Annotated in this window: 48 protein-coding genes and 2 tRNA genes (2 of these 50 cut by a window edge); 24 read left to right on the plus strand and 26 right to left on the minus strand. The window is 36.5% G+C overall.

Annotation, left to right across the window (positions count from 1 at the left end; genetic code table 11):
• From KXJ69_RS11690 to KXJ69_RS11715, 6 genes are all read left to right on the plus strand, one after another.
• Positions 1-751: the 3' portion of a 3-oxoacyl-ACP synthase III family protein gene (locus KXJ69_RS11690; protein WP_219053300.1), read on the plus strand. It extends 311 nt beyond the left edge of the window; 751 of the gene's 1,062 nt are visible here — the last part of the coding sequence; its start codon lies beyond the left edge, outside the window; the stop codon is at positions 749-751.
• Positions 752-797: 46 nt separating this feature from the next.
• Positions 798-1,319: a methyltransferase domain-containing protein gene (locus KXJ69_RS11695; protein ID WP_219053301.1), complete on the plus strand. Its 522-nt coding sequence runs from the start codon at positions 798-800 to the stop codon at positions 1,317-1,319.
• Complete coding sequence (locus tag KXJ69_RS11700) at positions 1,319-2,158, plus strand: glycosyltransferase family 2 protein (protein ID WP_219053302.1); 840 nt, start codon at positions 1,319-1,321, stop codon at positions 2,156-2,158. Before KXJ69_RS11695 ends, KXJ69_RS11700 begins: the two co-directional genes overlap by 1 nt.
• Before the next feature lie 62 nt (positions 2,159-2,220).
• Positions 2,221-3,294, plus strand: coding sequence for an alkaline phosphatase (locus KXJ69_RS11705; RefSeq protein ID WP_219053303.1), 1,074 nt, complete (start codon positions 2,221-2,223; stop codon positions 3,292-3,294).
• 82 nt (positions 3,295-3,376) lie between these two features.
• Positions 3,377-4,114 (plus strand): MlaE family ABC transporter permease, encoded by a 738-nt coding sequence (locus tag KXJ69_RS11710; protein WP_219053304.1) that lies wholly within the window; start codon positions 3,377-3,379, stop codon positions 4,112-4,114.
• Positions 4,114-4,878, plus strand: a complete 765-nt coding sequence (locus KXJ69_RS11715) for an ABC transporter ATP-binding protein (protein WP_219053305.1) — start codon at positions 4,114-4,116, stop codon at positions 4,876-4,878. Before KXJ69_RS11710 ends, KXJ69_RS11715 begins: the two co-directional genes overlap by 1 nt.
• Position 4,879: 1 nt before the next feature.
• Here KXJ69_RS11715 and KXJ69_RS11720 read toward each other — a convergent pair whose 3' ends face one another.
• The 10 genes from KXJ69_RS11720 to porU all read right to left on the minus strand — a co-directional run bounded on the left by KXJ69_RS11720 (position 4,880) and on the right by porU (position 17,437).
• Complete coding sequence (locus KXJ69_RS11720; RefSeq protein ID WP_219053306.1) at positions 4,880-6,331, minus strand: DUF389 domain-containing protein; 1,452 nt, start codon at positions 6,329-6,331, stop codon at positions 4,880-4,882.
• Positions 6,332-7,411, minus strand: a complete 1,080-nt coding sequence (locus KXJ69_RS11725) for a mannose-1-phosphate guanylyltransferase (protein ID WP_219053307.1) — start codon at positions 7,409-7,411, stop codon at positions 6,332-6,334.
• The gene (locus KXJ69_RS11730) at positions 7,412-8,008 is read right to left on the minus strand and encodes a SprT-like domain-containing protein (RefSeq protein WP_219053308.1); all 597 of its coding nucleotides are present in this window, start codon (positions 8,006-8,008) and stop codon (positions 7,412-7,414) included.
• Positions 8,009-8,018: 10 nt separating this feature from the next.
• Positions 8,019-8,405 (minus strand): VOC family protein, encoded by a 387-nt coding sequence (locus KXJ69_RS11735; RefSeq protein ID WP_219053309.1) that lies wholly within the window; start codon positions 8,403-8,405, stop codon positions 8,019-8,021.
• A gap of 1 nt (position 8,406) precedes the next feature.
• Entirely contained in the window at positions 8,407-9,090 is a 684-nt protein-coding gene (locus KXJ69_RS11740; protein ID WP_219053310.1) for an SDR family NAD(P)-dependent oxidoreductase, read from the minus strand.
• Between the two features lie 74 nt (positions 9,091-9,164).
• On the minus strand, positions 9,165-10,760 hold the full coding sequence (locus KXJ69_RS11745; RefSeq protein ID WP_219053311.1) for a pyruvate dehydrogenase complex dihydrolipoamide acetyltransferase: 1,596 nt from the start codon (positions 10,758-10,760) through the stop codon (positions 9,165-9,167).
• 3 nt (positions 10,761-10,763) lie between these two features.
• Positions 10,764-11,762 (minus strand): pyruvate dehydrogenase (acetyl-transferring) E1 component subunit alpha, encoded by a 999-nt coding sequence (gene pdhA / locus KXJ69_RS11750; protein WP_219053312.1) that lies wholly within the window; start codon positions 11,760-11,762, stop codon positions 10,764-10,766.
• A 130-nt stretch (positions 11,763-11,892) separates the two neighbouring features.
• Positions 11,893-12,375 (minus strand): cytidine deaminase, encoded by a 483-nt coding sequence (gene cdd / locus KXJ69_RS11755; RefSeq protein WP_219053313.1) that lies wholly within the window; start codon positions 12,373-12,375, stop codon positions 11,893-11,895.
• Between the two features lie 6 nt (positions 12,376-12,381).
• Complete coding sequence (gene porV / locus KXJ69_RS11760) at positions 12,382-13,551, minus strand: type IX secretion system outer membrane channel protein PorV (protein WP_219053314.1); 1,170 nt, start codon at positions 13,549-13,551, stop codon at positions 12,382-12,384.
• Between the two features lie 34 nt (positions 13,552-13,585).
• A complete protein-coding gene (porU, locus tag KXJ69_RS11765) occupies positions 13,586-17,437 on the minus strand; it encodes a type IX secretion system sortase PorU (RefSeq protein ID WP_255571332.1) in 3,852 nt (1,283 codons plus the stop codon).
• Positions 17,438-17,647: 210 nt separating this feature from the next.
• Between porU and gldJ the strand changes: the two genes are divergently transcribed.
• From gldJ to KXJ69_RS11785, 4 genes are all read left to right on the plus strand, one after another.
• Complete coding sequence (gldJ, locus tag KXJ69_RS11770) at positions 17,648-19,327, plus strand: gliding motility lipoprotein GldJ (protein WP_219053315.1); 1,680 nt, start codon at positions 17,648-17,650, stop codon at positions 19,325-19,327.
• A gap of 89 nt (positions 19,328-19,416) precedes the next feature.
• Positions 19,417-20,691 (plus strand): UDP-N-acetylmuramoyl-tripeptide--D-alanyl-D-alanine ligase, encoded by a 1,275-nt coding sequence (locus KXJ69_RS11775; protein ID WP_219053316.1) that lies wholly within the window; start codon positions 19,417-19,419, stop codon positions 20,689-20,691.
• A gap of 170 nt (positions 20,692-20,861) precedes the next feature.
• The gene (locus tag KXJ69_RS11780; protein WP_219053317.1) at positions 20,862-21,026 is read left to right on the plus strand and encodes a DUF1328 family protein; all 165 of its coding nucleotides are present in this window, start codon (positions 20,862-20,864) and stop codon (positions 21,024-21,026) included.
• A 6-nt stretch (positions 21,027-21,032) separates the two neighbouring features.
• Entirely contained in the window at positions 21,033-21,173 is a 141-nt protein-coding gene (locus tag KXJ69_RS11785) for a hypothetical protein (protein WP_219053318.1), read from the plus strand.
• Positions 21,174-21,383: 210 nt separating this feature from the next.
• On the opposite strand, the gene KXJ69_RS11790 is transcribed toward KXJ69_RS11785, so the two are convergent.
• From KXJ69_RS11790 to KXJ69_RS11835, 10 genes are all read right to left on the minus strand, one after another.
• Positions 21,384-21,458, minus strand: a tRNA-Val gene (locus KXJ69_RS11790).
• An 84-nt stretch (positions 21,459-21,542) separates the two neighbouring features.
• Positions 21,543-21,617 (minus strand) — tRNA-Val (locus KXJ69_RS11795).
• A gap of 64 nt (positions 21,618-21,681) precedes the next feature.
• A complete protein-coding gene (locus KXJ69_RS11800; protein ID WP_219053319.1) occupies positions 21,682-22,899 on the minus strand; it encodes a bifunctional folylpolyglutamate synthase/dihydrofolate synthase in 1,218 nt (405 codons plus the stop codon).
• An 11-nt stretch (positions 22,900-22,910) separates the two neighbouring features.
• Positions 22,911-25,391, minus strand: coding sequence for a T9SS type A sorting domain-containing protein (locus KXJ69_RS11805; RefSeq protein WP_219053320.1), 2,481 nt, complete (start codon positions 25,389-25,391; stop codon positions 22,911-22,913).
• Between the two features lie 42 nt (positions 25,392-25,433).
• Positions 25,434-26,249: an energy transducer TonB gene (locus KXJ69_RS11810; protein WP_219053321.1), complete on the minus strand. Its 816-nt coding sequence runs from the start codon at positions 26,247-26,249 to the stop codon at positions 25,434-25,436.
• A gap of 2 nt (positions 26,250-26,251) precedes the next feature.
• Entirely contained in the window at positions 26,252-26,644 is a 393-nt protein-coding gene (locus KXJ69_RS11815; RefSeq protein WP_219053322.1) for an ExbD/TolR family protein, read from the minus strand.
• Entirely contained in the window at positions 26,644-27,345 is a 702-nt protein-coding gene (locus KXJ69_RS11820; protein ID WP_219053324.1) for a MotA/TolQ/ExbB proton channel family protein, read from the minus strand. Before KXJ69_RS11820 ends, KXJ69_RS11815 begins: the two co-directional genes overlap by 1 nt.
• A gap of 49 nt (positions 27,346-27,394) precedes the next feature.
• Positions 27,395-28,780, minus strand: a complete 1,386-nt coding sequence (nhaD, locus tag KXJ69_RS11825; protein WP_219053325.1) for a sodium:proton antiporter NhaD — start codon at positions 28,778-28,780, stop codon at positions 27,395-27,397.
• Between the two features lie 22 nt (positions 28,781-28,802).
• The gene (locus KXJ69_RS11830; protein ID WP_219053326.1) at positions 28,803-30,029 is read right to left on the minus strand and encodes a Glu/Leu/Phe/Val dehydrogenase dimerization domain-containing protein; all 1,227 of its coding nucleotides are present in this window, start codon (positions 30,027-30,029) and stop codon (positions 28,803-28,805) included.
• Positions 30,030-30,097: 68 nt separating this feature from the next.
• Entirely contained in the window at positions 30,098-31,162 is a 1,065-nt protein-coding gene (locus tag KXJ69_RS11835; RefSeq protein WP_219053327.1) for an anhydro-N-acetylmuramic acid kinase, read from the minus strand.
• Positions 31,163-31,255: 93 nt separating this feature from the next.
• On the opposite strand from KXJ69_RS11835, the gene KXJ69_RS11840 reads away from it, so the two are divergent.
• From KXJ69_RS11840 to KXJ69_RS11870, 7 genes are all read left to right on the plus strand, one after another.
• Positions 31,256-32,398, plus strand: a complete 1,143-nt coding sequence (locus KXJ69_RS11840; protein ID WP_219053328.1) for an acyl-CoA dehydrogenase — start codon at positions 31,256-31,258, stop codon at positions 32,396-32,398.
• A gap of 191 nt (positions 32,399-32,589) precedes the next feature.
• Positions 32,590-33,930: a microtubule-binding protein gene (locus tag KXJ69_RS11845; protein ID WP_219053329.1), complete on the plus strand. Its 1,341-nt coding sequence runs from the start codon at positions 32,590-32,592 to the stop codon at positions 33,928-33,930.
• 182 nt (positions 33,931-34,112) lie between these two features.
• Positions 34,113-35,168: a hypothetical protein gene (locus KXJ69_RS11850; protein ID WP_219053330.1), complete on the plus strand. Its 1,056-nt coding sequence runs from the start codon at positions 34,113-34,115 to the stop codon at positions 35,166-35,168.
• A 1-nt stretch (position 35,169) separates the two neighbouring features.
• Positions 35,170-37,131 (plus strand): AAA family ATPase, encoded by a 1,962-nt coding sequence (locus KXJ69_RS11855; RefSeq protein ID WP_219053331.1) that lies wholly within the window; start codon positions 35,170-35,172, stop codon positions 37,129-37,131.
• Positions 37,128-38,381, plus strand: coding sequence for a DUF6638 family protein (locus tag KXJ69_RS11860; RefSeq protein ID WP_255571333.1), 1,254 nt, complete (start codon positions 37,128-37,130; stop codon positions 38,379-38,381). The genes KXJ69_RS11855 and KXJ69_RS11860 overlap by 4 nt, the downstream gene beginning before the upstream one ends.
• Complete coding sequence (locus KXJ69_RS11865; RefSeq protein WP_255571334.1) at positions 38,378-38,902, plus strand: hypothetical protein; 525 nt, start codon at positions 38,378-38,380, stop codon at positions 38,900-38,902. The genes KXJ69_RS11860 and KXJ69_RS11865 overlap by 4 nt, the downstream gene beginning before the upstream one ends.
• Before the next feature lie 85 nt (positions 38,903-38,987).
• On the plus strand, positions 38,988-40,649 hold the full coding sequence (locus KXJ69_RS11870; protein ID WP_219053332.1) for a hypothetical protein: 1,662 nt from the start codon (positions 38,988-38,990) through the stop codon (positions 40,647-40,649).
• Here the strand turns inward: KXJ69_RS11870 and KXJ69_RS11875 are convergent.
• Complete coding sequence (locus tag KXJ69_RS11875) at positions 40,646-42,550, minus strand: putative porin (RefSeq protein WP_219053333.1); 1,905 nt, start codon at positions 42,548-42,550, stop codon at positions 40,646-40,648. The two genes, KXJ69_RS11870 and KXJ69_RS11875, sit on opposite strands and share 4 nt — an antisense overlap.
• Before the next feature lie 147 nt (positions 42,551-42,697).
• On the opposite strand from KXJ69_RS11875, the gene rnhB reads away from it, so the two are divergent.
• From rnhB to KXJ69_RS11895, 4 genes are all read left to right on the plus strand, one after another.
• Positions 42,698-43,297, plus strand: a complete 600-nt coding sequence (gene rnhB / locus KXJ69_RS11880; protein WP_219053334.1) for a ribonuclease HII — start codon at positions 42,698-42,700, stop codon at positions 43,295-43,297.
• A 72-nt stretch (positions 43,298-43,369) separates the two neighbouring features.
• Positions 43,370-45,793 carry a hypothetical protein gene (locus KXJ69_RS11885; RefSeq protein WP_219053335.1) on the plus strand — a complete coding sequence of 808 codons (2,424 nt, stop codon included), beginning with the start codon at positions 43,370-43,372 and terminating at the stop codon, positions 45,791-45,793.
• A gap of 83 nt (positions 45,794-45,876) precedes the next feature.
• Complete coding sequence (locus tag KXJ69_RS11890; RefSeq protein WP_219053336.1) at positions 45,877-47,511, plus strand: OmpA family protein; 1,635 nt, start codon at positions 45,877-45,879, stop codon at positions 47,509-47,511.
• A 21-nt stretch (positions 47,512-47,532) separates the two neighbouring features.
• The gene (locus tag KXJ69_RS11895) at positions 47,533-48,219 is read left to right on the plus strand and encodes a TapB family protein (protein ID WP_219053337.1); all 687 of its coding nucleotides are present in this window, start codon (positions 47,533-47,535) and stop codon (positions 48,217-48,219) included.
• A gap of 20 nt (positions 48,220-48,239) precedes the next feature.
• Here the strand turns inward: KXJ69_RS11895 and lipB are convergent, their stop codons facing one another.
• The 3 genes from lipB to KXJ69_RS11910 are packed head-to-tail and all read right to left on the minus strand — an operon-like array spanning position 48,240 to position 49,864.
• Positions 48,240-48,959, minus strand: coding sequence for a lipoyl(octanoyl) transferase LipB (gene lipB, locus KXJ69_RS11900; protein ID WP_219053338.1), 720 nt, complete (start codon positions 48,957-48,959; stop codon positions 48,240-48,242).
• A 3-nt stretch (positions 48,960-48,962) separates the two neighbouring features.
• Entirely contained in the window at positions 48,963-49,709 is a 747-nt protein-coding gene (locus tag KXJ69_RS11905) for a hypothetical protein (RefSeq protein WP_219053339.1), read from the minus strand.
• Positions 49,706-49,864, minus strand: a complete 159-nt coding sequence (locus KXJ69_RS11910) for a YqaE/Pmp3 family membrane protein (RefSeq protein ID WP_219053340.1) — start codon at positions 49,862-49,864, stop codon at positions 49,706-49,708. Before KXJ69_RS11910 ends, KXJ69_RS11905 begins: the two co-directional genes overlap by 4 nt.
• Positions 49,865-49,950: 86 nt before the next feature.
• On the opposite strand from KXJ69_RS11910, the gene KXJ69_RS11915 reads away from it, so the two are divergent.
• Both KXJ69_RS11915 and lysS read left to right on the plus strand, forming a co-directional pair.
• Entirely contained in the window at positions 49,951-50,994 is a 1,044-nt protein-coding gene (locus tag KXJ69_RS11915; RefSeq protein ID WP_219053341.1) for a helix-turn-helix domain-containing protein, read from the plus strand.
• A gap of 57 nt (positions 50,995-51,051) precedes the next feature.
• Positions 51,052-52,749, plus strand: a complete 1,698-nt coding sequence (gene lysS / locus KXJ69_RS11920; protein WP_219053342.1) for a lysine--tRNA ligase — start codon at positions 51,052-51,054, stop codon at positions 52,747-52,749.
• Positions 52,750-52,800: 51 nt separating this feature from the next.
• On the opposite strand, the gene KXJ69_RS11925 is transcribed toward lysS, so the two are convergent.
• A complete protein-coding gene (locus KXJ69_RS11925; protein WP_219053343.1) occupies positions 52,801-54,222 on the minus strand; it encodes a phage tail-like protein in 1,422 nt (473 codons plus the stop codon).
• Positions 54,223-54,768: 546 nt separating this feature from the next.
• Between KXJ69_RS11925 and KXJ69_RS11930 the strand changes: the two genes are divergently transcribed.
• On the plus strand, positions 54,769-56,283 hold the full coding sequence (locus KXJ69_RS11930) for a T9SS type A sorting domain-containing protein (protein WP_219053344.1): 1,515 nt from the start codon (positions 54,769-54,771) through the stop codon (positions 56,281-56,283).
• Positions 56,284-56,465: 182 nt separating this feature from the next.
• Here the strand turns inward: KXJ69_RS11930 and KXJ69_RS11935 are convergent, their stop codons facing one another.
• Positions 56,466-57,671: the 3' portion of a prenyltransferase/squalene oxidase repeat-containing protein gene (locus KXJ69_RS11935; RefSeq protein ID WP_219053345.1), read on the minus strand. The gene runs 96 nt beyond the window's last position; 1,206 of the gene's 1,302 nt are visible here — the last part of the coding sequence; its start codon lies beyond the right edge, outside the window; it ends in the stop codon at positions 56,466-56,468.

The following is a 57,671-nucleotide window of genomic DNA, read 5'->3' on the forward strand; positions in this document are numbered from 1 at the left end:
AAGTGATACGGTTCCTAGTTTGGGCTCTCGAGTGAAACATTTGCTTAAAATTAAAAACCCAAATTGTGTTGCTTACGATGTCCTTTTTGGATGTCCTGGCTGGGTAGAAGGCGTTATCCAAGCCTATGCTTTTATGAATGCAGGAATGGCAAAAAAATGCCTTATTATTGGAGCCGAGGCACTTTCTAGAGTAGTGGATCAACACGACAGAGACTCTATGATTTATAGTGATGGTGCTGGCGCAGTCGTTCTAGAGGCTTCAAATGATTCAAACAGTGGGATTATTGCGCATCAATCTGCCACTTTTGCTTATGATGAAGCACATTTTATTTATTTTGGAGAGTCTTATAATCAAGAGCTTAGTGATGCTCGTAAGTACATTAAAATGTATGGCAGAAAAATATACGAGTTTGCTATTACTCATGTTCCAAATGCTATGAAAGAATGTCTTGATAAAGCTAATATCCCAATAGAAGAAGTAAAGAAAATATTCATCCATCAAGCCAACGAAAAAATGGATGAAGCCATTATAAAACGCTTGTACAAACTTTATGGTAAAGAAGCCCCTCACGATGTTATGCCTATGACTATTGATAAATTGGGAAATTCTAGTGTAGCTACTGTTCCCACCGTGTATGATTTGGTGCTTAATGGGCAGCTAGAAGGACATCATGTTAGCCAAGGAGATATTGTTCTATTTGCAAGTGTTGGCGCAGGAATGAACATTAATGCTATTGTGTATCGAGTTTAACTTGGTTTAAGTAAAAAGTTACCTCACCTTAAGCGGGGCAATAAATATGTACGAAGGAAAGTACCCAAAGAAGCGTTACAAACACACCTTAAAATTTTTAAAAAACTGCATCTCAACCGAGGATAAAATTTTGGATTTAGGTGTAGAGAATCCTTTTTCTGAAATTTTAAAAACAGAAGGATTTCAAGTTACCAATACCAAAGGTGAAGATTTAGACATACAAACCGAAGCTGTAAAAACAACAGAATATGATGTAGTAACAGCTTTTGAAATTTTTGAACATCTGGTTTCTCCCTTTAATGTAATTCAGGATATAAAAGCAAAAAAGCTAGTAGCTTCTGTACCGCTAAAGCTTTGGTTTGCTTCTGCCTATCGAAGCAAAACCGACGAGCGAGACAGACACTACCACGAGTTTGAAGATTGGCAATTTGATTGGTTACTTGAAAAAGCGGGTTGGAAAATTAAAAAACGTGAAAAGTTTACCAATCCAGTGAAAAAAGTGGGCATTCGTCCCATTTTAAGAAGGTTTACCCCACGCTATTATTTAGTATATGCAGAGAGAAAATAATGAATTTTTACATTATTATACCCGCACATAATGAGGAGGCCTTTTTGGCCCAAACTCTTCAATCTCTTACTACTCAAACACTATTGCCAAAAAAAATTGTTGTTATTAATGACCATTCCACCGATGGAACACAACTTATAATTGACAGGTTTTCTGAAAAATTTCCTTTCATTACTTCAATTACAAATACTTCCGAAGAAAAACATCAACCAGGTTCAAAAGTCATTAAAGCCTTTTACAAAGGACTTGAATTGATTGATGAAAGCTATGATATTCTCTGTAAGTTTGATGCAGACCTTATTTTTCCAAATACCTACCTCGAAAGAATTTCTGAAATTTTTCAAAACAATTCTACATGTGGCTTGGCTGGTGGATTTTGTTACATCGAAAAAGATGGAGAATGGGTTTTAGAAAATTTAACAAATAAAGACCATATCCGTGGAGCATTAAAAGCCTATAGAAAGCAATGCTTCCAAGACATTGGCGGTCTTAAAGAATCAATGGGCTGGGATACTGTGGATGAACTTTTAGCCCAATATCAAGGTTGGGAAATTAAAACGGATGAATCCCTACACGTAAAGCATTTAAAACCAACTGGTGCCACCTACTCAAAAACTTCAAAATACAAACAAGGAGAGGCTTTTAAAAAAATGCGATATGGCTTCCTTCTTACTCTAATCGCAACTACAAAACTGGCTTTTAAAAAACGAAGTTTAACTTTCTATTTTTATACTATAACAGGCTTTTTAAAAGCAAAAAATGAATTCATTGTTACGAAAAAAGAAGGAAAATTCATTAGAAAGTTACGATGGAGAAATATTAAGAAAAAGTTATTTTAATAACTTCTTTCTTTTTAAAAATTGTGAATGCTTATTTTTGCATTTCAAACCTATTTATGAAAATGAAACCCCACTATTTAGTTATTCTTTGCTTGGTATTTTCCTCCATTTCTATTGATTTAATTGCTCAAACGTCCAGTCAGCCCAAAAAAGTGAAAAACATCATTTTTGTTGAAGGAGATGGGACGGGTTTAAGTCAAGTTTCGGCAGCTCAATATTTTAAAGATGGTCCCTCCAATTATGATCGATTTCCCGTCATTGGACTTATTAAAACATCTGCTTCTAGTGATTTAGTAACCGACTCCGCTGCATCTGCCACTGCTTTTGCTTCAGGTAAGAAAACGTATAATGGCGCTATTGGTGTTACACCAGATTCTATTCCTATTCCCACCCTTATAGAAATTGTTTCAAAAAAAGGATGGCAAACGGGAATTGTGGTAACCTCAACCATTACACACGCCACTCCTGCTTGTTTTTATGCCCATGTGGATGATAGAAATAAACACGAAGAAATTGCCAGTTTTTTACCTGTTTCTGATGTAGACTTTTTTGCGGGAGCTGGGCTCAAATATTTTAATAAGAGAAAAGACGGAAAAAATCTACTTAAAACATTTGAAGAAAATGGATTCATCATCGAAACAGAGTCATTAAGGGATTTTGAAAGTGCAGAAAAACTTGGGTTTTTACTTGCTCCAACAAGCATGCCAACCATGTTGGAAGGGCGTGGAAATTTTCTACAAGAAGCGTCAAAATTGGCACTAAAAAGATTAACCAATACCAATGGTTTTTTCTTAATGGTTGAAGGCTCTCAAGTAGATTGGGGAGGCCATGATAATGATGCAGACTATTTAATAGCCGAGTTGATTGATTTAGATAATACCTTAGGAGACATATTGGATTTTGCTGAGGCTGATGGCGAAACCTTGGTTGTTGTTACTGGGGATCACGAAACGGGAGGATTTACACTCGCGGCGAAAGATGGGGACTACAATACCATTGTGCCTACTTTTTCCACCAAAAATCATTCTGCTACAATGGTTCCGGTTTTTGCTTTTGGTCCAGGTGCCGAAAATTTTGGTGGTATTTATGAAAATACCGAGATTTTTCATAAAATAATGGCGTTACTTTCAGAATAAGGTGGTGTTCTATGGAAACACTGCTCTAATTTTTTTACTTTAGCTATTCATTGTTCAGCTTAAAAACAAACAAGTAAATTACATGAAATACCTTGCTGATATTGGTTCTTATTTTATAATGCTAAAGCAGGTATTTAGCCGCCCTACCAAGGGTTCTGTTCTTAGAGAGCTTATTTTAAAAGAAATAGACGAGTTGGTTATTGACTCTTTAGGCATCGTTATTTTTATCTCTTTCTTTGTGGGAGGGGTTGTTGCCATACAAACGGCATTAAATATTAGCAACCCGCTTATTCCTGATTACTTGGTTGGATTTGCCACTAGACAGTCCATTATTTTAGAATTTGCGCCAACATTTATGTCTATAATTATGGCAGGAAAAATGGGGTCTTTTATAACTTCTAGTATAGGATCTATGCGCGTGACAGAGCAAATTGATGCGCTAGAAGTAATGGGAATAAATCCATTGAACTATTTAGTTTTTCCAAAAATTATTGCCTTATTATTATATCCATTCGTCATCGCCATTTCTATGTTTTTAGGAATTCTAGGAGGTTGGGTTGCAGGTGTCTATGGGGGTTTTAGCACCTCTGATGCATTTATACGTGGATTACAGGAAGATTTTATCTCCTTTCACATTGTCTATGCATTTATAAAAACTTTTGCTTTTGCATTTATTTTAGCTACAGTGCCTTCATGGCAGGGATTTTTCATGAAAGGTGGCGCCCTTGAAGTAGGAAAGGCCAGTACTAATTCGTTTGTGTGGACAAGCGTCCTTATTATCCTAACCAATTATATAATCACTTCTTTACTTCTAAGCTAATGATTCGAGTAGAAAATTTACATAAAAGTTTTGGAGATGAAGAAATTTTAAAAGGAATTACCACCACTTTTGAAAAAGGGAAAACCAATTTAATTATTGGTCAAAGCGGAAGTGGTAAAACGGTCTTTTTAAAATGCCTTTTGGGGCTTTTTGATGCTGAAAAAGGAGAAATTTATTATGGCGAAAAGGCCATAAATGATATGGATGACGATGAAAAAAAGGAATTGAGAGAACATATGGGAATGGTTTTTCAGGGAGGCGCTCTGTTTGATTCCATGACTGTGGAAGAAAATGTCATGTTTCCGCTGCGTATGTTTACAAAAAAGAAAAAGGATGAAATGCTACATCGGGTAAATGAGGTTCTAGATAGAGTGAACTTGGTAAATGCTAATAAAAAATATCCTTCAGAAATTTCTGGAGGAATGCAAAAAAGAGTTGCTATTGCACGTGCTATAGTAAACTATCCTAGATTTCTATTTTGCGATGAGCCCAATTCTGGATTGGATCCAAAAACAGCAATTCTAATTGATAATTTAATTCAGGAAATTACAAGAGAATATGATATTACCACGGTAGTTAACACCCATGATATGAATAGTGTGATGGAGATAGGAGAAAAAATTATTTTCCTTCAAAAAGGAACACTGGCATGGCAAGGAGATAACTCTCAAATATTTAAAACCGATAACAAAGATGTTACCGATTTTGTGTACTCTTCTGACTTATTCAAAAAAATAAGAGATATCCAGAATTTAGAAGACTAGGTTATTTTACTACCAAAGTATCTAAGTTAAGTTTGTATTTTAACCAATTATTCAGTTTCTTTTTTTCACTTTCAATAGTTGTTCTATTGGCAGATTCCTTCCATTCGGCTTGAAAAGTTCTTAGCGTATCTATCTTTTCAAAATTTGAATACAAAGTTGAAGAATAGCTTAAAGCTTTCAAATTATCATAATTAATCTTTGCCTCGTCACAAATGGTTTTAAAGGGTATTTGCTCTTTTTCTAGTTTGCTCAATTTTGCGACTTCCTTCTCTAAAAACTCTATCTTTTGTGCTTTTGAAGTAATATCTATGGAGTCGCGCGAGCGAAGTTCGGCTAAATAACGCATTTCATTTTCAAGATCGTTTTCTCCCGCATCTTGATTGAGCAGCAAATCTGTATTGCTTAAAGCCGAATAATCTTTCATTCTACTTCGTAATACATCCATGGTAGTGGACTCTATCTGTTGATTCCCAAAGGAGGTAATTTCTATAGTAGATTTATCATCTGGGTTATAATGATACGTTGCGTACTTTTTTATGTAGGAAGCATTTGGTAGCGCGCTTAATTCATTTTCAATAAATTTACTTGCATCATTTTTAAAACTAGTTTCTTTTAGAACCTGATAAAATGTCCATGCTGGAAAAATCATTACAATTAATGCAACTACCGAGGCAAATCGAGCAATACGCTTTCTTCTCATCGAGTTGGCATACTTTAGCATTGGGAATCTCAATACCTTCAAGGTAATAAAAGTCGCCAACGCTATAAATATAGTATTGATAATAAATAAATAAAAGGCACCTCCAGCAAATCCTAAACCTCTAGAATTTCCTATAGCAGCTTCTGCCAAACCGTACCCAACAGTACATAAAGGTGGCATAAGTGCTGTTGCTATCGCAACTCCAAAGATTACGCTTGCAATTGTCCCTTTTTTAGTTCTAGCGATAATCAATGCTAAACCACCAAAAAAAGCAATAAGCACATCACGTATATCTGGCTGGGTACGCGCTAATAATTCTGAAGATTCTTCACGAAGTGGAAATGTCCAAAAAAACAGAAACGCTGTAAAAACACTCAGTACAATCATAACCCCAAAGTTGATAAGCGATTTTTTAAGGGTATCTATATCGTTTATTGCAATTGAAAGACCAATACCTAAAATTGGCCCCATTAGAGGAGAAATAAGCATCGCTCCAATTACAACTGCCGTAGAGTTAGCATTTAATCCAACCGAGGCAACAAAGATTGAACAGATAAGAATCCAAGCAGTAGCTCCTTTAAAAGGAATATCTTTTATAATAGCTTCAATAGTATTTTCTCTATCCGTATCCCCTCGGAAATCAAGCAAATCGAGTAAAAATATTTTTAAACGACTCAATAGCCCTTTGGCGTCCTGCTGCAAAGCTCTCCTATTGTCTTCAGTCTTCTGTTCGCTGTTTTGTGTATTTTCCATCTAGGTAAATTTTTCTCCAAATGTATGAGATATTTCCATTAATAAATTCTTAATATTTTGCTCTTTTCCTTTAGGATAAATAAGCAATACATTTTCTTTATCAACTACTATAAAATCTGACAATCCTTCAATGACTACCAATTTCTCTGAAGTTGTAAATATCATATTCTCACCCGCATTTTTTAGATGTGTTACGGCACGAACCGTAGCATTATTCTTTGAATCCTTATCCAATTTATCATGTAAAGCTCCCCAGGTGCCTAAATCATTCCAATCAAAACTAGCTTTTTTCACAAATACGTTATTTGCTTTTTCCATGATTCCGTAATCGATGGAAATATTTTCGGCGTTGGCATATTGTGTATTTATAAAGCCCTTTTCTGAAGAAGTATTCAACGTCTCCATCCCATCGGCAAAAAGTGAATACATTGTTGGCATATGTTCCTGAAATGCCTTTACTATACTCTTTACACTCCATAAAAAAATACCTGCATTCCAAAGAAAATTTCCTTCAGCAATAAAATGCCTAGCAGTTTCATAATCTGGTTTTTCACGGAATTGTTTCACAGGTTTTATTACCTCCTTTGTTTCTTTATCGCTTTCAATATAACCATATCCTGTGTTTGGAAATGTTGGTTGAATTCCCAATGTCATCAATAAGTCTTTTTCTGCACAGGCCTTAAAGCACAATTCCACATCATTTTTAAAAGCCCCTTCATCTTCAATCCAGTGGTCACTTGGTGCCACCAGCATGAGTGCTTCAGGGTTTTCTTTATAAATTTTTAAAGCTGAAAGTAAAATACAAGGAGCTGTGTTACGCATAGCGGGTTCTAATACCACTTGCTCTTTTGTAATTTGTGGCAACTGTTCCAAACATAGGTCCAAATACCGTTCATTTGTTAAAACCTGAATATTTTCTGAAGGAACTATTTTTTGCAATCTACTAAACGTTTTTTGAAGCAAACTTTGCCCTGTCCCGAGCATATCGTGAAATTGCTTAGGGAATTGAGTTGTACTCACAGGCCAAAAACGGGAGCCTATACCCCCTGCCATAATTACTGCGTAATAATTGTTCTTCATTTATATTAAATATTCTACTTCGGCATTAGGGTTAAAAAGATATAATCTTCCTGTTGCAACTTCGAGACATTCATATCGTTTCACTCTTTTATTCCCTCGTTTGAAAATTTTCCCATTATATAACCTAAAAGTCCCGCCGTAGGGTATTTCAAAGATATAGTTTTTATCGTTGTCAGGGTCATACTGCTTTAAAGCCAAAGCTAATTTAGCATCGGTATCACTGCTGGCCTTCGGATTTTTAAAATGAAGCGCAATTAATGGCAATAAGGTATTGGGGAAAATTTCGGGATGAATAAAAGGTAGCATCAATTGCTGAAAGGTAAGTTTCCACTCCTTTCCATGAGGCTTAATAAACCTACCAAATTTTGTAAAAGCCGCAAGATGGGCAATTTCATGAACTAGGGTAATTAAAAACTTGTACTTGTTTAGATTGGCATTTACCGTAATTTGATGGGTACCGTCTGGCATTTTCCGATAATCTCCATGTCTTGTAGCGCGTTCATTTACAATTTTTAAATGCACTCCATGCGCTTTTATCATTTCAAAAACTGAGGGGATTGCTGCTTCAGGAATATATTTTGAAAGTGTTTCTTGCACTAGCTATCTTTTATTGTGAATTGAAATTCCCGAAATGCCACAATACTCCTGAAGGATCGTGCATAAAAAACTCTCTCCCCCAACTTTCATTTCTAATTTCGGTAAAACGAACATTCTTAAATTTTGTAGGAAGCTGTTTTTGAATTACCCAAGAATAAAACGCATCCAACTCTTCAACCTCCAAAAACAACATAGAATTATTAATCCAATTCTTTACATAATACTTTTGAAGATAAAAACACAAGGTGTCATTAGCCTTCACCAGACACATTTTCGAATCAATTTCAATGATTTCGAATCCCAATTCTGAATAGAATTCTTTAGCTATGTTATACTCTTTTGCTCCTATAAAACTACGGAGTGATTTTAAAGAAAAGTCTTTAGGTGATTCATTCATATTATGGTGTTGAATTGGAAACTTGCAATACCTTTCCGTTGTAAAATTGATTACCTTTTAAGGCAAAATCCATAATATATTTTCCCATTTCTTTAGCGGTAAGCGGTGCTTTATAACCCGGAAACGCTTCTTCAAGCATTTCGGTCTGCACGGCACCTAATGCTAGTACATTAAAAGCTGGACCTGTTTCTTTGTATTCTTCGGCAAGGACTTCGGTTAAGGTAATTAAGGCCCCTTTACTACTACTATAAGCAGCCAAACCTGGAAATTTCGCACTTCCTTGCACACCTCCCATACTACTAATATTGACTACATGTCCGTCTTTTTTCATAAATGGAAGTACGGTTTGAGTCATAGCAGCTGCCCCAAACACATTAACATCATAGGCTTCCTGAAAATCTTCTCGTTTCAATTTTTCAAAAGGTTTATTTACTAAATACCCCGAATTATTAATAAGCACATCCACACGTTTCCAATCATTTTTCAGAAAATCTGAAACTTTTTTAAGGTCGTCATCATTGGTAATATCACAAGGCATACATTGACAATTGGAAATGTTCAATCCCGAAATGGGTACCTCGTTTCTCGAAAGCGCCAAAACATTATGACCAACATTGGTGAAAAGGGCTACTAATTCATAGCCTATACCACGGCTTGTTCCAGTAATAACGATATTTTTAATCATAGCTTAAATATACACAAATCCCGTTATTTTCAGAATTGAGAATAACGGGATTCTATTTATAAATTAGAACACTATTATACAAACATGGTAACAGGATTCTCAATATAATTTCGTAAAGTTTGTAGGAACTGCGCTCCTGTGGCACCGTCTACGGTTCTATGGTCACAGGCTAATGTGACCGTCATGGTATTTCCAATCGCTATTGCCCCATTTTTAACCACAGGTTTTTGAACAATAGCACCCACAGAAAGTATTGCAGAATTAGGCTGATTGATAATAGAGGTAAACTCTTTAATACCAAACATGCCTAAGTTGGAAACTGTAAAGGTACTTCCCTGCATTTCGTCTGGTGTGAGCTTTTTATTTCGCGCTTTCCCTGCCAATTCTTTTACAGCTGCGCCTATTTGAGAAAATGTCATTTGGTCAGTAAATTTAAGTACAGGCACCACCAATCCTTCATCTACCGCAACGGCTACTCCTACATGAATGTGTTTTGCAATTTTAGTTACGTCTCCTGCCCATTGACTGTTCACTCTTGGGTGTTTGCGTAATGCCATAGCACAGGCTTTTACAATCATATCGTTAAACGATATTTTTACCTCAGGATCGCTATTAATAGCAGTTCTAGATGCAATGGCATTATCCATATCAAGCTCAACGGTCAAGTAATAATGCGGAGCAGTGAATTTGGATTCTCCCAAACGTTTTGCAATGGTTTTACGCATTTGAGAATTAGTAACTTCCTCAAAACTTTCGGTCCCTACAGGAATATATGCCTGAGCACCACCAGCAGAAGGTTGATAATTTTCAATATCGCGTTTTACAATTCTTCCATTTTCCCCAGATCCTTTTACATGTGAAAGTTGGATTCCTTTCTCTTCGGCTAATTTCTTAGCCAATGGTGACACAAATATTCTTCCTCCTGGTGCATTGGTCGAAGTAGGTTGCGACTTTTCTGAAGGAACAGGTATTGATTCTGTTTTCGTTTCCTTTGGTGTTTCAACAGGTTTTGATATCGCTTCCTTTTTTGGAGAAGGAGCCGCAGATAAGGAAATTCCTGAAACATCGGTGCCTTTGGGTCCAATAATCGCTAACAGCGCATCTACTTTGGCAGATTCACCCTCTTTAATTCCTATTTTAAGGAGTGTACCGCTATAAAAAGATTCAAACTCCATAGTGGCTTTATCGGTCTCAATTTCGGCAAGAATATCGCCTTCTTCTACTTTATCGCCTTCTTTTTTTAACCAAGTTGCTACAGTACCTTCTTCCATAGTATCACTTAGTCGAGGCATAGTTATAATTTCAACGCCTTCAGGAACTTTGTCATTTGTTTCTTCTTGAGAAACTGTTTCACTTTTAGGAGCCTCTTTTTCTTCTTTTTTATCTGAAGCTTCAGAAGTTTTTCCATTAAGTAATCCTGAAATATCTTCCCCTTCCTGTCCTATAATGGCTAAAAGGGCATCTACTTTGGCAGTTTCACCTTCGTTTATTCCAATATGCAACAAGGTTCCTTCGTAAAAGGACTCGAATTCCATAGTTGCCTTATCGGTTTCGATTTCGGCTAAAATATCTCCTTCTTTCACCTTATCACCCACTTTTTTGAGCCAATTGGCCACGGTACCTTCTTCCATGGTATCACTCAAACGGGGCATGGTAATTACTTCTGCCATAGTTTATAATTTATGAGGTAAAAATGGGTAATCTTCTTGTTCGTAAACGGTATCATACATCACATTCTTTTCTGGATAAGGAGAGTCTTCAGCAAATTTTTCACATTCGGAAACCATTTCTTTTACTTTATTATCAATAGCTTCAATCTCTTTTTCAGTAGCCCATTTGTTTTCATAGATATTGTGTAACACATATGAAATGGGATCCTGTTCTTGCATTTTAGCCACTTCTTCTTTTGTACGATAATGTTGTGCATCACTCATAGAGTGCCCTCGATAACGATAGGTTCTAATTTCTAAAAAGGTGGGTCCTTCTCCTTTTCGCGCTCTAGTAATGGCTTCGTCCATTTCTTTGGCAACTACTTCAGGCTTCATTCCGTCGACAGGGCGACAAGGCATTTCATAGCCTAATCCTAACTTCCAAATTTCGGTATGGTTTGCCGTACGAGCTACCGAAGTACCCATAGCATAACCGTTATTTTCAACACAAAACACCACAGGAAGTTTCCAAAGCATGGCTAAGTTAAACGTTTCATGTAAAGAACCTTGACGCGTTGCTCCATCTCCCATAAAGGTTAAGGTTACGGCATCGTTTCCTTTGTATTTATCTGCAAATGCCAATCCAGCTCCTAAAGGAATTTGTCCTCCTACAATCCCGTGACCACCATAAAACCGATGTTCTTTAGAGAAAATATGCATAGAGCCACCTAACCCTTGCGAAGTTCCAGTCCCTTTTCCGTACAATTCTGCCATCACTCTTTTAGGGTCAACACCCATTCCAATAGGTTGTGGGTGATTACGATAGGCGGTAATCATTTTATCTTTAGTAAGATCCATTGCGTGCAAAGAACCTGCTAACACAGCCTCTTGTCCATTATACAAATGAAGGAATCCTCTAACTTTTTGATTGATATATACCTGTGCGAGTTTATCTTCAAACTTGCGCCAAAACAGCATATCCTCGTACCACTTAAGGTAGGTTTGTTTGGTAATTTTTTTCATTGAATTGAATTGCTAATACTTCTGAATAACAAATAGTCTAAAACAAAAATACATTATTTGAAACTTCTATAAAACCTGAATTTTATAAAAAAGAAACGAAATCGTTATCGGATGACTTTTTTCTGAAAAATTATAGGTACGAACTATCAAAAATTAAAGGTAATAACGATTTAACAGAAGTTGCTTTTACCACTTTTCCCTTCTCCCCCATAAAATAAACTTCAATAGGTGTTTTCTGATTCACTTCGTATTCGGCTAAAGATTGCCTACAAGCTCCGCAAGGAGGGATGGGAGTTTCGTTTACATTTTTTATAGAACCCGCCGTAATGGCTAATGCTTTAAAAGCCATTTTTGGAAACTTTGACCCTGCATAAAATGCCGCCACGCGCTCGGCGCAAAGTCCCGATGGAAATGCAGCATTTTCTTGATTATTTCCTTCAATAATTTCACCGTTGTCCAACAAAATAGCTGCACCCACATTAAAATGCGAATAAGGCGCATACGCTTTTTTACGAGCTTCATGCGCCTTATTGATTACTTTTTGAATTGCTACTGGAAGTTCTGAAACAGAATCATATACTTCCAGTGTCGTTTCAATTTTAATGTTTTTCACAAATTTCTAATATTCGTCGTACTCGTCTCCAAAGTTAAAGGTAAGTCCAAAACGAAGGGTACCTTCTAGCGGACTTCTCACTTTTGAAGTAGAGAATAAGTATGAAATATCGATGTTAATTGCGGTGTATTTAAATCCAGCTCCTAAAGAAAGGAACTTTCTAGAACCTTTATCATCACTTTCGTTAAAATATCCTGTACGGAAAGCAAACACATCTTGATACCAGTACTCTGCTCCAAGCGCCCAAGTAAACTCTTTTAACTCTTCGCTAAAGCCGTCTGGTGCATCACCAAATGATTTGAAAATACCTGATACAAAGCTAATACTTTCGTATTCTTGATCATCATCTGCATCAATATCTCCATCACCATCAAAATCTTGAGGTGTTGGAACTAATAATTTATTGAATTGTGTATTTACACCAACTTTGTTGTATTCGTCTAAAATAAAATCGAATCCAACTCCAGCGGCAAGATTGGTTGGCAAGTTATTCTCTTGTCCAGACTCATCATATTTTAATTTTGGACCAATATTGGAAATATTGAAACCTGCTCTCCAACGACCGTCAAAATCGTTATAGGCAATTTCTTCACTTTGATAATATCCAGATACATCTACAGCAAATGTGCTCGCAGCGTTTGCGATATCACCTCCTGCGGTTGGGATTTTCAGATTAGAACGAATATAACGCCCTGTAACTCCCATAGCCATTCTATCACTTAAACGAAGCGAATAAGAAACATCAAATAGCATTTCGTTAGGCTTTACAACTAAAGGAACTTGATCTGCAGTTTCTCTTAATTCGATCTCCCCAACATTAAAATATCTAAGACTTGCTCCCACAGCACTTCTTTCATTAATTCTATTATAATATGTAAGGTTTCCTAAAAAAATATCATTCACCAAATTACTTAAATAAGGTGTGTAGGTTACCCCAACCCCTTGCTTTGAAATTGCAAATGCATATTTAGCAGAATTCCATTGTTGAGAAAATGCATCTGCAGAACTTACCACTCCTATATCTCCCATACCAGCCGATCTTGGATCGCCCGCTATTAATACAAAAGGTACCGCAGTTGTTATAACACGCTGTCCTGCTGTTGGGTCATTCCCTCCTTGAGCGTGAAGATTTAAAACGGGTAAGCAAAATAAAATAAAAACAAAAATTTTCTTCATGAGGTCTAAATTTTAACAAATATAATTTTAATTTTTAAAGGATAACTAGTTTTTCAAATTTTTCGACTCTATTGCCAGTAAGTGTAGATTTTACTGTAAGCTTGTACACATAAACCCCTTTTCCAATACGATCTCCAAAATCATCTTTTCCATCCCAAATAATTTCACGAGATAAAAAGCCATCGGTATTTACAATTTGATTTTGTGTCCAAACCACTTTTCCAGTGACAGTAAATACTTGGACTTGAACTTCAAGGGGTTCAAAAGGTCTATTGTGGTTAAACCAAAATTCGGTATAGTTTACAAATGGATTTGGATAGTTTAATACTCTTTCTATTTTCAACTTGTCATCACCTGCTACTACAAATTGAATTTCGGCAGTAGACGAATTATTATACACATCCCAAGCTTTCACTGTGAGCGTATGCAATCCCTCTTCCAAGTCTCTAAATTTATAATTAGATTGTCCCTTTGAATAATCATCTACATCTGCTAGATAATATTCATTCATCACAAATGGATTTTCTTCATCGCCATCCAAAATAGCAATAAGGTCGTGCCCTATTCCACTTGCTGTATTAATACCATTTTCATCTTCCAATTTTGCGATAAGAATGGGTGAGTCGTTTGTAATTCCACCTGAAACAAAAGATTCGTCATTCATAAACAAGTTAATATAGGGTCCTTGAGTATCTGAAGGAGCATTTTCATTTAGTCCACCGACTAAAATATCCAAGTTAAATCCTGTTTGGTCTTCCTTAACTCCATTTCTATCTGAATACAAACTAACTTTTCCATTACCTACAGGTATTTGAATATCTCTTGGAACAACAAATTCAAATTCAAATTTTCCGTTTTCAACAGTAGCTTGACCATTAAAAAGTATTTCGCCCAAGGTTTTAAAATTCAAAATCAAAAGTTCGTTTGTGTCTTCATCTCTAATTCCATCGTTTCCTAACGTTTGTCGTTGCAAATCTTTATCAAAAACTTTTGCTTGTAGCACTCCATTGTAATTACTTATTAAATTACCTCCTGGGTCTAAAACTTCTCCAGCAAACTTCACTTTGCTCAGAGCTTTTAAAGTATCTACCGCTTGAGCAATGGGTTGATCATTAAGTGAAGTTATCCGGACTCTTTGTTTAGGAAAGGCTAAAGGCATCGCTGGATCTCCTAAATAAAAGATAACTCTTTTATTATTACTTGAAAGTTCATTTTTAGAAAGCCTAACGGCTTCTGCTGGTGAAACTGGGACTTCTAATCCGAATCCAAATAATTCTTGAGCTAAGACTACGTTAAAATCGACCCCTAAAGAAACAGAAATAGATCTTGTCGTTGTTATCATAGCCACAGAACCCCCTTCTCTATTCCATAAAACTAATTCCCCTGCAGTTATCCTTTGGGGGTTATCGAATTTTGTGAATTCACATGTAACGGTTACAAAACAAGTGTATCTATCCTTATTACGTAAATTTTGGGCTGTTTGCTGGGTAAAAATAAATTCCTTCGCTAATCCATCTTCACCACCATGCCCAAAATAATTAACAATCAGAGCCCCAACTTCAATACCATTTACAAAAGCTTCATTTACTTCGGGATACCTATTTCCTCCTGCAGAAGTTTCTTGTTGAAATGCATCGGTATGAATTTTACGCACATTAATATAGGGTTTCTCTGCTGTAATTTGATCCCCAATGGCATCTAGAGTTACTTCTAATGCTTCATATTCATATTGTTCGTCTACATCATCAGATACCAATACAAAATTATTCCTCCAATTGCCATACGAGTCTTTGGATGTATAGTTTATAATTTTATCGACTAAAGTATTAGCTAAGGCTACCTCATCGGCTAAAATCCTTCCCACCGCAATATCTAATCCATGCCCTCCACCTTGAAAATCATCCAAAATACCTTCATTAGGATCCATCATTCCGAAGAAATCATCAGACATAAAGGAGGAAAAAGTACTTAAACTTGATTTAGTATGAAATGTAGGAATCATATTATTATTTCCAGGCAATCGATCTTTCATGTCTACGGATGTATCTCCAAATAAACATAGATATTTTACTCGCTTTTCCTCTGAAGAAGCATTTTCGTAAACATATCGCACAAAGTTTCTGATTGCTGAAATATCTTGTATACCAGAACCAAACTCGTTATAAATTTTATCAGTGGTAACTACTTTTGTATTTAGACCCGTTGTGCTTTTATGATGATTTGCTAATCGAAGTGCAGGTTGAATTAACACAGGAGGTACAATAATCAAATAATCTACATCCTTAAAACTTCCAGAGGTTTCTTTAAAAATTGATCCTTTAATATTCTGATTAGCAATTTGTGAAACAGCTCCTTTGGTTGGAGTAAAATAATCGTTAGGATTGATTGCAACATATTCCCTTAATTCACCTAAGATTGATTTAAAAGTAAAGGTAGACGCATTTCCTTCATTTTGTTTTGAAGAAATAATTTGAGGATTAGTTACGTCCCAGACTTGTGAAAACTCATTAGCATTTGTAATTTGATATTCACCAACTCCAGAAAGATTAACAACTTCGTCATTTCTAAAAGTTAATTGCCCTCCGAGGCCTTTTAAATTTCTAATTGCATTTATGGTAATATAGTCCAAATAGCCAATGCTTGCTGGATTTCCAGAATTGTTATAAGATAAGTCAACAGTAACAGTTTCTCCAGATGCATTTACTGTAGTACTAAGCTGATTTAATGAAAGAAGTAAAGGGTCATTAATAGGGCCAAAAGCTAATGGATTTAAACTAGTACTATTTACAGAAACTGCCATGCTTGTGGGCACTTCCGAGGCTGCCGCTGCTCTTACTTTAATACTCATTTCGGACCCAGATACTATATTTGGAAAAGTAAATTCAAAGGTCTGTTCATTTTCAATATCGAAACGATTACCAAACCATTGTCTTCCTACTTTTGCAGGGCTAAAGTCATCTTCTTCAAAATACTGTAGGTCATTAAAAGTAGTTAAAGAGGTAGTAACAGAACCTGTAGGCTCTATCATATCTTGAACTCTCAATCCAGGTGTTTCACCTACAGTAACGAAATAATATGTTTCATCACTGTAGGGGTTTAGGTTGGTGTCATTTTCTTCATCATAGCCAAAATTACCAATACCATAGAATAAAATATAATCCCCTCCATCAAAACTACCATCTTCTTCTCCTATTACTTGTATGGCATTTTCTGGTAAATCGAAAATGGTATTTTGGTCGTTTTGAAGTGGAAGTGGCTTGCCCCCATGTCCGTATATTTTTAAATTTTGAGGATTTATCTCGTCTGTATTCATTCCAAGGCTATTCAGGAAATTTTTATCCACCTTATATACTCCAGTTTTATCAATTTTAAAACGATACCAGTTGCCTGTCGCCAAAACAGAATTGGTTATAACCATTCTGGCATTAGACTGTGGAGCTCTTCCATAACTATAATTTACTGTAAATGAAAGTATTTTTCGAAATTGCCCATTTATGTTAACAATTGGTGAAATTGCAATATTGGTATAAATAAGTTCTCTAGCTTTTGAGCTCTCCAACGTATACTGCAAACTTGTGGGTATTTTATCCTTATTTATTTTACTTAATTCGTCTGAAGAGGGATTGCTCCATTTTATATTTGAGATTATCGCAGAAGCACTATTTGCAAATCCTTTATCTAGCCACTTTTTCTGAAAAAGAATAGTATTACCATCTAGTTCAAGATTAATTGAAGACAGTAATCGATCTCTCTTGATGGCATCGGTCTCTTTAATGATATTCGCTTTACTTGGCGGATTCCAATAAATAACTACATCTTTGGATTGCCCAAAAAAAGAATATGAAACCAATAATAAGATTAGGAGAAGAACAGTTCTTTTCATCATAGCAATAACGAGGCAAAGATACACTTAGTATGTACTTTTTACATTTGTTTTTATTAAAAATGAACGGAAAAATAATATTTTAAGTAACAATGCGTTATTCCATTGGTCGATACGGAGCTTATGGCTTTGCATTGTAAAAAAATAAAATATTATTGTGCTTTAACCGTTAATTAGTATATTGCGAACCCAATTTTTTCATTTTTTGAAACTATGAACGTTAAGAAAAACCTATTACTAAAGCTATTTGTTGTTATAGCTTCTACGTCTTTGTTAGTAAGCTGTAGCAAATCTAGAGACTACAAAAACAGTTCCCGTGCAACAGGTTGGAAAATGAACGCTAAAGAAGGCGGTTTCCAGTATAACCCTAAAGCAAAAGAGCAAGAAACAGGTCCAGGACTTGTTTTTGTTGAAGGTGGAACATTCACAATGGGAAGAGTTCAGGACGATCCTATGCACGATTGGAATAATAGCCCCAATCAGCAGCACGTTCAATCTTTCTATATGGATGAAACTGAGGTTACAAATTTAATGTACCTAGAGTATCTAGACTGGATCAAGAATGTTTTCCCACCATCTGACGAAAATTATCGCAATATATATAATGGGGCTGTTCCAGATACTTTAGTTTGGAGAAACCGTTTAGGTTATAACGAAGTTATGACCAATAACTATCTTCGTCACCCTGCCTATGCAAATTACCCTGTTGTAGGAGTTAGCTGGGTACAGGCTGTAGAGTTTAGCAAATGGAGAACAGACCGTGTTAATGAACTTATTCTTGAAGAAGAAGGAATTACTAGCCGTAATGCAAGATATGAAATTGAACCTGGCGAATCATTCAGCACAGAAACCTACCTAAACGCTCCAACGCAAGCTTATGGAGGAAATGACTCTATTACAAGAGGAGGTAAGCGCTCTCAATCACTGGCCAAAAGAAGTAAAGACAGTACTAACTTATATGTACAACGTAAAGATGGTCTTTTATTACCAGGATATAGATTACCTACTGAAGCCGAATGGGAATATGCCGCACTTGGTCTTGTTGGATTAAGAAATTATAACGTTTACCGAGGAAAAAAGAAATACCCTTGGGATGGTCAATATACTCGTTCAAGTAAAAGAAGAACTCGTGGTGACCAATTGGCTAACTTCAAGCAAGGAGATGGAGATTATGGTGGAATTGCAGGATGGAGTGATGACGGAGCAGATATTACTGCCGAAGTAAAATCATACGAGCCTAATGACTTCGGTCTTTATGATATGGCCGGAAATGTGGCAGAATGGGTTGCTGACGTGTACCGCCCTATAGTTGATGATGAGTTTAATGATTTTAATTACTACCGTGGTAATGTCTATACTAAAAACGCTATTGATAAAGATGGTAAAGTAAAAATTGTTACTGCAGACTCTATTCAATATGATACATTAAGTAATGGTAAAATTGTAGCAAGAGCACTTCCTGGAGAAATTGCTCAAGTTCCAGTTGACGAAAACGAAACCTATTTAAGAACAAACTTCTCTGATAGTGACAACCGCGACTATCGTGATGGTGATCGAAAGTCAACAAGATACTATCAGGCTTTTGGTGCTGAGGAAGATGGAAATATTGATGATGCAAAACGCATGTACAATTCTCCAAAACATCAAGTATATGCAGATAGTATTGGCGAATTAGAAAGAGAATATGATAGATCTTCAAAAAGAACATCATTAATTAATAACGAGGTTCGTGTTTACAAAGGTGGATCTTGGAGAGATCGTGATTACTGGTTAGATCCTGCACAAAGACGTTATTTCCCACAGGATATGGCAACAGATTACATAGGATTTAGATGTGCTATGTCTCGTGTTGGTTCTAAATCCCAAAAAGGAAAACGCCCAAGACATAAATAACCAAGTATATAATAAAATTGAAACCCTCCCATCGCAGATTAGGAGGGTTTTTTATTATCTTTATTTTTGAAAAATAAAAGGTTTCAATATTGGATATTGCATCGCTTCACCAACTATTTTTAAAAGGGAATACCGTTTGTACAGACACACGAGAACTAACACCTAATTGTATTTTTTTTGCATTAAAAGGAGAAAACTTCAACGGCAATACCTTTGCCAAAGATGCACTCCAAAAAGGAGCACTAATTGCTGTAATTGATGAAGAAAAATATCAACAAAAATCTACTTGGCTCTGTAAAGATGTATTGCAAGCACTTCAGGAATTAGCAAATTACCATCGTAATTATTTGAAACTACCTATTATTTCACTTACAGGTAGTAATGGAAAAACAACCACAAAGGAATTAATTCACGCAGTTCTTTCAGAAAAATATAATTGTGGTGCTACAAAGGGAAATCTCAACAACCACATTGGAGTCCCACTCACACTACTTTCAATGAATTCTGAAACTGAAATTGGAATCGTAGAAATGGGTGCTAATCACTTAGGTGAAATTGAATCACTTTCAAAAATAGCTGCTCCAGACTATGGCTACATTACTAATTTCGGCAAAGCACATCTCGAAGGTTTTGGGAGTTTGGAAGGTGTTATAAAGGGCAAAACCGAATTATATCGCTATCTAGAAAAAACCAACAAACAAGTCTTTATTAACGGCGATGACAAAAAACAGTTAGAGTTATCCGAAAAAATAGACCGCATTGTTTTTAACGGTGGTGATTCCTCCTACCAAATAAAATTATTAGAGGCTTCACAAAAGCTGAAAGTGAGCTTTCAGGGAATGGAAATTCAAACCCAATTAATCGGCGCCTATAATTTTTCAAATATAGCCGCAGCCATTGCCATTGGACATTATTTTGACGTCCCAAAAGAAAGTATCAAAAAAGCGCTGGAGGCCTATACTCCCCAAATGAATCGATCTCAAGTTATTGATAAAAACGGACATCAAGTCATTTTGGACGCCTATAATGCCAATCCCACCAGCATGATGGCTGCTATAAATAACTTTAAAAATTCTGAAGGAATAAACAAAGTGCTCATCTTAGGAGATATGTTCGAATTAGGTGCGGAAGCACCAAAAGAGCATCAGCACATTGTTACTTATCTAGAAAATAACATCATTGGAAAAGTGTTTCTTGTAGGTAAAAACTTTTATGAAACAACCGTTACTTCTACCCAAATTCAAAAATTTGAATCTTTTGAAGATTTCAAAAAATATCTCGCGCATTTTCCTTTAAAAAACAGTTTTATTCTAATAAAAGGATCTCGTGGAATGGCTCTAGAAAGAGTCGTTGATGTATTATAATTGCATCAACTAAAGATTAAATATTTTAACTTTTTTTCAGTATTTTAACATAATTTATACGTAATAATATGCATCAGTAGTTAAATATAGTTAATATCCTTATTTTTTTAAAGTGCATCATGTATGTTGATAAGAGAAAATTAAGTACTAACTATTAAAACTACACTACTATGTTACGTTGGACCATCACATTTATTATCATTGCTATTATTGCAGGTATCTTCGGATTTGGAGGTATCGCAGCAGGAGCCGCAGGAATTGCTAAAATTCTCTTTTACATATTTCTTGTATTATTTATATTATCATTATTAAGAGGAATATTAACCACAAAATAAACTATTATGAAAAAGCTCATTTTTGCATTCTTACTATTAACATTTACCGCAACAGCTTTTACAAGCTGTAGAGAAAAAACCACAGGTGAGAAAATTGAAGACGCTGTGGATGATGTGGGAGATGAAATAGAAGATGCAGTTGATTAATAAATTAACACTTAAAGAAAAAGCCGCTTTAAAGCGGCTTTTTTTGTGGGTCATACTGGATTACTTTGTGATCCAGAGAAAACTCGCTCCTGTAAATACAATCCCTGCAGCTGCGCGGCAGTATGTTTTTTATTTTATGGAAGTTGTATATAAACATTCCTTCCTAAAATAAAAAATCCCAATGCTAACGCTTTGGGATTGTACTTAATGTGGGTCATACTGGATTCGAACCAGTGACTTCCACGTTGTCGACGTGACACTCTGAACCAACTGAGTTAATGACCCAATTTTTGAACTTCCAAAGTACAAAAAAACAAAACCCAAAATCAAGTTCCATAAAAAAAGGTTTCCAAATATGGAAACCTTTTGTGGGCGCTGAGGGATTCGAACCCCCGACCCCCTCGGTGTAAACGAGGTGCTCTGAACCAACTGAGCTAAGCGCCCTAACAGTTGCGGGTGCAAATATAAGTTAGTTTTTATTTCTCACAAACAATTATTTCAAAAAAAACTATAAAACTTCTGCCACAACAAACGTACTTCCACCCACATACACAACGTCCTCTTTTTCAGCATTTTTTAGAGCACTTTGATAGGCACTCTTAACACTTAAAAATGGCTCTCCAATTAAATTGAAAGCGTTTGCTTCTCTTTGAAGCTGAACTACAGACATTGCTCTAGGGATTTTAGGTTCACAAAAATAATAAGTCGCATTTTTTGGAAACAAGGGCAATACTTTGCTTAAATCCTTATCGCTTACGACACCTAAAACAATGTGTAAATTATTATAATTTTCAGAAGCTAATTGCTTCATCGTAAGCATTAATCCTTCTTTATTATGCGCCGTATCACAAATAACTTTTGGAGATTCTTGAAGGATTTGCCATCTCCCCAGTAATCCTGTATTCTCAACAACATGTTTTAACCCTTTTTTTAAATCCCTTTCTGAAAATTTCCATCCTTTTTGCTTCAACATTTTCAAAGCTGTTAAAACCGTTTTCTGATTCATTTTTTGATAGCTCCCTATTAAGTCTGAAGGATAGAAATCAAAACTTTCATTTTCAGCAAACACTATTTCAGCAGTATTCTTTAAAGCAATTTCTTCAAACACTGGCTTTGTTTCAGGTAGCGTTTCCCCAACAACAACTGGGATATTTGGTTTAATAATTCCCGCTTTTTCAGCGGCAATTTTTGCTAAAGTGTCACCCAAAAATTGTGTATGATCCCATCCTATATTGGTAATCACCGAAACTTCTGGGGTAATAATATTGGTACTATCCAGCCTACCTCCCATACCTACCTCAACGACAGCAATATCCACCTTTTCTTTTCTGAAAAATTCAAAAGCCAATCCAACCGTCATTTCAAAAAAAGATAATTGATGTTCTTCAAAAAATCGCTTATGTTTCTTAATAAAAGATGTAACCTTTTGTTTGGGAATCTCCTTCCCATCTATCTTAATTCGCTCTCTAAAATCTTTTAAATGAGGTGAGGTGTACAATCCAACTTTATAACCTGCCTCTTGCAACACCGAAGCCAGCATATGACTCGTAGATCCTTTGCCGTTCGTTCCTGCCACATGAATGCTTTTAAAGGCCTTTTCGGGATGCTTTAGGTAGTCTGAAAGAAGTAATGTGTTATCTAAATTAGCTTTATATGCAGCTTGCCCTACCCGTTGATACATGGGTAGTTGTGCAAAAAGCCAATCCAGTGTTTCTTGATAGTTCATAACGAACTACGTTATTTTACTATGAGTTTTTTGGTTACCTTTCTATTTTCTGAAGAAATAGTAACAAAGTACAGCCCAGCAGGTAAATTGGACAAAGTAAGTGTTTTTTCTGTTCCTGAAATTGTTTCAGAAAGCACTTTTCTACCTAACTGGTTATAAATAGTCACTACTCCATCTATACTGAATTTTGATTGAATCGTTACATGTTCTAAAGCTGGGTTAGGGAATAACGATACATTATTTGCTGAAAAATCTTCAATTCCAGCCTCTCCTACAAAAGATTTATAAATAGATCGACCATAAGTGCCAGCATATAAATAAGAACCAAATTTTTGGTTTCCATTTTCAAAGCTAATATCTGTAACTGGAACAGAAGGCAAATCATCACCCCACTGAAACCAATCATTTCCTGGAAATGAAGAAAAATAAACCCCAATATCTGTTGCTAGGTATAATCCTGTTACAAAAGAACCGCCAAATTCAAGATCATTTACAGGTATATCCGGTAAGTTTGTAGTTATATCTTGCCAAGTATTACCACGATCATTACTGTAGAAAACATGACCTAAATCTTCTCCATATCGATATCCAGAAAAGGATACAAAAACTTCGTCAACATTACCAAAATCTGGCATGGATTCTACTTTTGTTACCCATCTATCTGGCAAACTTGAAGAAAGATTTATCCAATTAGTTCCACCATCATCCGTACGCCAAACATTTCCATCATCTGTTCCTACATAAATTAAATTTGAGTCTTGCGAGGATACATCAATTGAAATGATTGTCCCAAAATTAAGGTTACCCCCTCCAGCACCATTAGTTAAATCTGGGCTAATGGCGGTCCAGTTTCCAGCACCATTGGTAGTTTTATAAACACGCTGTGTTCCAGTATATAAAATTTGTGAATCTTGAGGGTCGAAAATAATTGGCGTATCCCAGTTTTTTCTATCTCCCCCAGAAATACCATTGGTCGCTCCAAAAAATGAAGCTCCTCCGTTAATAGATTTTCCTATATTTCCATATTGCGAAAGTGCATAAATTATATTGCTGTCATTTGGATCCACCAAGGGTTGAAAACCATCACCTCCGTAAATAATTTCCCAATCATTGGAACTTCCAGTTAAGGTACGCATCGTACTATTATCTTGAGCACCTCCATAAATTCTATCATCATTTTCAGGATAAATTCTATAGAATTGAGTAATGGGCAAAGTTTCATCTTTTACCCAAGAGTCCCCATCATTGGCGCTTTTATAAAAGCCTCCATCATTTCCTAATAATACCTCTCCAGGAACACTTGTATTAAATGCTAAAGCATGTTGATCTACGTGTACATTGTCAAATGTATCACTCCAAGTGGCTCCTCCATCTAACGACTTTTGAACCACAAAATCTACATTATAGATAATGTTTTCATCTATTGGGTCAACCACAATACCACGAAACCACCAGTGAAATCCCACATTATTTAAGGGTGCAGCATTCATAGTTGTCCAACTATCTCCTCCATCTGCTGTTCTATACACTCCTTGAATGCTACCAATCGCATCGGTATATCTTGCATATAAAACACTAGGATTGGATTGTGAAATAGCAATACTTATTCTCCCTTTATCTGAAGGGCCCGAAGGAAGTCCGTTAGTTAATTCAGTCCAGTTTTCACCTCCGTCTGTACTTCTATAAATTCGAGAAGTTTCTCCACCATATTGACGGTATTGAGGACGACGGATACGTTCCCAACTAGCGGCATACACAATATCACCATTACTTGGGTGAATTACCATATCAATGATTCCTGTGGAATCACTTACAAAAAGTTTTTGCTCCCAAGTATCTCCCCCATCGGTAGAGCGGTACACACCACGGTTGGTATCATTTCTAAACAAGGGTCCCATGCCTCCTACAAAAATGGTGTTGTCGTCATTGGGATCCAATGCAATTTTACTAATACTTCCAATATCTGGCAATCCTTTTACTTCCCAAGTAGTACCTCCATCTTCACTTTTATATATTCCATCACCATCATAAGCGAGTGAACCTCCCCCAGCGTTTACTTCCCCTGTTCCTACCCAAATTAAATCGGCATTATTTTTTGAGATTTCAATATCACCAATCGATAACATCTCTTGATCATCAAATATGGGGTTCCAAGTAGCACCTGCATCGGTAGTTTTAAAAATTCCCCCTGAGGCAGCACCTACATAATAAGTTTGTGGTTGATCGATTGGAATCTCAATATCGGTTACTCGCCCACCAATATTAGTGGGTCCTACAAACTCCCAAATCCCACCTGCATTTCGGGTTTGTTGTTTTTTCCACTGAATCGCTTCTTTGTATGCTTCAGTTTTAATTTGCCCAGTAGGATAAGCCCGCTGCATAAACATAAAGTCATGCGGGTATTTTTCTTCTAATTGTTTTGAATTTTTTTCAGTTGAAGAGTCGCAAGAAATTAAAGCTACAACCGCTATTAACGAAAGGAACCGTATCATAGAAATAAATTTTCCTTAAAGATACTTTTTTCCCTTTAAATGTTAATCTGAAAGCTTAAAATTGTAGATTATCTTCCCTATTTGCTTAGCAGGAGCATTTTCATCTGCATTAAAGCGTGTTGCTAAGGCAGCTCTTTTTGCTGGCTCTAACAAGCACCTTGAATTATTTGTAGTACCGCGAACTCCAGGAGTTGCACTTATCACTTTTCCATTTCGGTCTACTTCAATACTCACGACCACTTTACCAGCTTCGTTGCAATCCTGTACAAACTTTTCTTTGTTTATGGCTTTTCTTCCACCAAGCAAATAATTTCCATCACCGTCTAGTCCTTTTCCTGTTCCATAGTAGCTACTAGCATTGGGGTCTCCATTGGGATCTCCTTTATCACCTGCTTTGTCATCGTTACCTTCACTCCCATCGGCTTTTCCATCATTTTTTGGCCCGTTGATAAGGCTTGACAATGCATCAGTAGTTGACTTATCTGGCTTGGGATCGGGTTTTTTTGTTTCTACCTTTTTGGGAACTTCCTTAGGAGTTTCTTTTATAGTTTCCTTCTTTTCCTTTTTAATAACTGGAGCATCGTCGTTATCCTGCGTAACCACCTCTTCGTTTACTTCAGTTTTGGTTTCTGGAATAGGTTCGGGTGTTGTTTCCTTGGGTGCTGTTTTAATAGGCTCGTTGGGCTGTTCATCTCCCTTACCATAATCCATGGTACCAAAGTTTACGGCAATACCATTTTCTGGAGGTGGATCTAAATACGTAAATCCGAAGTAAAAAAGCAATATCAGAATAATCACGTGTAAGATTACTGTGATAGTCATGCTTTTTCTTTTGTCTTTAGTATCCAGCAAACTCATGGTTAATTGGGTCTAACAGCTAATACAACTTTAAAATTATTTTTATTAGCAATATCCATCACAAACACGGCGTCCTCTATAGGAACTCCTTCTTCGGCACGCAGAATAATAGTGGGTTCCTTTTGTCCAGCTAAAGCTGTCTTTAATTCTTTCTCTATGCTGAATTCACTCACGCGTTCCTTATTCACGTAATAAGCGCCATCTTTTGTAATACTCACCGAAGCTTTTTGCTGATTACTGGATTTTCCTTTTGCCTTTGGCAGAATTAAATCTAATGCATCCGGCGTAATGGCTGGCGAAGTCAATAAAAAGAATACCAACAAGAGAAACACGATATCTGTCATCGAGCTCATGCTAAATTCTGCACTTACTTTATTTCGTCCTCTTAAATTCATTAAGCAGGTTCATTTAATAAATCCAAGAAATCTACTGCTGTGGCTTCCATTTGATGCACCACTTTATCAGTTTTTACGACTAGATGATTATAGCCCATATAGGCAATAATTCCTACTATAAGACCCGCAACAGTAGTTGTCATAGCCGTGTAAATACCTTCGGCCAAAGTTCCCATTTCTGCCTGCCCACTACTGGTGGCCAATTGGTGAAAAGCTAATACCATTCCTATAACTGTTCCCAAGAATCCAATCATAGGGGCAGCCCCCGCAATAGTAGCAAGGATACTCACATTTTTTTCCAGTTTATATACTTCCAATCGTCCTGCATTTTCAATAGCAGTATTAATATCATCCAATGGACTTCCTATACGGGATATTCCTTTTTCAGTAAGACGGGCAACAGGAGTATTATGCTGAGCGCAAAGCACTTTTGCACCCTGAATGTTCCCACTGGAAACTTGATCTCGAATTTGATTCATAAAATTGCTATCCATTTTTGAAGCTGCTTTAATAGCAAATAGTCTTTCAAAATATAGGTACACTGCCACAAAAAGAAGCACAAAAAGTACTGCAATAATAATTTGCCCAGCGAGTCCACCACTCACGATAAGATCCATAATGGATAAGGTTTTCTCAACTGATTCTGGTTCCAGCTCTTGCAAAGCAATGTCTGTATCCTCCTGTAAAAAGAAGTTTAGCATAAGTAAATATGTTTTTATTGGTTAACGGATGAAGTAACTATAAATTGTTTTAAACATGGTGAAATAAAACCCGCTCAAAAAGAAGGAAAACTCCAGCACCTGTAATAAAGCCAATAAATGCGAGCCAGGTAATTTTTTTAAGGTACCATATAAAGTCTATTCGCTCCATTCCCATAGCGGCAACACCAGCAGCAGAACCAATAATTAACATACTACCCCCTGTACCAGCAGAATAAGCAATGAAGTGCCATAAAACAGAATCCGTTGGTGAATCATACATTCCAATAGAAGCTGCAACCAAGGGTACATTATCTATTATTGCAGAGAATACACCAAGTAATATCACAACAACATCTTGATTCGGTATCGCAGATTGTAAAACTTCGGCTAAATAACGAAGTGTCCCAACGGGATCTCCATTTTCGGCAACACCATAGACTAAAGACTCCAATCCAGCAACCGCCATTAAAATCCCAAGAAAGAATAAGATACTTGAAATTTCGATCCTTGATAACGCCTTATGCGCAGAGTATAAATGTCTGCGTTCCTTGCTAAAGTCCTCCTCTGGGTGTATATATTCTGAAACAAGCCATACAACCCCAAGCGCCAACATCATTCCCATATAGGGTGGCAAGTGGGTTAAAGTTTTAAAAACAGGCACCGAAACTATCATTCCAAGACCTAAAAAAAGCATGGTTCTGCTACTTAATAACTTTTCGGACACAGTATCTTGGTCACTATCTTCCATTTCAATTTTACCTCTAAAGGCTGGTAAATAAGAAGCAACAAGAAAAGGAACTACAAAACAAACAATGGAAGGTAGTACCACAAACTCAATTAAACCTAAAGCCGTTACTTTATTTGCAATCCATAGCATAGTAGTGGTAACGTCTCCAATTGGAGACCAAGCTCCGCCAGCATTCGCCGCAATTACAACCAAGGAAGCGTACCAAATTCTATCGGTTTTTGAATGAATTAATTTTCGAAGCAACGTAACCAATACGATAGTAGCAGTAAGATTGTCTATTATGGCAGATAGGATAAAAGCCAATATCCCAATAATCCATAATAATTTTCGCTTACTTTTTGTTTTAACAGCACTTTTAAGCACTTCAAATCCTCGATGTAAATCAATAATTTCAACAATGGTCATCGCTCCTATCAAGAAAATAAGAATCTCTGCCGTTTTCCCTAAGTGATGCAGTAGTGTATTATCAAAGCCATGATGAGCTTCATCAGTGCCAGATAGTCCATCAAACACATTCTCATAGGTATCAATTACATTAAACCATCCTTTATAAAAACCTACGGCTAACAATGCCCAAATTAAGGCTGCCATGATCAATGCAGGTACAGTTTTATCTAATTTTAAAGGATGTTCTAAAGTGATGGATAAGTATCCTATCACAAAAATTAAAATGATAATCGATTCCATAAAAGGGGGGATTAATTGTTGTCTAAATTAACTGTTTCAATGCAATTTCAAAAGCAGTTTTACTAATATTTGTTTTACTACTATTATTGTCAAAGGTATTTTGAATGGCATTCTTAATGGTAATGGATGTATCATTAAAAATGGCTTCATCGGTCATCTGTACTTTGCGCTCCATAAAATAAGCAAACACGCGTGCCATTCCGCAATTACTAATAAAATCTGGAATAAGACTTACCTTTTCATCGGTATATTCCATAATGGGACCAAAGAAGATAGCTTTATCTGCAAAAGGTACATTGGCACCACAACTTATTACTTCCAAACCAGATCCAATCATTTCTGAGATTTGCTCTTTCGTAATTAATCGTGAGGCGGCACAAGGTGCAAAAACTTCAGTCTTAAGCTTCCAAATCTTATTGTTAATATCATCAAAAGGAATCATGTTTTTTGCAACCAATTTGTTTCCATCTTTATTTAGAAACAAACCTTTTATTTCTTCAAAACTGAAGCCCTCTTCCTTAATAATACCTCCCGAACTATCAATAATCCCAACCACTTTAGCTCCCATTTGGGCCAAATAATAGGCTGCTGCCGCCCCCACATTTCCAAAACCTTGTACCACTGCACGTTTCCCTTCCACACTGCCACCGTAAATATCATAATAATGACGCACTGCTTCAGCCACGCCATACCCTGTAATCATATCGGCCACAGTATATTTTCGGCTTACATCTGGAGAATAATTTACATTTTCCAACACCTTTATCACCCCTTGACGCAACTGCCCAATTCGGTTAATTTTATCCGCTTCTGTTGGGCTAAAATGTCCATTAAACACCCCTTCTTGCGGATGCCAAACACCACTTTCTTCGGTTATAGGAATAACTTCATGAATCTCATCTACATTTAAATCACCCCCCGTCCCATAATAGGCTTTTAACAAGGGAGAAACTGCCTTATACCAACGCTCTAAAACGCCTTTCTTGCGAGGATCGCTTGGGTCGAAATTAATTCCCGATTTTGCTCCTCCAATTGGCGGTCCAGAAACGGTAAACTTTACCTCCATGGTTTTTGCCAAACTCAACACTTCGTTTTGATCTAGTCCCGGACGCATACGTGTTCCACCACCAGCGGCACCACCTCGTAACGAGTTGATAACCGTCCAGCCTTCGGCTTCGGTTTCGGGGTCATTCCAGTGAAAAACAATTTCGGGGTCTTTTTCTTCGTACTTTTTAAGAAGTTCCTTCATCTATAATTGGTAAGTAAGACCGCAAATATAAAAAATTGAAAAGGGTAAAGATTAATTTTAGGTAAAATTTATGGATTGAATAGTATCCCACTAGAATGATCGTCTTTGGCTCCAGTAACACTTGCCAAACAATTTACCTCATTGCGTAATTTTAGCACTCCTAAAAGTCCAAAAACCAAAGCCTCTTTAAATTCCAAAATTTGTGAATTTGGAACAATTATATTTAATGATTTCTGAGCTTTTAATCTTTCCAATAAAAAGGTATTATAGGCTCCACCACCTGTTATGAATATAGAACTGTTTTCTTTAAACTGATTTGAAAGTTGCATAGCCACGTGCTCCACAAACGTTCGTAAAATGTTCTGGGGCGTTTCTTTTGAAGCTTCCAACAACGGAAAAATATATTGTTGCACCCATTCTAAGCCTAAGCTCTTTGGAGGCTTTTCAGAATAAAATGATAGCATGTTTAATTGGCTTAACAGTACTGTGTTGAGAGTTCCCCTTTCTGCAAAAGTGCCACTTTTATCAAACGGCGTTCCTAATTTTTCAGCATAAAAATTCATTACGATATTCACAGGGCAAATATCATAGGCGATTCGCTTTTCTTTTTCTTCAAAAGAGACGTTGGCAAATCCGCCCAAGTTTAAACAATAATCATTCGCTGAAAATAGAAGTCGATCTCCAATTGGCACCAGTGGCGCTCCTTGCCCACCCATTACCACGTCCTGTATTCTAAAATCACAAACCACTTTTTGCTGAATTCTTTTAGCTAATAATGGAAGATTTCCTATTTGCAGTGTGATTCCTTTATGGGGTTCATGTAAAATGGTATGCCCGTGACTACAAACCGCCTCTAAATTGGTAATGGAATGCTTTTCTATAAATGTTGTAATTACTTCGGAAAGATAGTAAGTGTATTCTTTGTTCAACGTTTGTAATCTTCCTTCAGAAAAGTGAATCGCCTCCTTTAATATTTCCTTCCAATCCTCTGAATAAGGTATCGTTTCGGCCACTTCAATCGTAAAATCCCATTCCCCTTTTTCAGAAACATGAAACGCACACAGCGCTAAATCTATCCCATCTAGCGAGGTGCCACTCATAACTCCAATAACTCGATACTTTGTTTTTTTCATTTTGGTAAAAATAACGGGTTTTATTGAAAATCTCTCATCAATGAAGTATCTTTGCACTCATTTCGAAAACGATTTAGAGATAAACCTTTTATTATGGATTTTAGCCTTTCTGAAGAACACCTAATGATACGCGATGCGGCTCGCGATTTTGCCAAAACAGAACTCCTTCCAGGTGTTATAGAGCGTGACAACTTACAAAAATTCCCAACCGAACAGGTAAAGAAAATGGGAGAGCTTGGCTTTCTTGGAATGATGGTCGACCCAAAATACGGTGGGGGCGGGATGGATACCGTTTCCTACGTCTTGGCCATGGAAGAATTGAGCAAAATTGATGCTTCGGCTTCGGTTATTGTATCGGTTAATAATTCTTTGGTATGTTACGGATTACAAGCGTATGGTTCTGAAGAACAAAAACAAAAATATCTTACCAAACTTGCTACAGGACAATCCATTGGTGCATTTTGTTTAAGCGAACCCGAAGCGGGAAGCGACGCTACTTCGCAACGAACTACTGCAATTGATAAAGGTGATCACTATCTTTTAAACGGAACCAAAAACTGGATTACCAATGGTGGCACCGCCGACTATTATTTAGTAATTGCACAAACTGATCGCGAAAAAGGACATAAAGGAATTAACGCTTTTATTGTTGAAAAAGGCTGGGAAGGATTTGAAGTAGGTCCTAAAGAAGATAAATTAGGCATTCGCGGAAGCGATACCCATTCGTTAAACTTTAACGATGTAAGAGTGCCGAAGGAAAATAGAATAGGTGAAGATGGCTTCGGATTTAAATTCGCCATGAAAACCCTTAGTGGTGGCCGTATCGGGATTGCTGCACAAGCTTTAGGAATTGCGGCTGGCGCGTATGAATTGGCGAGAGATTATTCAAAAATTAGAAAGTCTTTTGGTACCGAAATTTGCAACCATCAAGCCATTGCATTTAAATTGGCAGATATGCATACACAAATTGAAGCAGCGCGTCATTTGGTGATGAAAGCAGCTTGGGATAAAGACCAAGGCAATAATTACGATATGAGTAGTGCCATTGCAAAATTACATGCATCGCAAACTGCAATGGACGTTACCGTTGAGGCAGTACAGATTCATGGTGGAAATGGATTTGTAAAAGAATACCACGTAGAACGACTCATGCGTGATGCCAAAATCACTCAGATTTACGAAGGCACGAGTGAAATTCAAAAAATTGTGATTTCGAGAGGATTGTTAAGAGATTAAAAAGCTATCAAGTTTGAATAAAAAGCCCAACAAGTTTGTTGGGCTTTTTTGTTTTTTAGAATTTTCAAAGTAACAAAATCATTAAATCTTCGACCTATAAAGCGTACTTTTCTAAAATGTACTGTCTAACTCAATTTTTTTACCGAAATTAACACTCCAAAAAAAATACTAACTCATAAATAGCCATACCTATGTCTGATGATTTTGATTTATTAGAAACCGATTCCTCCTCAAAACAAGAAAAAGTAGAAGTAAACTGGGGAAAAGCCGTAGACCAAATGAAGTCTAAACTCGCACAGGAAGATGACCCTGAAATGCGACAAAAAATATTAAACGCCACCCTGGACGATGTGGTGGGGATGGCCGAAAAAGACCGCACTTCACTACTCGACGCCATTAAAGACCTTACCGATTACCAAGACGAAGTAGGAATTATTTTCGAGAAATTCTCTACCCTTAATGCGAAAGAGCAAAAGGTGATTGACGATGCGCAAAAAGCCTTAGAACGTGCCAGAATGGAACTGGAGGATGCCGAAAACGTAAAAGACAACTGGTGGAATAACCTTTGGGGGCGTAAATCGCGTATCCGAAAAAAACAAGCCGAATTAGAAGCTGCCGAAAAAACCCGTGAAGCAGCTGATATGAAGGCCAAAGCGATGTTCCAAGAACGAATTGAAACGGCAGATGTACAGACTTTGCTAAGCGAATTGTCCTATAAAAGTCAAGCTGCTGTAACGCGTTTGAAAAATCGTGAAGTGGAAATAAAAGAAGTGGAGGACAAATTGCAAGATGCGATTGTGGAAGCAAGTAAAAACCACACCAAAGCCCTTGAAAAGAAAAAAGAAACCGAAGACCAACTCGAAGAGCAGTACGCTTTGTTAAAACAAGCGCGCCTTGAGCTGGAAGAAATTGCCGACAAACAATCGACTGCCTATAGCGAGGCCATTGGTAAAATTACTGTTATTGAGCAGAAAGTAGAAGAACTGGAAGGGTTGAAAAATGCATACACGACATTAGCTGCAAGTAAAGATAGCTTCGTGCATAAGCACAACTTAACCATCAAGGTATTGACCTCTTTACGAAGTAATTTACAAACGCATCGTGCAAAACTGAAAAGTGATACCGATGAGCGTTTAAAATATTACGATGGCTATGTAGTGGCTTTAAAAGCACGTACCGATCAAGAGTTTGCCGCCATTTTAGAACACTTAGGTGTTAAAACAGATGAACATATTGGAACTACGCTGGCTGCTATGCATAGTGCAAGTGCTAAGGCTCGCCAAGAAATGATGGACAACATCCCGGTTCACGAAAAAGTGATGCAAGGGGTGTATGGAAGTTATGCGGAAGCCCTTCAGGAAATTAGAGAAAAGGATGCCGAAATTCAGAAGGATTTTGCCAATCGTTACGGAATTGATATGAAAGAAATTTTTGAAGAATTCTATGCTAGCGATGGTAATGCGCCATCCCCTAACCCTGAAAAAGCACCTGAAGATCCAAAACCTTCAGGAGATGGAGATTTATTGGGATAGTCAAATAAATGGACGCCGTGTCGTAGCTCGGCGTGACAAAAAATAATTACATCTTCTTTGTCATTGCGAACCTGCCTGCGGTAGGCAAGCTTAATTCGGAATCCATTTAAAATATCTAATAAATTCGATTATGTATGCCTGCCAAACAGGAAAGCTCGACCAGTCAAAAACTAATGTAGAAAATGTCTTCCATTAACCAAATAGTTACGCCACTTGATAGTGCTGTTCTTGAAACCAAAGAACAGTATCAAGTGTATTTTAAAATTGTGAACCATGCTTTTGGGGAACTTTTTAAAAGTATTGCAGAGCGTACTATTTGCAATCCGTTGGAGATATCCTTTTTAGAACAATACTGCGAATTGATTACCTATTCCTTAGAAGCATTTCGAGTGAAGTATTTGTACAACGATGAGGACAAAATGAAAATCGATGTCACCGAATCGGGTTTCCCAAACTATTTAGAGTTTCGGTATTTAATAAACGATTTAGCTTTGAAAAATGAGCATATCGCCAAACTCCCAAAAATAGATACGCTTAAAGCCGAATTTCTTGAAGGATTACTAAAATATAAAACACCCGTTTCCAGAAGAAAATTGGAACAAGCGGCTTCAATTGTGTATTATACTTCGGTAGACGCTCGCTATATTTTTAAACGATTTGTTCAAGGGAAAATTCAGAAAATTGAAAACAATCCCAATGCGCCTTATTTAATTAGTTGGTCGTTTTACGATGTGGGTAGCAACCGCCCCTTTGTGTGTTTTATGTACTTCGATTTATATAAAACCACTGTAGAAGAATATACGCAAGAAATCTATGAAATCCTCGAAAAAGTAGCCGACAGAGACATGAGTTTGGATATGATGGCATACGCTATCGATAAAAAATTACCAAAATTATTACCTAGAAAACTTCGGAAAATAGATTTAGGACCCATTCACAATGTGTTTGCAAAAGACGAATTGCAAGTAACTCATTGTATTTTGGAGGGGATTGTAAACAAAGTGCTGGATCTTTCGGCACACGCTATTTCCTTAACCGTAGAAGATATTGAAACCAAAGGAAGTTTTAAAGAAGGTAGTTTTTTCAGTAAGCAAGATCTACAAATATGGGAAGCTCAAAAGCCAAGAAAATATCTTTTCAGTCCGCATCGTGTGATACAAGTGGTCTATGATAGAATTCCAGATTTCCTAAATAACCTAACCGAAGAACCCATCGAAATTCCTACATTAAAATTATAATATGGAGCACAATACTACTTTTCCTATAAAAATTACCGAACTCAACACCCTGAGAGATGAGGCTACCTCCTTTCTAAAAGGGGTGCAATGGGACCAAAGTTTAAAGGCGAAAAACCGAGATAAAAACGGAAAAGATGAATCTATTCTGCTCTATTTGTCCAAAGCCACGGGAAATAGCACCAGTGAGGTTATTTCAGTTTCTAAAACCATTTTAGGGTTAAAAAAGAAATTATTACCAGATTCGGTGGCTATTCCGTTACACCTCAACCAAGCGTTGTATGCGCTGCAGGAAGGAATCACGATGGGATTGTGGCTTCGGGATAGTTATTATGATGCTTCGGGTTTAACAAGTTTAAACGAACGGAAATCGGCTTTGGATACTTCCGAAAGAAGAGAGTTTGATAGCAAACAACAAACGGCTACAGCGTTTATGTTGTACGGAACGGCCTACCGCATTTTATACGATTTAAAACCGCTAACCGACGATGTAAGCGTGATGAAAAACAAGTTCGCAGGTATTCCGGAGCTTTCATTACAATCCCCTATGCGTGGGGTTTCGTGCCTTTTATTTTATTATGACAAGTATTTAAATCACCCCGAAATGATTACCAGCGACAAAGATATGCTGGACTTTTCGGTCGTGTTTTTTGAAGCTATTATTGCTGAAATTCAATTGCGAACTGCCTCTTTGGAATACACCGAAAGTATTACAGACCGCACATACAAACTCGAAAAAAGTGAATTTGCCGTTTCAGGATGGGAAAACGTGTTTGAAGGCACTGCAAAAAGTGTGGAGTTTAATAAAATTAAATTTGAAGAAATTGTTGGAAACCGAGATGCTAAACATTTTGCACGTCGTTTAACTGAACGAATGCTGAGTTACGACTTCGCTGCCAAAAAGAATCCGTTTCAGGAATTGGGAGGTTTTATGCCCGTGTTTATGGGTTACGGAATTCCGGGAACGGGAAAAAGTATGTTGATTGCCGCCATTGCCACCCGATTAAAAGAACATTGCGATAATCTCGATATTCCGTTTTTGTTTCACCCCATGCCCGACACCTTAATTTCGACCTTTCAAGGAGGTTCTGCCGAAAAAATGGTACAATGGATGAAGCCCTTGCAAGACCCTTCAAAAATTATATTCGCGCCTATAGATGATGCAGAAAACAATTTACAAGAGCGAACCGCACAAGGAGTTTCTGCTGGGGTAAAGGAAGTGATTGGGGTGTTTTTACGTTATACCGAAGGGGCTTACGCTGTGAACTACGGAAATAGTTCCATTGGACTTTTCACCAATCTACCTGAGATGCTGGATAAAGCGGTTATCTCTCGTGTGCAAGGACGTTTCAAAATAGATGGCGCACGTACCCTGCCAGATTTTGTAGACCAGGATTATTTGTGGTGGCGAAAAATTGAAAAAACCATGCCCGGTTTTGTGAATATGAAAAACCCTAGCGATTATACATTTTTAAGCGAGCAGGGCTTGGCTAAAAACTTGGGAGAGATTTTAAAAGCTACTGAAAAACCCACCGAGGAACGTGTGTTAGAAATTTATGAGGAAACCGAAGAAAAACACAAACTTGACGAGCATTTATTTTATGCCGAACTGTACAAAAACATTCAAAAGGCGTTTCCATTTTTCTCTTCCCGAGATATCCGAAATATACAAAGTGCGGTTTCACTTCGCCTGACGGATTTTGACCTTCCGAAGGAATGGTTTGAAAATGGAGAATTGTATTTCAAAAAAGATTACGATACTAAGTTCGGAATGCTACAAGAATTAATGAAAGCCAATATGAAAGGCTTAAGCTTTTCTGATATTAGAAAACAGGAAGTGATTCGATATTTAGACAATGTGGCAACCATTGCCGACACCGATTTTAAACGAAAAGTAGATCAGCGAGTACATGAACTGAATGTGCAATTGGAAGCCAGAAAACAATTTGAAGAAGACGAAGATTGATAGATAAACTAAAAGCAGCAGGATTATTTGGCGGGGCGTTAGTCCCCGTTTCTGGATCGTTGGCAAAACGCTACAACGATTGCCTGGCATTGTTGGGTATGCAACCCACAAAACTCACTAGTTTTTCTATTGATGCGATGGGTTGGAGCCCTGAAATCGCGGAAGAAATGAAAGAACCCTTTTATTTGAATCTAGGTGAGGCCAACAGCAATGCGATTATCGTTTCCCCCATGCAGGAGGGAAAACCTGTGCACAATCCTTTTCATAGTTTCGATAGAAATATCATGGAAGCCATTTTTGCCGCGTATCCACAAGAAATTAGAGACATTACCAAAGATGCTGCTATATGTGTACAACTTGACCAAAACATAGACGCCTATTATGCTCCTTTTGATTTGCTTCAGTATAAAAAAATAACACTGAGTTTTACCATAACTCACGACTTGCAAAACAAACAAAAGGAACAAAAAGAACTCGTTGCTACGTTCCATGAGGGTAATAACTTTATCGATCTTCAACTTCATGAAAAATTGTTAGAATCGGCTAAAAGCTATGGCGATTTACGCCATAGAAAACTTCAATTGGAGCCCATCGTTTTGGACATTGGATCGTTTTACACCAAGGCCTTTGGCGGGATTTTCGTGTTGAGAGATTTTATCACCGATATCATTGTTTTTGAAGACTTAGAAATTTTTCAGAAAGCCATCAAAGATACCGTGCACGATGTCACACTTTTTCACGTTAGCCATAATGAATTGACATCTACATTGGTAAATCACCTTATTGCCGATTTCGATATTAAAAAAGCCGCAAAAACAGAACGCTACGCCCGAATTAAAAAGCAATTTTTTATTGAAAATTTTAGTGATTTTGACCATCCCATCAAAGAAGTTTTAGACAGCCCATTTTTATTCAAAAAATATATTAACGAACTCGATGAAGAAACGCAAAAGAAGATTTTGAGCGTCGAGATTTACAATCAGCGAAAAATTGTAGAACGGGAGCTTAATATTTCGGATGTGGTAGCTTTAGAATACACCAAAGCCTTGTTAGAACCCCATTCCTCCTTAGAAGAAGAACAAAAAGAACTCATTTGGCGATTACTTACCGAGATGATCCCTAAAGACCCGTTGTATTTATATTGGTACAATAAAGAGGAATTTTACAAAGCCTTTAAAACTTGGCCTGAATCCTATCAAGATTGGGTAATAGATTGTATATTAGAACATAACAAAAAAGACCAGCCATGATTACCATAGAAGTTATTGTATTTATTATGACCATTTTATTTGGAATTGTAATCTATGTGAGAGAATCGAAAAACAATAGATTGTATCGCTTTTTCAACAAATTGATGCACTCCAAAGAGTTACAAATGAAGGACGACAACCATAAAGGATTTGTATATCAACAACCTTTTCTACTTCGATTGGTCTGGATGACCTTATTATTTTTATTGGTCGCTGTCATTTTGAATTTTATTATTCCTTTTCAAATATTTCAAATTCAGTATGTTGCCACGGCTATAGTGGGAACTCTGATAGGAACTTATGTTGCAGCGGCATTTTTTGGTGCTTCCAAAGGGTTGCAAAAGGAGAACATAAAAGAAGCTATTGAAAAAGGAAAAGATTTTGTTGAGGAACTTGCCGAAGATAAAAAGGATACCATTGAAGTTGAGGCCAAAGAAGTTCCCGAAAAATTAGAAGAACAAAACGAACCGAATCAAAAAAGTGCCCGCGACCGATTAAAGGATAAGGGAATGATTAAGTAATGAAGGTACTAGGTTAGGGGTCAAAGGTAAAAGTATTTTTACCTAAGAATTTGACCCAGAACCTAAAACCTTAAACCCAGAACCTATGCTAAAAAACTACTGGAACAAAGGAAAAAAACAAAAAAGAATCGTCATTATAGGCGGTTTACTTTTGGTGCTATTGTTATTCTTTTTACGGGATGATTATCAGCCTGCTTTGTTATTTCTTCGCAGATATATTTTTATCATTCTTATTGGAGGTTTGTTTTTATGGTTTACAATTTCAAAATTCCGAAAAGCACCTAGTGCGGGAAGACGTATCCTCATTTTACTAGGAATTATTGCCTTTTTTGGGATAGGCTGGTACTTTGGATGGAAGGTTAAACTATATGACTATATGCAAAGTTATAATGTATATAAGCATCTTAAATTGGTAGAACTCAACGAGCTTCCATTAACGCAAAACGAACGCATTCAGCCTTTCAATAATATTCTTACCATGGCCTATGAATCCATTGGAGAAACACAGGAAGTTACCCTGCCCCAATTGGTTCGTGTCGATTCCTCCAACCAATGGACGATGGCCGTGCAGCCTTCCAAAGAATATATGTGGCAACGCATTAATGACAACACTGAAGAACTTTTTACGGTAGAGAGTACGACACCTTTTCCGCGTTTTTCGGGTGAAAATCGGATTCCCGTAACCTTTTCCATTGGAGAATCCTTAGCATTTAGCCGAAACACCTACAATGCCGTGGTACAACGATTTAATTTGTTTCAGTTATTTACGATGGAACCCAGCGATGTTTTTTATATGAAAAACGATGATGGCAAATGGGTGCAAGTGGTAAGCTTAATTAAATGGAAAGGATTCTTTTTTCCCTATCCTACGTACGGTGGCGTGATGGTTATAGACCCAGGGGAACATACCACAAAAGATTATTTTGAACGAATTTTAATTGGAAAAGGAACCTATATTTCTCCTGAGGAAACTCAAAACCACCCCTATTTAACTCGGCAAAATACGTTAGCCGAAGAGGTTTCTCGATTACAGGCAGAGTCGCTTAAATTTCTAGCCGGATTTACAGATCCACTGCCTTGGAATATGGAGACGGCTGTCAAAATACCTGATATGCAAGACGATGAAAACTGGCAACCCTTTGTTACTGACTTCAACTTTACAGGTATGGATATAGATGCCTTCAACGGTCTATATCACTGGTTTGGATTGGAACCAATTGGTGAGGAGCGCACCAGTCTTTCGTTTAGTGTCATGATTCCTGCAGATGGAACCGATAAATTATATTATTACAACCACGCAGCTAAAAAAGAAGGAATGGCAGGGGTTTCGGCAATGCCTTTAAAAGTCATTGAATCCAGAAAGGAATACGATTGGAGTGTTAATAAACCTGTTGAATTTAGACCCTTTATCAAAGAAATTGGAGGTAGAAAACGCTTGTTTGTGTTATGTACTGTGGCAGCTAAAAAAGATGATAGTAAAAAGTTTGATGGAGCTTCCACTCCAGATTTGGCTTTGGTGGATTGTCAATACCGCGATGTCATTTGGATAGATTCGAAGCATCCTTCGCAGTGGGAGACTACCATATTAAATCAGTTAGGGGAAACCTGGAAAACCTCCGAACGATTGAAAGATGAAGACATTTGGCCCACACGAACCGAAATCGACGTTTCCAAAGAAAGAGATAGTTTAGAAATAGATACTATTTCTGAAGAAATGATTGAGATTTTAAGGGATTCAATTAATTAAAGGAAGAAATTCCACACCAACCCAAAACGTACCACGGCATCGCGATACGGATAACTAGGTGCTGAGTAATGATTACTCGTATTACTGAATAATTGATTTACGTGTTCCCATTTAAAGAAGATACGTGTTTGACGGATTTTGGCGCTAAAGAAAATATCTAACAATGGAAATCCTCCTAATTCTTCATCATTTTGTACATAAAACTCGGCGAGTACTGGATCGTAAGCATTCATATTGTAAGATGTGAAATATTTAAACCCAATTCCTGTTTGGATGAACGCTGCTTTTTTAAACCATTCGTCTTGAAAATATAAGGATTGTCGCGTTACAATCTGCGGAATATTAAATACTTCTTCTCCCCCTAAAGCCTGCTGAAATAACACGGTGTTCATTAATGCGAACTTTCCATATTTAAATTCTCTTTCGGCCCTAATTTTTAAATAATCCACTCTGTCTCCAAACTGCTGTGGTGTAGGTGCAGTATCGCCTTCAGCAATGGCGAAATAAGTATAATCGTCAATCCCGGTATAGCTTACAGATGCTTTCAGCAATTTTTTGGAATCAATTTCGAAAAACAATTCCTGAGTTTTCACATTGTTGAAATTGGTCTGCCAATTGTAATTTACATAGTCGCTCTGATACAATAAGAAATTAAAATTAGGAGCAACACTGTGGATTTTAATATGTCCATTCACTGAGTTATTCTCATCGAAATCAAAGGAGGCACCTCCCAACAAATAGTTAGCATCAAAATCTCCCGAAATATTAATAGCGCCCTTTCCGAAGAGCTCAAATCCTTTATATTCTTTTTGATAGGAAGCCCCTGCGCTTATTAAATTTCCTTGTAAACGGTTGGTAATGATTCCTTCGTCTAAAACCAAAGCCGAATCGTACCCGTAGTCATAATCGGTGTAGCCAATAAAAGCTGAAATATTTCCCAAAAGGGAATTGTGTAAGGTGGCACTCCCCTTTGCTTCAAATTTATCGAGAACCGTTTTCGTGAATAAATCTTCCGTTTCGTAGGCATCGCCATAGCCTTCAAAGGGTGAGGACTGTCCGTATTTAAAATCCTTGGTTTCGTAGCTAAGTGTATTCCCAAGGGTTAAAATAGAATATCCAGTGCTGTCTTTTTTTGAAATCAATTTATATTCCTGAATACCAAAAAAACGAAGCCCTTCCAGTTTATTATCAGCATCTTCAAAATTCACATCTAGTCTTCCCCTATCTTGAAACTCAGATTCGTTGGTTTCAAAAAGAATTTTAGAATTTTCGGTAAGACCCCCATTTTCTTCATTAAAAATGTCTTGCGCGGCAAGATGCGCTCGAATATGATACCGATTATTTTTGGTGTGGTAGTTTGTAGTAAATCTAAAATTTCCCGTACTCGTCAAAGCATTTTGATACTGCCCTAACGATCTTACCCCTTTATATGCAATAGAAAAGTTAAAACGTTCATTAGTGTTTACGGTAAAAAAACCATCCATTTGTTGTCCTTGCGAAAAGGCCGTTTTAAAGTATAATTCGGTAAGCGGCGTAGGGACACTATAATAATTTATATCCTCGGCATCAGTATAATTAAAATGATGCGATTGTGCGACAAACAAAGGCATCAGGTTTTCTTTGTCGAATGAATAGGCTAATGAATTATAGGTTTGCCCTACGTTGGCAAAAGGGAGTAATTCAAAATTATCGCGTCGTAAATAATTGAATTTGTATTCCTTTTGAATGGAAAGTGTCGTATCGAGATAGGTAGTATCTCTTTCAAAGGAGATAATTTTATATAAATCGATGGGAGGTTTTTCAGTCTTCCCCTTTGGCATATCTCCTCCTGAGGGATAGTTTTGAGAAAACACCATTGCATAGCAACAAAAAAAGAAAAGTAGCAAAAGTGTTTTTTTCATTCTGAAGAAACTTAATGGGCAAAGTTAAATTTTTTAAACGGAAAAGTGTATTTTTAATTTCATCCGTAAATATTATTTGATAAATAGGAAGATGCAATGCCTTAATTTATTTAACTTAGAAATTAATCATTAAATCTTTGGCATTTTATGCTAACCCTAAAAATTCATCAACACTTACTGGAATGTGGCACCGACGAAGCGGGACGGGGATGTTTGGCGGGTCCTGTGACCGCAGCTGCTGTTATTTTACCCAATGATTTTTCGCATCCATGGTTAACCGATTCTAAACAACTTTCAGAAAAAAAGAGACAAGAATTACGCCCCATTATTGAGACAGAAGCTATCTGTTTTGGAGTTTCGCACGTCATGATGGAAGAAATTGATCAACTAAATATATTAAATGCTTCCATTTTAGCAATGCACCGGGCCATTGAGCAACTTACACAACAACCAGAGTTTATTGCGATAGATGGTAACCGATTTAAGCCTTATGGCAAAACGCCTTACGAATGTGTGGTAAAAGGCGATGGAAAGTATTTGCACATTGCCGCTGCTTCCATTTTAGCTAAAACCTACCGTGATGATTTTATGGAAAAGATACACGAGGAGTTTCCGAACTATTATTGGAACAAAAACAAAGGATATCCTACGGCAGAACATCGCAATGCTATACGAAAACACGGCCCTACGCCATTTCATCGCAAAAGTTTTAAGTTACTTCCCGAGCAATTAAAACTAAATTTTTAGACTGTTAAAAACCCGTCAATAAACTATTGTTAACAAATCCACTTTTTGAACTAAACCTTGTTATTTTTGTGTATGCAAAAATTATCGAATCTCGCTTTTGTATTAGCCTTTGTATTCTTTTTTTGGGGATGTGATACTTCCTCCAAAAAAAACAAAGAGCTTTCTAGCTTTATTCCAGAGAGCACGCAAACAGTATTGAAGATTAAAAATTGGGGAATAACCGCTCAGGATTTCAAAAAAAATAACCTTCTCAATCAATTAAATGGAGAGCCTTTTTCGGAATTTTTTAATACTAAAAAGTCCGTTTTTGATTTGGTGAAACCCACGGGAAATGTCATTTTATGTAAAGAAGCCGTGAATGATTCCACAAACCATTTCACACTAATTACCAAAATATCGGCGAATCTGTTTAAACTAGATTCTATTGAAGGTGTTTCGCAAACAGACATTCCTTTTAATGGAAAAAACATTAAGAAAACAGTTTTTAATGCTTCCGAAGCCTTTAGCATACAAATAGATAGTGTTTTCATGATGTCCACTTCCGAGGCCATTTTGAAAAAAAGTATGGAAGGAAAAGTGAAAAAAAATGCGCTATTTTCAAAGGCATTTAAATTAAAAAATGACCAGCAACTTGCATATATCCATGAGCTTAATGCCCTAAAGGAAAATGATTCAATTTCCTATCCTTTTGCATCCTTAGCTTCATTCGATTTACAAGTTTTACCCGATGGCGTAGTAGGTAATGGCGTTGTATTGGTAAACGACTCCTTGCCTCAACTACTTTCGGTTTTTAAAGGGCAAATCCCTCAAAAAAATGATGCTGCCTCAATTATACCCCTTTCAGCAAAGGAAGCACACTCTTTTACTTTTAACGATGTAAATTTGCTTGAGAAAAACATTCAATTATTTAAAAGTGATTCTTTACACATTGACCCACTTTTTGAATCTATCAATGAAATTGTTACCCTCAAACTCTCCAATGAAAATGCAATAGCTTTGAAGAGTTTAGACACACAAATTACGTGGGATGAATTGGCAAAATACATATCAGAGAAAGAAACTTTTAGGGAAGTTCAGCTCTTCGCTTTTACTGAGGAACAACCTCTATTTAACGTATTTACACCTTTAATAGAGGACACTACTTTTTCAATTGTTTTTGAGTGGGAAGATTTTATCATTTTTACCGAAACAGAAGAAACAGCTCAGCAATTAATTTCAGATTTTCTAAACAATGCTGTACTTGCAAATGCTCCTTATTTTGAAAGTGCTTATGTGCAATTAGCCCAGGCTTCCTCATTAACTACCTACTCATTACAAGGGTATTCTGGATCCTTTTTTTCAAACATGTTAGACACAAAATCGTCTAAGTTGAATAATTTTCCATCAGCCATTGTTCAGCTTATTTATGACAGAGATTTTGCTCATCTCAATCTTATTTGCAAAGAAACTTCTGGAAAGAAACAAGATAGCGGACTTATTAACCAATTAATTTCTGTGTCACTTGACAGGGAGATTGTAGGGAAGCCCCAATTTTTTACCAATCATAATACGTTAGGTAAAGACATTGTGGTACAGGATATTTCCAATGTGCTATATTTTATCTCCTCCAACGGAAAAACTCTTTGGAAAAAGCAATTAGACGGTGCAATTTTGGGTAGCATTAATGAAGTAGATATACTTCGAAATGGCAAAAAACAACTTGCTTTTTCCACTAGAAAAACCTTGTATGTTTTGGATAGAAACGGTAAAGACGTTGCTCCATTTCCGAAAAAATTTAAAGACCCCATTACCCAACCTGTATCTATTTTTGATTATGATAATAACCGCAAATACCGATTTGTAATTTGTCAAGACAAGGATGTTTTTATGTATGATGGCCAAGGTAAAGATGTGAGTGGGTTTACATTTAATAAAGCTTCATCCAGTATTGTATTACCACCACAACATATTAGAATAGGAAATAAAGATTACATCCTAATTGCCGAAGAAAATGGAAAACTTAATATTTTAAGCCGTGTTGGAAAAGAACGCATAAAACTGAATAAAACCTTTGAGTTTTCTGAAATTCCAATAGAAAAAGAAGGAAGTAACTTTGTAGTTATTACAAAAAACAAAAGTAAAGAAACCATTTCTCAGGACGGAAAAGTTAGTTCACAAGCCTTACAAGTTTCTAAGAATTATCAATTTGCAATTGAAGGAACGATAAAGGTAACGTTAGATGATCATTTACTTAGAATTAATGGGCAGTTAGTGGAGTTACCTCTAGGTGTATACTCAAAACCACAAATATTCAGTTTTAACAAAGAAAGCTTTATTGCGCTTACCGAACTCAAAGAACATAAAGTCTATTTATTTAATAAATCTGGTAAACTTTTTCCTAATTTTCCGGTTTATGGCACTTCTGAAATTGACATGGCGGACGCCAATAAAAACAAAAAAATAAATCTGATTGTAAAAGGACAACCTAAGGAAGTCCTTCTATATCAACTCAATTAAAAAAACTAAGCCCTCTCTATATTTTACATTAAAGAAAATACTACTTTTATAATCCTCATTATTAGTAAATTGAGGATTACAATATGAAAACAGATTATCTAAGGATTATTGCGCTTATTGCACTTTCCTTACTTTTTATTTCGTGTAAAAATGAAACCAAAAAAGATACTGTTCCCTCCGAAAATAAAAATATTCCTGTACTTGAAGGAAACAAAGCAACTGACACCGAAACTTTAAAAAAAACCTACGAAGATTTATTAAAAACAGGGGCTATTGATGCAAACCAGTTTAAAGAATATATGGAGAAAATTCAAGAAATGAAAAATGGGAATAGCACTAATAAATCTGATTCCAATTTTAGGAAAAATCAACTTGACAAATACACCAAAAAAATTAGAGAGAAAAACTCGATTAAAACAGAAGCGCAACTTGAAGCTGAAGCAAAAACAGCTAGCCTTAGAAAATTATTAGGTACTACAGACAATTCATTTATTGAAGAAAATATTACCAGATATTCTCTTTGGGGTAATCGCGACAAAAGAGAATCATTGAAACAACTGGAAACGGCTTCCAAAGAAGAAGCCAACAAAATAATAGCTACCTATTTCGAAATTACACCGAAAGAATTGGATTTACTTAGACCACTCCCGTCTAAACAAAAAATAAGAACCGAAATAGAAGCACGAACCATCGCAAAACAGCCATTACCCCAAACCATAGAAGCCTATTTAAATAGCGGGCAAGCCTCTTCAAAATTTAAGGCGATGATGACCAGTAGAAAAAACGATATGATTATTTTTTCTGGTGATGTGATCAAAGCTTCCGAAAAAGCGCGAAAAGAATTTTACAAAAACAACCCTGGTTGGTATGGGGAAGCTACTACCACGGGAAACACCTATAGAGATTCTCGAAATAAGTTTATTTATTTACCACTAGGAGAATTATCCTTTGCAGATAACATTATAAGCCATGAGTTAGGTGAACCTGCGGGTTCAAATACCCAAGGTGCCTTGGGAATACCCGATATGGATGATATTGATTTTCCCGATGGCGACCCACGAATTTGCAATATTGGTATTAAAGGCCAACTCACATTAGAGTTTACAAATAATGCTATTGTAGATGTAAATGGTCCCGATCTTTATGTGTTTGAGATGGGTGCAATTGAACCCACTAATTTGGAAATTTCGAAAGATGGTAAGCATTGGATTAACGTAGGGCAAATAAAAGGAGGAACTGCAATGGTCGATATAAAAGACTTTGTGAAACCAAACGAAACATACACGTATGTTCGGCTTACCGATTTGGACACACCAAGCCAATTACCAGGTGCGGATGTAGATGCTGTAGCAGCCATAGGAGGGGCATTGCGTTTAAATCTGGATAGTGCGGTGCTTTTTGATACTGGAAAATTTCAGTTGAAAGAAAGTGCTTCATCTGAACTGAATAAACTTGTGACAGCCATTAAAGAATATCATAAAGGACATATTATTGTAGAAGGACATACAGATAATATGGGAAATCCTACTAGCAATAAAATGCTTTCAGAAAATAGAGCAAAAGAAGTTTCCGCTTTTCTAAAAAGCAAACTCTCTTCAACAAACTATACTTTTGAAGTTAAAGGATTTGGAGAAAATCAGCCCATCGCACCCAATGACACCCCAGAGAATAAACAAAGGAACCGTCGTGTAGAAATACTTGTGGTTCCCATTAAATAACCCTTGTAAAAAATTTAAATTATGAAAAAAAATGTATTAATTCTGTTAATTTCTTTTCTATCTATAGGTTATACTAATGCTCAAAATTGCAGCAAATTTTACCCCTTGGAAGATGGCACTACCATTCAAATAACAAGCTATGACCGAAAAGGTAAAGTAGCTGCTACAGTTGACAATAAAGTACTTGGTGTTTCTGAATCTCAAGGCACTGAAACGGCTACTATAGAAGCAGTTGTTAAGGATGATAAAGGAAAACTTATTGCAACGAGTAATTATAACATTAGCTGCACGGGTAACATTGTTTCAATTGATTTTAAATCACTTATGAGTCCTCAGATATTTGAACAATTTGGAGAAATGGATTATGAAGTTACAGGAACTGATCTTCAAATACCAAATGATATAAGGGTTGGCCAAGAATTACCCGATGCAAATATGGATATGGCTATAAATATGGGTGGTATAAATATGAATATGAATGTAACTATGAAAGATAGAAAAGTAATTGGTCAGGAAGAGGTTACTACCCCTGCAGGGACGTTTAATTGCTTTGTTATTAGTTATAATTTAGACATGAAAATGGGTATGAATCAAAAGGGGTCTGCCAAGCAATGGATAGCTGAAGGTGTAGGAATGGTAAAACAAGAGGATTATAATAAAAGTGGTAAGGTGACTAGTAGTAGTTTATTAACTGCTTATAGCAAATAATAGTATACCAAGGGAAGTCCTTATGACTTAGCAAGGGTTTCCCTTTTTACTTTCGCTTCAAATAATGCTGAAAAATGCTTGAGTAGTTTTTCTTTTACTTCTTCCATAGAAACTTCCGTTTTTCCTAATTCCACATTTAAAGAAGTGACAGCTTTTCCCTTAATTCCGCAGGGAATCATATGGTCGAAATACCCCAAATTAGCATTCACATTTAGGGCAAATCCGTGCATCGTAACCCAGCGGCTAGCGCGAACGCCCATAGCACAAATTTTGCGCGCAAATGGTGTTCCTACATCCAGCCAAACACCAGTTTCGCCTTTACTTCTTTCGGCTTTTAAGCCATATTCAGCTAAAGTAAGGATTACCATTTCTTCCAAAAATCGAAGATATTTATGGATGTCTGTAAAGAAGTTTTCTAAATCTAGAATAGGATAGCCCACAATTTGTCCAGGCCCATGATAGGTAATATCTCCGCCACGATTTATTTTATAAAAAGTAGCATCAATTTCGGCTAACTTATTTTCATCAATTAACAAATTATCGAAGTCTCCACTTTTACCAAGCGTATAGACATGTGGGTGTTCCACAAAAAGAAAGTAATTAGGTGTTTTGAGAGACAGTTCTTCTCTCCTATTTCGGATTTTTATATCAATTATTTCTTTGAATAACCGCTCTTGATAATCCCAAGTTTCTTTGTAGTCTTTTAATCCTAAATCTTGTATGTCGACAGACTTGTTCAATCTTTATTTTTCAAGTTCAACTTCAATATCCAAAATATCTGGATTCTTTATATACTCGACAAAACTACGCTGCAATTCTAGAGTTTTTCCATCCAATGAAAAAGTAGCATCCTCTACAGATGACTTTTTAATTTTTCTAGGGAAGGTATATTTTACTTTATAGGTAATACCAGTCATAAAAGCCTCGGCATTTTTTAAACTATCTACCTGAGTTTTGTGAGCGGCTTTATCTTTAATAAAAGCATCGCGTTTAAATTTTCCTTTTACATAAGAATAAGAAACCCCTATTACATCTGGTTCATCTTTCTTTTCTTCGTCTTCAGTACTTGAACTTGCTCCTGGAATTACGTTTTGAGATTGCTCAAATCCTTTCATTAAATCATTGGCTTCAGATATATTTTTAAAGTCGGTGAAAATATCAATGACCATCTTATTAGTTTCAGGATCGGTAACCATTCGCATTTTATAGTTCTCCATAGCCTTCAGCCTTTTTTGCTCTGCCATAGGAAGTTGTGCAATACTGTCCTTTTTTTGTTCTAAAAGGTCTTTAAATGAAACCACCGTGTCTTGTTTAACAAAGGTGGAATCCTGTGCCATTTCGCCACTAAAAGCCATCATTTCACTAAGGTCCATACTTATGGCCATAGTGCCAGTTCCGTCTTCGTTTAAAACTAAAGTTTCGGTAAATTGGCAACTTACTAATGCAATTGTAATTACAACTAACGCAATTAATTTTTTGAATATGTTCATCTTTTTGGGTTATTTAAAATAATTAGCGCAGCAATGACCCCAGGAATCCAGCCACAAATGGTTAAAATTAATACAATTAATATGGATCCACAACCTTTATCAATTACTGCTAATGGGGGAAACAAAATAGAAAGTAATACTCTCCATATACTCATAACACAAAATTAAGATTAATATTCAAGCAATAAGTCGTTTAAGAAGGATTTTGTTACAAGGTGCCATTTGGCTATCTTCGTTTTTGATGAAAGCAACTTTAATCGTTTTATTCATTTTTATTTCTACTGCCTCATATGGGCAGTATCATTTTTCTGGCAAGGTAAATACCGAACTAAAAGAAGGAAAGGTATATCTTTCAACGATTGATGATTACCGAAAAATTTCTGGCGTTTATGGGGAGCAAATTTTAAAAATGACCAACCCAGATAGTTTAGGGTTTTTCAGTTTTAGTGATAACAATTTACCTTCCCAAAATAGAATGTATCGTATTCATGTGGATACCTGTACCGATGAAGAACAAACGGTAAATCATTTTACGGGGCACTGCGCCAACAGCAAAGAAATTCTGTTTATTGCAAACAATACCGATACGCTTTCCTTTCCCTATAGTTTTGATAATGAAATGTTTTGCCGAATTGTTTCCAACAATGACAAGTCGCAAATGTTTCTAAAAATAGATTCATTAAAACATGAAATGCGGTTTGCATTTGGAACCTATAGAAGTGAAGCCAATAGATCATTAAACACCAAAAAATGGTTTAAAACGCTTCAGAATTATGGGGAGAAACTGAATGAACCTCTAGCAGAATTATACATCTATTCATTTTTAAGTGACCGCACAAATGACCTTCATGAGTATTATTTGGAAGATGTAAAAACCAACACCTATTATGAAAATCTACTAACCCGATTAAAAGAACATTATCCCGAAGCACCCTATACCAAACAATACGAAGCCGAGTTGAAAGCAGATGAGTTTGTGGTAAATGGAAATAAAAGCATCCCTTGGTGGATATACTTTCTTGGGGTCTTTGCGGCATTATCCATTTTGGGAAATTTCTATTTTATAGGAAAATGGCGGCGACTTAATAAAGCATCTAAAAGTACCGAAGCACTTTCCAAACAAGAACAACGCGTCATGGAATTAATTCTAGAAGACAAAACCAATAAGGAAATTGCCGACAGCCTTTTTGTAAGTGTAAGTACCGTTAAAACACATATAAATAATCTTTACAAAAAAATGAATGTAGCATCTCGCGAGGAGCTTAAAAAACTACATAATAAGTAAAGTAATCTTCGGTATAAACGGAATAATAGTTAATTTTGCCGCTTAAATCGTTTATCAATGCAACTTTCTGAACTAGAACTCATCCGAAGAGAAAAACTCAATCAATTACGCGAGTTAGGCATAAATCCGTATCCTGCAGCTTTATATCCTGTAAATCACACTTCAAAACAGATTAAACAAAATTTTGAAGAAGAAAAAAAGGTAACCATCGCTGGAAGGCTTATGTCTCGTCGTATTCAAGGGAAAGCTTCTTTTGCAGAATTGCAGGATGCGCAAGGTCGTATTCAAGTTTATTTTAATCGTGATGAAATTTGCCAAGGAGAAGACAAAACACTTTATAACGATGTCTATAAAAAGTTACTTGACATTGGTGATTTTGTGGGAGTTGAAGGCGAATTATTCACTACGCAAGTAGGTGAAAAAACCGTCATGGTAAAAAACTTTACACTACTTTCAAAAGCGCTAAAGCCACTACCACAACCCCGTGTAGATGCCGAAGGAAACGTTCACGATGCATTTACCGATCCCGAACAACGCTATCGTCAACGGTATGCAGATTTGGTGGTAAATCCGCATGTAAAAGAAGTGTTCGTAAAACGCACACGCTTGTTTAACGCCATGCGAAATTTCTTTAATGAACGTGGATATTTTGAAGTAGAAACACCTATCCTTCAACCAATTCCTGGTGGTGCGGCAGCACGTCCTTTTGTAACACACCACAACAGTCTGGATATTCCTTTGTATATGCGAATTGCCAACGAATTATACCTGAAAAGGTTGATTGTGGGCGGATTTGATGGCGTATACGAATTTTCTAAAAACTTCCGAAACGAAGGAATGGATCGCACCCATAATCCAGAGTTTACCGCCATGGAAATCTATGTTTCATACAAAGATTACAATTGGATGATGGAATTTTGTGAAGAATTATTAGAATACTGTGCCATACAGGTTAATGGCACTACCGAAGCTACTTTCGGTGAACACAAGATAGATTTTAAAGCGGCCTATCCAAGAATTACGATGGCAGATGCCATTAAAAAATATACAAGTTTTGATATTACGGGTAAAACCGAAGCTGAAATTAGAAAAGCAGCAAAAGACTTAGGCGTTCCTGTTGATGATACTATGGGGAAAGGAAAGCTCATTGATGAAATTTTTGGTGAAAAGTGTGAAGGTAATTTTATTCAACCCACGTTTATTACCGATTACCCCAAGGAGATGAGCCCATTGTGTAAAGAGCATCGCGATAACCCTGAATTGACCGAACGTTTTGAACTCATGGTTTGCGGAAAAGAAATTGCCAATGCATATAGCGAATTAAACGATCCCATCGACCAACGAGAACGTTTTGAAGCACAATTGAAACTTGCTGAAAAAGGAGATGACGAAGCAACACAGTTTATCGATTTCGACTTTTTACGTGCTTTGGAATACGGAATGCCTCCTACCTCTGGAATGGGGATTGGGATGGACCGATTGATAATGTTCCTCACAAATAATGCTTCCATACAAGAAGTACTGTTCTTCCCGCAAATGCGTCCAGAGAAAAAAGTAGTTCAAGTAGAATTAAACGAGGAAGAAAAAGCGGTCTTAGAAACACTTAAAAAAGTTGAAAAATTACCTCTAGAAGAATTGAAAGCCCAAAGTGGATTAAGCAACAAAAAGTGGGACAAAACAATCAAACATCTTACCGCAAATAAACTTGCCAAAGTGGAAAAAATTGAGGAAGTGTTGATTGTAAAATTACTTTAAGTAACGCTTAATAATTTAGATAGTAAATAAAACGCTACACTAATGAAGGGTTCAATTTATAACTAAATTAAATCGCTTGACAGTTGGGTCAATATTCTTATTATCTGTAGATACATAGACTTCAATATAATCATTACTAGCAAGAGTAAGTGCCCCTAATAAATTAAAATTACCCTTACTCACACCATTTTCGAATGTTTGTTCCGATATTATAGATGGAATTAAATTCCCATTTTTAAAAATTATAAGTGAATACACATTTCGAGATCCATTACTGGATCTTTCTACCGTTGCTGAACAAGTAACCGTAAAGGCTCTTGGTTTATCTCCTACGTATTTAATTCGATTATTAGTTCCACCGTCATCATCCATCCTGAAAAATTCTCCAGCTGTAGTGATTCCTTCCATTTTCACTGGCACATTATCAGTAGTAATGTTTGTAGTGATATTATTTTCAGAGTTAAAATAAATATACCCCGTAGCTACTTTATCCGTCTCTTCTGGGATACCAGGGCAATTTACCGTCCAGTCATTTGTAAAATTATATCCTATATAGGGTGAGTTTCCATTTATGTAATTGCCTCCACCAGAAAATACAACACTTTCCAGAACGGCATCTTCTGAAATACTAGTAATTCCTGTCACATCCATAGCTGCTGCTGCCCCAATTACTTTTGAAAACCCACTAACTTTTTCGATTAATGAAAACGCACCAATAAAAGTTTCATAGACCCCTCCATTATTTCCAAACCATCCAAGATTATTAAGTAATAAGTCATTGACGTTGGAATAGGTTATACCCGTAGTGTTTCCAGAAAACTGAATGATATTCATAAAAACCAAATTATATCCTTGTATGGTTCCAATATTTCCAGAATTAGCAATAATAGTACTTTGCATGACCAGATTTTCAGAGCCAGATATATTATTGAGATTAAAAACAACTCCACCCGGAGCGGTCAAAGTGACATTTCTAATGCTTCCGCCAGCGCTTCCTGTAAATATAGTACCTCCAATTGATAATAGGACATCCTCATTTGAATCTAGGCCAATAAGATAAGCCCCATTTAAGTCAATTGATGAAGAAAGCGTAATAAGTCCATTAATCTCATATAATACATTTGTATCTAAAGTAATAACTCCAGCTACCGGAGCTGGAAAATCAGATTCACTTTTAACGAGTACGTAATTATCTCTTTTGGTGGTCGAACCAAGTTGAATCCAAGACATATTTGTTGTATCGTAAAAATAAAATGCATCTAAATCGGTGTCATAAACTAACAATCCTTCTGCTGGACTATTTATTGCGTTTCTTTGAATGGTAGACATTCTGGGAGTAAGCATCCCTTTATTAGAGGACGTTATTTCTAGTAATGAGGATGGATCTGGAGTTGTAGTACCAATACCAACTTGTGACTTAAGGTTCAGAAAATTGAAAATACAAAGTGCAACAAAAATAGCATTAAGTTTCATAGAGCGGGGAGTTAAAAATAGTATCAATAATTTAATTAAATAACATAATATCAAGGGCAATATATTGATTTGCACCGATATATCCTGCATTTAGTCGAATAAAATATAAGATGAGTAAGAATAAGCTTACTTTTTATTGTGATAGAGGTAGAAAAATCTTTGTTTATTCTTCAATTCTAATTCAAAAGATAGTTAATTTTAAGGTTTATAGAATTTACATTAATCTTAGAAATTGAACTATTAAATGGGAATTGATGAAACAAAAAAAGCTTAGTAAGAAATACTTATTAGAATAAAAAAAATTATCTTCTTGAAACTAAATGCTCAAAAGTAGCATAAGGTATAACAAAACCATCCAACCCCTTACAGCAAACAAACTTGCCAATATTTAGAAAACGGAGAATGGGTTGTTTGTGGAAGTTATTTAGAGCTTGAAAAATTTAATTGTTCAAAAATATAAAAGACCCAAATTGGGTTTTTTTTTAACTTAGATAAATCTATATCTGTATTATGTATTATATCTTTTTCATTATATCATTTTTATTTATGAATGAAATTCAGGCGCAAGAACGTTCCATTTTATGGCAAAATACAATGGGAGGTACTGATGACGATGGATCTTCTTCAATATATCAAACTTTGGACAATGGATTTATATTGACAGGTGTCACCAATTCCAATAATTGGGATGTTACGGGTAATCATGGTGGAGCTGATGTATGGATAGTTAAATTGTCTAATGACGGAAACATAGAATGGCAAAAATGTTTAGGAGGTAGTGGAGGTGAGTTAGGTTGGTCCATTATTCAATCAACAAATGAAGGTAACGAAGGTTATATTGTTGCTGGGCAAACAAACTCCAACGATGGCGATGTCTCTGGAAATCATGGAGGGTCTGATGCTTGGATAGTAAAATTATCTTTAACAGGAGAAATTGAATGGCAAAAATGCCTTGGTGGTTCTGGGGAAGACAAAGCCTATTCAATTTACGAAACTTTAGATGGTGGATTTATTATGGGGGGAATTACAGAATCTAATGATGGTGATGTCTCTGGAAACCATGGGCACTATGATGTTTGGGTAGTAAAATTATCTAATTTAGGAGAAATTGAATGGCAAAAATGTTTAGGAGGATCAGAATGGGAAGACGGATATTCAATTTTACAATCCATAGATGGTGGATATATAATAGCAGGTGATACCATATCGAATGATGGGGACGTCTCTGGAAATCATGGATATGTGGATGTTTGGGTTGTAAAGCTTACTAATTTAGGAGAAATTGAATGGCAAAAAACTTATGGAGGCAGTGGGTCTGATGTCGCAAGGTGTATAAAGCAAACCCTCGATGGAGGATATATTTTATCTGGTGATACGTGGTCTGGTGATGGAGATGTTTCAGGATATCATGGACTCCGTGATGTATGGGTTTTAAAAATATCTGAATTAGGTGAAATAGAATGGGAAAGTGCTTTTGGTGGATGGTTTGGTTATGAATATGCATACTCCATTGTGCAAACTTTGGATGGAGGATATATTTTTACTGGAGTTACCGACTCAAATGAAGGTGACGTAACTGGCAATCATAGTGATGAAGATGATGTATGGGTAGTTAAACTTACTTCTGAAGGCTCTTTAGATTGGCAAAAATGCTTAGGTGGTACTGAATGGGAAACAGGGAGAGAAATTCTTGAGATAGAAAAAGACTATTATGTGATAACTGGCTTCACACATTCTAATGACGGAGATGTATCAGGAAATCATAGTTACGATAATGATGTATGGGTGGTTGCATTAAATAGTATATTGAACACTGAAGATATTTTTTCAGAAAACTCAGTTTCTATTTCTCCTAATCCTGTGGGAGATGAAGCTCTATTAAAAGTTCACACTGGTTTTATGAATAGATCCTATGAAATTATAGATATTAATGGTAAACGAGTGAAAACTGGTGTTATTTATAATGAAAAAACTTATATCAATACTGCTACTCTTTCTACAGGAACCTATTTTTTAAAAGTTGACTCGAAGACTAAAGCAATTAAATTTTTGAAAAATTAAAATTCATTTAATTAAAAAGAAAACACCACCCAAAAATCCTCCTATTTGGCATAAGGGGGTCGATACTGCTACCGACATTCTGGGTGGTGTTTAAACCAACCTAAACTATTTGCACCTTAAAAATACAAGGGAAGGTGCCACCCACAAAACATTGTGTAGCTTCTTTTATAAATCCCGAGGGTTTACTCTCCTACTTTACTCAAAAAGTCAATATCATTTTCTACTGTTAACAATAATAGACTAGTGGCGGTACAAAATACTGGGCTTGTGATACAGTGATGTCCATTCCAACTCCCGTCCGGATTTTGGATTTTTAAAATACGACCACTCATATCGGTATACCATTTTTTCCAATCCTTATCTCTATTCACCACCAAAGATTCTCCTGTCTGCAAAAAGCTTAAAAATTCTTCTCCGCCATTATTTCCAAACCCATTTAATACGTCTTCACGTTGTGCGGCATCTTTTCCAGATTGATAGACATTATAAGATGTATTATACTCCATCGCTTCGCTTTCGGCATAGCCTATTTTTCGAAGGTTATCTACAGTAACAGGTGCATTTTTAGGTAGCTTTCCTTCTTTCTTAGCCCTGTTTATGGCTTCTTCTACTTCTCTCGCTTCTTTTGCACTAGCGCGAACGCTATTGCTAATGGAATATAACATAATCCCGGCACCATCTTCGGTTTTAATGTTTCCACTATCAGCATCATAATTCCCTTTTTGGTAGTTTTTAGAACGCTCCAACACTTTTTTATCCACTTTAGCTCCTACAGCATCTGCAGATTCCAACGCACTCATCGCTAATCCGCTTTGCAGAACCCCTGCCCAACCAGCTCCTGTTTGTTTTCCTGAAGCATCGGTACAAGCTTCAATTTTTGCCACACAGATATCTAAGCATCGAGCTACTCTTTTTTCGTCAATCCCTTTTAAATCTCTGTCCAAAAGATTAGATAACAATTGAGCAGTTAAAACGGCGTCGATATTCTGCCCTAATTTTGTTTGAATTTGAGTACCACGAACATCAGTGATAAATTCTGCATTTTTAGGAGTATTCTCGACGGTTTCTAATAAATAATTGATGGCATCCTTGAGGTTTTTAGAATATTTGTCGCCTTGCAACGTGACTTCACTCCTTAAAAAAGCCTGAGCCACCATAGCTGTCGTTGCTGGATCTGCCTTTACCGCATGTGGATCCATCACATTTTGTGCAGCATGCGTACCTGCACCATATCCACCCGAAGGTAATTGGGCATCACTTAACCAAGCTAGTCCGTCACGAACGCTTAAGGTCAAGTTTTCATCGGTCATAAAAACATTAAAGTCTTGGGAAGATTGTTCTCCCATTACATTCATAAAGACACAGCCATCCATAGGCTCTAAGATTCT

The organism is Halomarinibacterium sedimenti (genome assembly GCF_019312585.1).
Taxonomy (GTDB): domain Bacteria; phylum Bacteroidota; class Bacteroidia; order Flavobacteriales; family Flavobacteriaceae; genus Halomarinibacterium; species Halomarinibacterium sedimenti.

What these genes read in the sequence shown, in the direction of transcription:
- KXJ69_RS11695 (WP_219053301.1), top strand. Translation starts at nt 798, where the DNA reads ATGTACGAAGGAAAGTACCCAAAGAAGCGTTACAAACACACCTTAAAA.
- KXJ69_RS11700 (WP_219053302.1), top strand. Translation starts at nt 1,319, where the DNA reads ATGAATTTTTACATTATTATACCCGCACATAATGAGGAGGCCTTTTTG.
- KXJ69_RS11705 (WP_219053303.1), top strand. Translation starts at nt 2,221, where the DNA reads ATGAAACCCCACTATTTAGTTATTCTTTGCTTGGTATTTTCCTCCATT.
- KXJ69_RS11710 (WP_219053304.1), top strand. Translation starts at nt 3,377, where the DNA reads ATGAAATACCTTGCTGATATTGGTTCTTATTTTATAATGCTAAAGCAG.
- KXJ69_RS11715 (WP_219053305.1), top strand. Translation starts at nt 4,114, where the DNA reads ATGATTCGAGTAGAAAATTTACATAAAAGTTTTGGAGATGAAGAAATT.
- KXJ69_RS11720 (WP_219053306.1), bottom strand. Translation starts at nt 6,331, where the DNA reads ATGGAAAATACACAAAACAGCGAACAGAAGACTGAAGACAATAGGAGA.
- KXJ69_RS11725 (WP_219053307.1), bottom strand. Translation starts at nt 7,411, where the DNA reads ATGAAGAACAATTATTACGCAGTAATTATGGCAGGGGGTATAGGCTCC.
- KXJ69_RS11735 (WP_219053309.1), bottom strand. Translation starts at nt 8,405, where the DNA reads ATGAATGAATCACCTAAAGACTTTTCTTTAAAATCACTCCGTAGTTTT.
- KXJ69_RS11740 (WP_219053310.1), bottom strand. Translation starts at nt 9,090, where the DNA reads ATGATTAAAAATATCGTTATTACTGGAACAAGCCGTGGTATAGGCTAT.
- KXJ69_RS11745 (WP_219053311.1), bottom strand. Translation starts at nt 10,760, where the DNA reads ATGGCAGAAGTAATTACCATGCCCCGTTTGAGTGATACCATGGAAGAA.
- pdhA (WP_219053312.1), bottom strand. Translation starts at nt 11,762, where the DNA reads ATGAAAAAAATTACCAAACAAACCTACCTTAAGTGGTACGAGGATATG.
- porV (WP_219053314.1), bottom strand. Translation starts at nt 13,551, where the DNA reads ATGAAGAAAATTTTTGTTTTTATTTTATTTTGCTTACCCGTTTTAAAT.
- porU (WP_255571332.1), bottom strand. Translation starts at nt 17,437, where the DNA reads ATGATGAAAAGAACTGTTCTTCTCCTAATCTTATTATTGGTTTCATAT.
- gldJ (WP_219053315.1), top strand. Translation starts at nt 17,648, where the DNA reads ATGAACGTTAAGAAAAACCTATTACTAAAGCTATTTGTTGTTATAGCT.
- KXJ69_RS11780 (WP_219053317.1), top strand. Translation starts at nt 20,862, where the DNA reads ATGTTACGTTGGACCATCACATTTATTATCATTGCTATTATTGCAGGT.
- KXJ69_RS11785 (WP_219053318.1), top strand. Translation starts at nt 21,033, where the DNA reads ATGAAAAAGCTCATTTTTGCATTCTTACTATTAACATTTACCGCAACA.
- KXJ69_RS11800 (WP_219053319.1), bottom strand. Translation starts at nt 22,899, where the DNA reads ATGAACTATCAAGAAACACTGGATTGGCTTTTTGCACAACTACCCATG.
- KXJ69_RS11805 (WP_219053320.1), bottom strand. Translation starts at nt 25,391, where the DNA reads ATGATACGGTTCCTTTCGTTAATAGCGGTTGTAGCTTTAATTTCTTGC.
- KXJ69_RS11810 (WP_219053321.1), bottom strand. Translation starts at nt 26,249, where the DNA reads ATGAGTTTGCTGGATACTAAAGACAAAAGAAAAAGCATGACTATCACA.
- KXJ69_RS11815 (WP_219053322.1), bottom strand. Translation starts at nt 26,644, where the DNA reads ATGAATTTAAGAGGACGAAATAAAGTAAGTGCAGAATTTAGCATGAGC.
- KXJ69_RS11820 (WP_219053324.1), bottom strand. Translation starts at nt 27,345, where the DNA reads ATGCTAAACTTCTTTTTACAGGAGGATACAGACATTGCTTTGCAAGAG.
- nhaD (WP_219053325.1), bottom strand. Translation starts at nt 28,780, where the DNA reads ATGGAATCGATTATCATTTTAATTTTTGTGATAGGATACTTATCCATC.
- KXJ69_RS11830 (WP_219053326.1), bottom strand. Translation starts at nt 30,029, where the DNA reads ATGAAGGAACTTCTTAAAAAGTACGAAGAAAAAGACCCCGAAATTGTT.
- KXJ69_RS11835 (WP_219053327.1), bottom strand. Translation starts at nt 31,162, where the DNA reads ATGAAAAAAACAAAGTATCGAGTTATTGGAGTTATGAGTGGCACCTCG.
- KXJ69_RS11840 (WP_219053328.1), top strand. Translation starts at nt 31,256, where the DNA reads ATGGATTTTAGCCTTTCTGAAGAACACCTAATGATACGCGATGCGGCT.
- KXJ69_RS11845 (WP_219053329.1), top strand. Translation starts at nt 32,590, where the DNA reads ATGTCTGATGATTTTGATTTATTAGAAACCGATTCCTCCTCAAAACAA.
- KXJ69_RS11850 (WP_219053330.1), top strand. Translation starts at nt 34,113, where the DNA reads ATGTCTTCCATTAACCAAATAGTTACGCCACTTGATAGTGCTGTTCTT.
- KXJ69_RS11855 (WP_219053331.1), top strand. Translation starts at nt 35,170, where the DNA reads ATGGAGCACAATACTACTTTTCCTATAAAAATTACCGAACTCAACACC.
- KXJ69_RS11865 (WP_255571334.1), top strand. Translation starts at nt 38,378, where the DNA reads ATGATTACCATAGAAGTTATTGTATTTATTATGACCATTTTATTTGGA.
- KXJ69_RS11870 (WP_219053332.1), top strand. Translation starts at nt 38,988, where the DNA reads ATGCTAAAAAACTACTGGAACAAAGGAAAAAAACAAAAAAGAATCGTC.
- KXJ69_RS11875 (WP_219053333.1), bottom strand. Translation starts at nt 42,550, where the DNA reads ATGAAAAAAACACTTTTGCTACTTTTCTTTTTTTGTTGCTATGCAATG.
- rnhB (WP_219053334.1), top strand. Translation starts at nt 42,698, where the DNA reads ATGCTAACCCTAAAAATTCATCAACACTTACTGGAATGTGGCACCGAC.
- KXJ69_RS11885 (WP_219053335.1), top strand. Translation starts at nt 43,370, where the DNA reads ATGCAAAAATTATCGAATCTCGCTTTTGTATTAGCCTTTGTATTCTTT.
- KXJ69_RS11890 (WP_219053336.1), top strand. Translation starts at nt 45,877, where the DNA reads ATGAAAACAGATTATCTAAGGATTATTGCGCTTATTGCACTTTCCTTA.
- KXJ69_RS11895 (WP_219053337.1), top strand. Translation starts at nt 47,533, where the DNA reads ATGAAAAAAAATGTATTAATTCTGTTAATTTCTTTTCTATCTATAGGT.
- KXJ69_RS11905 (WP_219053339.1), bottom strand. Translation starts at nt 49,709, where the DNA reads ATGAACATATTCAAAAAATTAATTGCGTTAGTTGTAATTACAATTGCA.
- KXJ69_RS11910 (WP_219053340.1), bottom strand. Translation starts at nt 49,864, where the DNA reads ATGAGTATATGGAGAGTATTACTTTCTATTTTGTTTCCCCCATTAGCA.
- KXJ69_RS11915 (WP_219053341.1), top strand. Translation starts at nt 49,951, where the DNA reads ATGAAAGCAACTTTAATCGTTTTATTCATTTTTATTTCTACTGCCTCA.
- lysS (WP_219053342.1), top strand. Translation starts at nt 51,052, where the DNA reads ATGCAACTTTCTGAACTAGAACTCATCCGAAGAGAAAAACTCAATCAA.
- KXJ69_RS11925 (WP_219053343.1), bottom strand. Translation starts at nt 54,222, where the DNA reads ATGAAACTTAATGCTATTTTTGTTGCACTTTGTATTTTCAATTTTCTG.
- KXJ69_RS11930 (WP_219053344.1), top strand. Translation starts at nt 54,769, where the DNA reads ATGAATGAAATTCAGGCGCAAGAACGTTCCATTTTATGGCAAAATACA.